This is a genomic window from Acinetobacter sp. ANC 5600 (assembly GCF_002018395.1).
GTDB lineage: Bacteria > Pseudomonadota > Gammaproteobacteria > Pseudomonadales > Moraxellaceae > Acinetobacter > Acinetobacter amyesii.
Genome location: NZ_MVKW01000001.1, coordinates 173014 through 227956, shown reverse-complemented (window position 1 = coordinate 227956; position 54943 = coordinate 173014). Strand labels below are relative to the sequence as shown.

Annotated in this window: 73 protein-coding genes, 2 tRNA genes and 1 pseudogene (2 of these 76 running past the window's edge); 46 read left to right on the top strand and 30 right to left on the bottom strand. The window is 40.3% G+C overall.

Going from position 1 to position 54943, the window contains the following annotated elements:
• Together B1201_RS01160 and B1201_RS01155 are read right to left on the bottom strand one after the other, a co-directional pair.
• On the bottom strand, positions 1-383 hold the beginning of the coding sequence (locus B1201_RS01160) for an ABC transporter permease (RefSeq protein ID WP_078190306.1). Its footprint begins 391 nt before the window's first position; 383 of the gene's 774 nt are visible here — the first part of the coding sequence; it begins with the start codon at positions 381-383; its stop codon lies off the left edge, out of view.
• A complete protein-coding gene (locus B1201_RS01155) occupies positions 380-1315 on the bottom strand; it encodes an ABC transporter ATP-binding protein (RefSeq protein ID WP_078191984.1) in 936 nt (311 codons plus the stop codon). The genes B1201_RS01160 and B1201_RS01155 overlap by 4 nt, the downstream gene beginning before the upstream one ends.
• 188 nt (positions 1316-1503) lie before the next feature.
• Between B1201_RS01155 and B1201_RS01150 the strand changes: the two genes are divergently transcribed.
• The 6 genes and pseudogenes from B1201_RS01150 (at position 1504) to B1201_RS16890 (ending at position 9401) form a co-directional block, all read left to right on the top strand.
• A tRNA-Arg gene (locus tag B1201_RS01150) sits at positions 1504-1579 on the top strand.
• A gap of 456 nt (positions 1580-2035) precedes the next feature.
• Positions 2036-3850 (top strand): allophanate hydrolase, encoded by a 1815-nt coding sequence (gene atzF, locus B1201_RS01145; protein WP_078191983.1) that lies wholly within the window; start codon positions 2036-2038, stop codon positions 3848-3850.
• A 19-nt stretch (positions 3851-3869) separates the two neighbouring features.
• Entirely contained in the window at positions 3870-7469 is a 3600-nt protein-coding gene (gene uca, locus B1201_RS01140) for an urea carboxylase (protein ID WP_078191982.1), read from the top strand.
• A 2-nt stretch (positions 7470-7471) separates the two neighbouring features.
• Positions 7472-8161, top strand: coding sequence for a GntR family transcriptional regulator (locus B1201_RS01135; RefSeq protein WP_078191981.1), 690 nt, complete (start codon positions 7472-7474; stop codon positions 8159-8161).
• A 159-nt stretch (positions 8162-8320) separates the two neighbouring features.
• Positions 8321-8722: pseudogene (locus B1201_RS17095) on the top strand (guanosine-3',5'-bis(diphosphate) 3'-pyrophosphohydrolase); the annotation flags it as partial.
• Between the two features lie 541 nt (positions 8723-9263).
• Entirely contained in the window at positions 9264-9401 is a 138-nt protein-coding gene (locus tag B1201_RS16890; protein WP_171263716.1) for a hypothetical protein, read from the top strand.
• A 29-nt stretch (positions 9402-9430) separates the two neighbouring features.
• On the opposite strand, the gene B1201_RS01125 is transcribed toward B1201_RS16890, so the two are convergent.
• Complete coding sequence (locus B1201_RS01125; RefSeq protein ID WP_078191980.1) at positions 9431-10126, bottom strand: pirin family protein; 696 nt, start codon at positions 10124-10126, stop codon at positions 9431-9433.
• A gap of 191 nt (positions 10127-10317) precedes the next feature.
• A complete protein-coding gene (locus tag B1201_RS01120) occupies positions 10318-11538 on the bottom strand; it encodes a L,D-transpeptidase family protein (RefSeq protein WP_078191979.1) in 1221 nt (406 codons plus the stop codon).
• A 205-nt stretch (positions 11539-11743) separates the two neighbouring features.
• Between B1201_RS01120 and hemE the strand changes: the two genes are divergently transcribed.
• The 5 genes from hemE to B1201_RS01095 all read left to right on the top strand — a co-directional run bounded on the left by hemE (position 11744) and on the right by B1201_RS01095 (position 17749).
• Positions 11744-12814 (top strand): uroporphyrinogen decarboxylase, encoded by a 1071-nt coding sequence (hemE, locus tag B1201_RS01115; RefSeq protein ID WP_078191978.1) that lies wholly within the window; start codon positions 11744-11746, stop codon positions 12812-12814.
• 40 nt (positions 12815-12854) lie between these two features.
• Positions 12855-13646: a DUF817 family protein gene (locus B1201_RS01110; protein ID WP_228144747.1), complete on the top strand. Its 792-nt coding sequence runs from the start codon at positions 12855-12857 to the stop codon at positions 13644-13646.
• A 150-nt stretch (positions 13647-13796) separates the two neighbouring features.
• Positions 13797-14267, top strand: coding sequence for a DUF3015 family protein (locus tag B1201_RS01105; RefSeq protein ID WP_078190276.1), 471 nt, complete (start codon positions 13797-13799; stop codon positions 14265-14267).
• Positions 14268-14346: 79 nt separating this feature from the next.
• Positions 14347-16251, top strand: coding sequence for a DUF4105 domain-containing protein (locus B1201_RS01100; protein ID WP_078191976.1), 1905 nt, complete (start codon positions 14347-14349; stop codon positions 16249-16251).
• Between the two features lie 106 nt (positions 16252-16357).
• A complete protein-coding gene (locus B1201_RS01095; protein WP_078191975.1) occupies positions 16358-17749 on the top strand; it encodes a diguanylate cyclase in 1392 nt (463 codons plus the stop codon).
• 8 nt (positions 17750-17757) lie between these two features.
• Here the strand turns inward: B1201_RS01095 and B1201_RS01090 are convergent, their stop codons facing one another.
• The 25 genes from B1201_RS01090 to B1201_RS00970 all read right to left on the bottom strand — a co-directional run bounded on the left by B1201_RS01090 (position 17758) and on the right by B1201_RS00970 (position 32861).
• Positions 17758-18309 carry a DUF4385 domain-containing protein gene (locus tag B1201_RS01090; protein ID WP_078191974.1) on the bottom strand — a complete coding sequence of 184 codons (552 nt, stop codon included), beginning with the start codon at positions 18307-18309 and terminating at the stop codon, positions 17758-17760.
• A gap of 68 nt (positions 18310-18377) precedes the next feature.
• A complete protein-coding gene (locus B1201_RS01085; protein ID WP_078191973.1) occupies positions 18378-18827 on the bottom strand; it encodes a hypothetical protein in 450 nt (149 codons plus the stop codon).
• 249 nt (positions 18828-19076) lie between these two features.
• Complete coding sequence (locus B1201_RS01080; protein ID WP_078191972.1) at positions 19077-19433, bottom strand: cupin domain-containing protein; 357 nt, start codon at positions 19431-19433, stop codon at positions 19077-19079.
• 120 nt (positions 19434-19553) lie between these two features.
• Positions 19554-20102 (bottom strand): GTP cyclohydrolase I FolE, encoded by a 549-nt coding sequence (folE, locus tag B1201_RS01075; protein ID WP_171263727.1) that lies wholly within the window; start codon positions 20100-20102, stop codon positions 19554-19556.
• A gap of 95 nt (positions 20103-20197) precedes the next feature.
• On the bottom strand, positions 20198-20887 hold the full coding sequence (locus tag B1201_RS01070) for a Smr/MutS family protein (RefSeq protein ID WP_078191970.1): 690 nt from the start codon (positions 20885-20887) through the stop codon (positions 20198-20200).
• 111 nt (positions 20888-20998) lie between these two features.
• A complete protein-coding gene (locus B1201_RS17090) occupies positions 20999-21571 on the bottom strand; it encodes a hypothetical protein (RefSeq protein WP_228144732.1) in 573 nt (190 codons plus the stop codon).
• A gap of 517 nt (positions 21572-22088) precedes the next feature.
• Complete coding sequence (gene trpC, locus B1201_RS01060; RefSeq protein WP_078191969.1) at positions 22089-22895, bottom strand: indole-3-glycerol phosphate synthase TrpC; 807 nt, start codon at positions 22893-22895, stop codon at positions 22089-22091.
• A gap of 16 nt (positions 22896-22911) precedes the next feature.
• Positions 22912-23958, bottom strand: a complete 1047-nt coding sequence (gene trpD, locus B1201_RS01055) for an anthranilate phosphoribosyltransferase (RefSeq protein ID WP_078191968.1) — start codon at positions 23956-23958, stop codon at positions 22912-22914.
• Positions 23959-23976: 18 nt separating this feature from the next.
• A complete protein-coding gene (locus B1201_RS01050) occupies positions 23977-24561 on the bottom strand; it encodes an anthranilate synthase component II (protein ID WP_078191967.1) in 585 nt (194 codons plus the stop codon).
• Between the two features lie 119 nt (positions 24562-24680).
• Positions 24681-24950 carry a hypothetical protein gene (locus B1201_RS01045; protein WP_078191966.1) on the bottom strand — a complete coding sequence of 90 codons (270 nt, stop codon included), beginning with the start codon at positions 24948-24950 and terminating at the stop codon, positions 24681-24683.
• Positions 24950-25264, bottom strand: a complete 315-nt coding sequence (locus B1201_RS01040; protein ID WP_078191965.1) for a hypothetical protein — start codon at positions 25262-25264, stop codon at positions 24950-24952. The genes B1201_RS01045 and B1201_RS01040 overlap by 1 nt, the downstream gene beginning before the upstream one ends.
• Before the next feature lie 4 nt (positions 25265-25268).
• Positions 25269-25505, bottom strand: coding sequence for a hypothetical protein (locus tag B1201_RS01035; RefSeq protein ID WP_078191964.1), 237 nt, complete (start codon positions 25503-25505; stop codon positions 25269-25271).
• On the bottom strand, positions 25498-25797 hold the full coding sequence (locus B1201_RS01030) for a hypothetical protein (RefSeq protein ID WP_078191963.1): 300 nt from the start codon (positions 25795-25797) through the stop codon (positions 25498-25500). Before B1201_RS01030 ends, B1201_RS01035 begins: the two co-directional genes overlap by 8 nt.
• Positions 25790-26173 (bottom strand): hypothetical protein, encoded by a 384-nt coding sequence (locus B1201_RS01025; RefSeq protein ID WP_078191962.1) that lies wholly within the window; start codon positions 26171-26173, stop codon positions 25790-25792. Before B1201_RS01025 ends, B1201_RS01030 begins: the two co-directional genes overlap by 8 nt.
• Positions 26173-26517 carry a hypothetical protein gene (locus tag B1201_RS01020; RefSeq protein WP_078191961.1) on the bottom strand — a complete coding sequence of 115 codons (345 nt, stop codon included), beginning with the start codon at positions 26515-26517 and terminating at the stop codon, positions 26173-26175. Before B1201_RS01020 ends, B1201_RS01025 begins: the two co-directional genes overlap by 1 nt.
• Positions 26517-26801: a hypothetical protein gene (locus tag B1201_RS01015; protein WP_228144731.1), complete on the bottom strand. Its 285-nt coding sequence runs from the start codon at positions 26799-26801 to the stop codon at positions 26517-26519. Before B1201_RS01015 ends, B1201_RS01020 begins: the two co-directional genes overlap by 1 nt.
• A complete protein-coding gene (locus tag B1201_RS01010) occupies positions 26798-27418 on the bottom strand; it encodes a lambda exonuclease family protein (RefSeq protein ID WP_078191960.1) in 621 nt (206 codons plus the stop codon). Before B1201_RS01010 ends, B1201_RS01015 begins: the two co-directional genes overlap by 4 nt.
• A complete protein-coding gene (locus tag B1201_RS01005) occupies positions 27399-28238 on the bottom strand; it encodes a RecT family recombinase (RefSeq protein WP_078191959.1) in 840 nt (279 codons plus the stop codon). Before B1201_RS01005 ends, B1201_RS01010 begins: the two co-directional genes overlap by 20 nt.
• Positions 28239-28249: 11 nt before the next feature.
• Positions 28250-29272 carry a hypothetical protein gene (locus B1201_RS01000; RefSeq protein ID WP_078191958.1) on the bottom strand — a complete coding sequence of 341 codons (1023 nt, stop codon included), beginning with the start codon at positions 29270-29272 and terminating at the stop codon, positions 28250-28252.
• Complete coding sequence (locus tag B1201_RS00995) at positions 29269-29703, bottom strand: hypothetical protein (protein ID WP_078191957.1); 435 nt, start codon at positions 29701-29703, stop codon at positions 29269-29271. The genes B1201_RS01000 and B1201_RS00995 overlap by 4 nt, the downstream gene beginning before the upstream one ends.
• Entirely contained in the window at positions 29700-29951 is a 252-nt protein-coding gene (locus B1201_RS00990) for a hypothetical protein (RefSeq protein ID WP_078191956.1), read from the bottom strand. Before B1201_RS00990 ends, B1201_RS00995 begins: the two co-directional genes overlap by 4 nt.
• Positions 29951-30199 carry a hypothetical protein gene (locus B1201_RS00985; protein WP_078191955.1) on the bottom strand — a complete coding sequence of 83 codons (249 nt, stop codon included), beginning with the start codon at positions 30197-30199 and terminating at the stop codon, positions 29951-29953. Before B1201_RS00985 ends, B1201_RS00990 begins: the two co-directional genes overlap by 1 nt.
• Before the next feature lie 218 nt (positions 30200-30417).
• Entirely contained in the window at positions 30418-30951 is a 534-nt protein-coding gene (locus B1201_RS00980; RefSeq protein ID WP_078191954.1) for a DUF4411 family protein, read from the bottom strand.
• Positions 30952-30953: 2 nt separating this feature from the next.
• Complete coding sequence (locus B1201_RS00975; RefSeq protein ID WP_078191953.1) at positions 30954-32072, bottom strand: XRE family transcriptional regulator; 1119 nt, start codon at positions 32070-32072, stop codon at positions 30954-30956.
• Positions 32073-32180: 108 nt separating this feature from the next.
• Positions 32181-32861 (bottom strand): LexA family protein, encoded by a 681-nt coding sequence (locus B1201_RS00970; RefSeq protein ID WP_171263715.1) that lies wholly within the window; start codon positions 32859-32861, stop codon positions 32181-32183.
• A gap of 323 nt (positions 32862-33184) precedes the next feature.
• Here B1201_RS00970 and B1201_RS00960 point away from each other — a divergent pair, with 323 nt between their 5' ends.
• The 35 genes from B1201_RS00960 (at position 33185) to B1201_RS00790 (ending at position 54837) form a co-directional block, all read left to right on the top strand.
• Positions 33185-33460, top strand: a complete 276-nt coding sequence (locus B1201_RS00960; protein WP_078191951.1) for a hypothetical protein — start codon at positions 33185-33187, stop codon at positions 33458-33460.
• Between the two features lie 161 nt (positions 33461-33621).
• Positions 33622-34515 (top strand): hypothetical protein, encoded by an 894-nt coding sequence (locus tag B1201_RS00955; protein ID WP_078191950.1) that lies wholly within the window; start codon positions 33622-33624, stop codon positions 34513-34515.
• Entirely contained in the window at positions 34512-35255 is a 744-nt protein-coding gene (locus B1201_RS00950; protein ID WP_078191949.1) for an ATP-binding protein, read from the top strand. Before B1201_RS00955 ends, B1201_RS00950 begins: the two co-directional genes overlap by 4 nt.
• The gene (locus B1201_RS00945) at positions 35252-36226 is read left to right on the top strand and encodes a DNA cytosine methyltransferase (protein WP_078191948.1); all 975 of its coding nucleotides are present in this window, start codon (positions 35252-35254) and stop codon (positions 36224-36226) included. Before B1201_RS00950 ends, B1201_RS00945 begins: the two co-directional genes overlap by 4 nt.
• Positions 36223-36480, top strand: coding sequence for a hypothetical protein (locus tag B1201_RS00940; RefSeq protein WP_078191947.1), 258 nt, complete (start codon positions 36223-36225; stop codon positions 36478-36480). Before B1201_RS00945 ends, B1201_RS00940 begins: the two co-directional genes overlap by 4 nt.
• Complete coding sequence (locus B1201_RS00935) at positions 36477-36722, top strand: hypothetical protein (RefSeq protein WP_078191946.1); 246 nt, start codon at positions 36477-36479, stop codon at positions 36720-36722. The genes B1201_RS00940 and B1201_RS00935 overlap by 4 nt, the downstream gene beginning before the upstream one ends.
• On the top strand, positions 36719-37111 hold the full coding sequence (locus tag B1201_RS00930; RefSeq protein ID WP_078191945.1) for a hypothetical protein: 393 nt from the start codon (positions 36719-36721) through the stop codon (positions 37109-37111). The genes B1201_RS00935 and B1201_RS00930 overlap by 4 nt, the downstream gene beginning before the upstream one ends.
• A complete protein-coding gene (locus B1201_RS00925) occupies positions 37104-37508 on the top strand; it encodes a DUF1064 domain-containing protein (RefSeq protein WP_078192391.1) in 405 nt (134 codons plus the stop codon). The genes B1201_RS00930 and B1201_RS00925 overlap by 8 nt, the downstream gene beginning before the upstream one ends.
• 9 nt (positions 37509-37517) lie before the next feature.
• The gene (locus B1201_RS00920) at positions 37518-37919 is read left to right on the top strand and encodes a hypothetical protein (protein ID WP_078191944.1); all 402 of its coding nucleotides are present in this window, start codon (positions 37518-37520) and stop codon (positions 37917-37919) included.
• Positions 37920-37929: 10 nt separating this feature from the next.
• Positions 37930-38481: a hypothetical protein gene (locus B1201_RS00915; protein WP_078191943.1), complete on the top strand. Its 552-nt coding sequence runs from the start codon at positions 37930-37932 to the stop codon at positions 38479-38481.
• A gap of 706 nt (positions 38482-39187) precedes the next feature.
• Positions 39188-39263, top strand: a tRNA-Arg gene (locus tag B1201_RS00910).
• Between the two features lie 385 nt (positions 39264-39648).
• Positions 39649-39822: a hypothetical protein gene (locus B1201_RS16885; RefSeq protein WP_171263714.1), complete on the top strand. Its 174-nt coding sequence runs from the start codon at positions 39649-39651 to the stop codon at positions 39820-39822.
• Positions 39815-40087, top strand: coding sequence for a hypothetical protein (locus B1201_RS00905; RefSeq protein WP_078191942.1), 273 nt, complete (start codon positions 39815-39817; stop codon positions 40085-40087). The genes B1201_RS16885 and B1201_RS00905 overlap by 8 nt, the downstream gene beginning before the upstream one ends.
• Positions 40088-40155: 68 nt before the next feature.
• Complete coding sequence (locus B1201_RS00900; RefSeq protein WP_078191941.1) at positions 40156-40395, top strand: hypothetical protein; 240 nt, start codon at positions 40156-40158, stop codon at positions 40393-40395.
• A 43-nt stretch (positions 40396-40438) separates the two neighbouring features.
• Positions 40439-40951: a hypothetical protein gene (locus B1201_RS00895; RefSeq protein WP_078191940.1), complete on the top strand. Its 513-nt coding sequence runs from the start codon at positions 40439-40441 to the stop codon at positions 40949-40951.
• Positions 40952-40998: 47 nt separating this feature from the next.
• Positions 40999-41688 carry a DUF6988 family protein gene (locus B1201_RS16880; protein ID WP_171263713.1) on the top strand — a complete coding sequence of 230 codons (690 nt, stop codon included), beginning with the start codon at positions 40999-41001 and terminating at the stop codon, positions 41686-41688.
• Between the two features lie 33 nt (positions 41689-41721).
• Positions 41722-42345: a putative metallopeptidase gene (locus B1201_RS00885; RefSeq protein ID WP_078191939.1), complete on the top strand. Its 624-nt coding sequence runs from the start codon at positions 41722-41724 to the stop codon at positions 42343-42345.
• Positions 42346-42416: 71 nt separating this feature from the next.
• Entirely contained in the window at positions 42417-42620 is a 204-nt protein-coding gene (locus B1201_RS00880; RefSeq protein ID WP_078191938.1) for a hypothetical protein, read from the top strand.
• A 54-nt stretch (positions 42621-42674) separates the two neighbouring features.
• Positions 42675-43217, top strand: a complete 543-nt coding sequence (locus tag B1201_RS00875) for a DUF2280 domain-containing protein (RefSeq protein ID WP_078191937.1) — start codon at positions 42675-42677, stop codon at positions 43215-43217.
• Entirely contained in the window at positions 43156-44442 is a 1287-nt protein-coding gene (locus B1201_RS00870) for a terminase large subunit domain-containing protein (protein ID WP_078191936.1), read from the top strand. Before B1201_RS00875 ends, B1201_RS00870 begins: the two co-directional genes overlap by 62 nt.
• A 1-nt stretch (position 44443) precedes the next feature.
• Positions 44444-45877 (top strand): DUF4055 domain-containing protein, encoded by a 1434-nt coding sequence (locus tag B1201_RS00865; RefSeq protein ID WP_078191935.1) that lies wholly within the window; start codon positions 44444-44446, stop codon positions 45875-45877.
• A 2-nt stretch (positions 45878-45879) separates the two neighbouring features.
• The gene (locus tag B1201_RS00860; RefSeq protein ID WP_078191934.1) at positions 45880-47004 is read left to right on the top strand and encodes a minor capsid protein; all 1125 of its coding nucleotides are present in this window, start codon (positions 45880-45882) and stop codon (positions 47002-47004) included.
• A 41-nt stretch (positions 47005-47045) separates the two neighbouring features.
• Positions 47046-47420: a hypothetical protein gene (locus B1201_RS00855; protein WP_078191933.1), complete on the top strand. Its 375-nt coding sequence runs from the start codon at positions 47046-47048 to the stop codon at positions 47418-47420.
• Between the two features lie 240 nt (positions 47421-47660).
• The gene (locus B1201_RS00850; protein WP_078191932.1) at positions 47661-48413 is read left to right on the top strand and encodes a DUF6651 domain-containing protein; all 753 of its coding nucleotides are present in this window, start codon (positions 47661-47663) and stop codon (positions 48411-48413) included.
• A 20-nt stretch (positions 48414-48433) separates the two neighbouring features.
• Complete coding sequence (locus B1201_RS00845) at positions 48434-49390, top strand: major capsid protein (RefSeq protein WP_078191931.1); 957 nt, start codon at positions 48434-48436, stop codon at positions 49388-49390.
• A gap of 50 nt (positions 49391-49440) precedes the next feature.
• The gene (locus B1201_RS17085; RefSeq protein WP_228144730.1) at positions 49441-49917 is read left to right on the top strand and encodes a hypothetical protein; all 477 of its coding nucleotides are present in this window, start codon (positions 49441-49443) and stop codon (positions 49915-49917) included.
• A 3-nt stretch (positions 49918-49920) separates the two neighbouring features.
• Positions 49921-50295 carry a hypothetical protein gene (locus B1201_RS00835; protein WP_078191930.1) on the top strand — a complete coding sequence of 125 codons (375 nt, stop codon included), beginning with the start codon at positions 49921-49923 and terminating at the stop codon, positions 50293-50295.
• Entirely contained in the window at positions 50292-50690 is a 399-nt protein-coding gene (locus B1201_RS00830; RefSeq protein ID WP_171263712.1) for a hypothetical protein, read from the top strand. The genes B1201_RS00835 and B1201_RS00830 overlap by 4 nt, the downstream gene beginning before the upstream one ends.
• Positions 50665-51036: a glutamate 5-kinase gene (locus B1201_RS00825; protein WP_416202466.1), complete on the top strand. Its 372-nt coding sequence runs from the start codon at positions 50665-50667 to the stop codon at positions 51034-51036. Before B1201_RS00830 ends, B1201_RS00825 begins: the two co-directional genes overlap by 26 nt.
• A gap of 2 nt (positions 51037-51038) precedes the next feature.
• Positions 51039-51431, top strand: a complete 393-nt coding sequence (locus tag B1201_RS00820; RefSeq protein WP_078191929.1) for a hypothetical protein — start codon at positions 51039-51041, stop codon at positions 51429-51431.
• On the top strand, positions 51428-51841 hold the full coding sequence (locus B1201_RS00815) for a phage tail terminator-like protein (protein WP_078191928.1): 414 nt from the start codon (positions 51428-51430) through the stop codon (positions 51839-51841). The genes B1201_RS00820 and B1201_RS00815 overlap by 4 nt, the downstream gene beginning before the upstream one ends.
• Positions 51842-51906: 65 nt before the next feature.
• Entirely contained in the window at positions 51907-52842 is a 936-nt protein-coding gene (locus B1201_RS00810; protein ID WP_078191927.1) for a phage tail tube protein, read from the top strand.
• 39 nt (positions 52843-52881) lie between these two features.
• Positions 52882-53352 (top strand): hypothetical protein, encoded by a 471-nt coding sequence (locus tag B1201_RS00805; RefSeq protein ID WP_078191926.1) that lies wholly within the window; start codon positions 52882-52884, stop codon positions 53350-53352.
• 473 nt (positions 53353-53825) lie between these two features.
• Positions 53826-54023 carry a hypothetical protein gene (locus tag B1201_RS00795; RefSeq protein ID WP_078191924.1) on the top strand — a complete coding sequence of 66 codons (198 nt, stop codon included), beginning with the start codon at positions 53826-53828 and terminating at the stop codon, positions 54021-54023.
• On the top strand, positions 53986-54837 hold the full coding sequence (locus B1201_RS00790; RefSeq protein WP_078191923.1) for a hypothetical protein: 852 nt from the start codon (positions 53986-53988) through the stop codon (positions 54835-54837). The genes B1201_RS00795 and B1201_RS00790 overlap by 38 nt, the downstream gene beginning before the upstream one ends.
• Positions 54838-54882: 45 nt before the next feature.
• Here the strand turns inward: B1201_RS00790 and B1201_RS00785 are convergent, their stop codons facing one another.
• A protein-coding gene (locus B1201_RS00785) for a hypothetical protein (protein ID WP_078191922.1) crosses the window boundary here: on the bottom strand, positions 54883-54943 show its 3' end. 806 nt of this gene lie beyond the right edge of the window; only the last 61 of its 867 coding nucleotides appear in the window; the start codon falls outside the window, past its right edge — the gene reads right to left on this strand; it ends in the stop codon at positions 54883-54885.

Sequence of the window (54943 nt, the reverse complement as noted above, 5' to 3'; positions counted from 1 at the left end):
ATCGCAGTGACAATAAAGCCGACTAAAACACCACGGCAAACACCACCGATCACATAACCCCAAAGCACCATGTGTAACGGCACTGGACTCATGATTAATTCTTCGATGCTTTTTTGAAATTTTGCACTAAAGAAACTGGATGACACATTGGCATAGCTGTTGGTAATGACCGCCATCATAATTAAGCCGGGCACGATGAACTGCATATAGCTAAAACCACCCATTTGCCCAATGCGTGAACCGACTAAATTACCGAAAATCACAAAGTACAAACTCATGGTGATCGCCGGTGGGAGAAGGGTTTGCGGCCAAATACGCATGAAACGGCGAATTTCTTTATACACTAAGGTGTAGAGGGCAATACACAGTTGGTTAAAATTCATTGTGCTACACCTTCAAGATTTTTTTCGACCATACGGACAAATAGTTCTTCTAGTCGGTTAGATTTATTACGCATACTTCGAACCTGAATACCTTGAGATTCCATGAGTTGGAATAAATCATTCAAGGTATGGGCTTTATCCATAGTGACTTCTAAGGTGACAGGATCAACTAAGTTGAAACGGACACCAATAATTTCTATATGGATCGGTTCAATGGGTTCGGCTAGATCGAAAATAAATGTTTCTTCATTCAACTGACTGAGGAAACCTTTCATGCTGGTGTCTTCTTTAATCACACCACGATCAATAATTGCGATTCGACGGCACAACATTTCAGCTTCTTCTAAATAGTGTGTCGTTAAAATAATAGACGTACCTTTTTTGTTCATTTCTGTGAGGAAATCCCACATCGAACGGCGTAGTTCAATATCAACACCAGCAGTCGGCTCATCTAAAATCAGCAGTTTAGGTTCATGCATCATGGCACGAGCGATCATTAAACGGCGTTTCATACCGCCCGATAGCATGCGTGCTTGGGTGCTACGTTTTTCCCAAAGGCCAAGCTTTTCTAAATATTCCTCTGCACGTTTCTCTGCTATCCTTTTAGAAATACCGTAATAACCAGCTTGAGTCACCAAAATATCAAATGTTTTTTCAAATTGACCAAAGTTAAATTCTTGAGGTACAACGCCCAAACACTGCTTTGCATGCGAGGGATGGGTATCTAAATTGTGCCCAAAAATTTCGACAGTACCTGAAGTTTTACGGGTTAGTGAACTGATAATACTAATCGTGGTAGATTTTCCTGCACCATTGGGACCTAAAAGTGCATAAAATTCACCTTCGGGTACTGTTAAATCAATACCTTTAAGCGCCTGAAACCCATTTTTATAGGTTTTTGACAGCTGCTTTAACGTTAGTGCATCAGTCATAAATAATTCACTCTATAAATAGTGTGAGTATTGTGCGATATCGGGGCAAATAAACCAAGTAAATCGTATGGAATTCTGCATTTTAAAAATAGAACGTTGTATAAAGCTTAAGCAGAAAAATACCTAACATCTATATAGTTGCTTTACCTTAGAGTTTTTTTTGTTATGATGTGCGCAATCCAAAATAAGCGCTCATAGCTCAACTGGATAGAGTACAGGTCTCCGAAGCCTGTGGCGTGGGTTCGAGTCCCGCTGAGCGCACCATTTTTTAGTTTTTATTCTCCAACTAAATTTTGCAAATCGACTGCTTTTTTTATATTTCTATTCACTTCTATCAATCTCTAAGACTATTATTGCTTTCGTCATCATTGATGTATCTGTTTCCAAAAATATTAAATTTAAAATGTTTCGCTGGTTATTTATTCCAAGTCACACAAAACATCTAAATTGAAAGCTTATAAATAGTGGCAATAGTAATTTCACTGTATTTATATCTGCATCTAAATCAAAAGAATCTATTGAAAACACGATATTAAAAGTCATGCACCAAAATAGTGGAGCTTGGAAACTTAATAGAACATTTATCCTTTTGTACTGGCTAAATAAAATAGGCAAATGATTGATAAAATATATTAAGATATTGAAAAATAAATAATAATTAGAGTTGGCATGATGTGTGCAACATAGTATTCAAACTTGGATACAAGAATGAGCACATCAATGAACTCAATAAAAACTTTAGGCTGGACTTTAGCAGAATGGAAAGCGGGCTACGCGAATAACACAATTCAATTGGAAGAATTATATGCCTTGGTTGAGCAATTTGACCATGCAGATTCAGCATGGATTTCCATTGCATCGATAGAACAATTAACTGCGCAGATTGACGCTTTAAAACAAATCGAAAATGCTTCGGCCTTACCTTTATTTGGTGTGCCTATTGCAGTTAAAGACAATATAGATGTGGCAGGTTTTGCATCGACGGCTGCGTTTAAATTATTTACGGACATAAAAACTGAAGATGCCTATGTGGTGCAACGCTTAAAACAAGCGGGTGCGATTATTGTAGGCAAAACTAATTTAGATCAATTTGCCACAGGATTGGTCGGTACACGTTCGCCATTTGGTGCAGTGCCGAATACTTTTAACTCTGACTTTGTAAGCGGTGGTTCAAGTTCAGGTTCAGGCAGTGTGGTGGCGCGCGGTTTAGTCCCGATTGCGCTCGGTACAGATACAGCAGGCTCAGGGCGTATACCCGCAGCATTTAATAATATTGTTGGCTTAAAGCCGACCAAAGGTCGCTTTTCAAATACAGGCTTATTGCCTGCGTGTAAAAGCTTAGATTGCATTTCAATTTTTGCTTTAACTGTCGTTGATGCAACTGCAGTGGCAGAGGTTATGGAAGGTTTTGATGTAACCGACAGTTATTCACGTGTGAATCCTGCTACAGCGCCTGCAAAGTTCAGCGCACAATTAAATTTAGCCATTCCAAAACAATTAGATTTTTTTGGCGATGCTCAATCTGCTGTTGCATTTCAGCAAGCATTAATTGAATTAAAAAACTTAGGTGCAGAACTGACTGAAATTGATTTCAGTGCTTTTAATCAATTGGCGAGCCAACTTTACCAAGGGTCATGGGTAGCAGAGCGAACTGCTGCAGTTGCAGATTTATTAGAAACATCGGTGCAAGACTTTGACCCAACGGTTTTAGAAATCATTCAAAAAGGCCAGCAGTACACTGCGGTGGATGCTTATAACGCCGAATATTTAAAGCAAGAATTGGCTCGAGACATTCAGCAAACCTTAGCGCAATTTGATGCCTTAGTGGTGCCAAGTTCGCCAACAATTCACACACTGGCAGAAATGGCTGAATCGCCAATTGAAAATAATAGCCACTTTGGCACCTATACCAACTTTACCAATTTAGCAGACCTCAGTGCCATCGCTGTACCTGCAGGCTTTCGTGCCGACGGGCTGCCTTTTGGAATCACATTCATTGCACCGGCTTGGCACGATACGGCTTTAGCAGATTTTGCCGAAAAATGGCAAAAGCATTTGAAATTACCACTCGGTGCAGTAGCTAAAACATTGCCTGAAGCAAATTCAGTCATGTCTGCACCATCCGCACAACATTTTCGAGTTGCAGTCGTAGGCGCACATCTCACAGGCATGCCACTCAATTTCCAACTGACAACACGCCAAGCCGTGCATGTTGAAACCACAACCACTTCTGCCGATTACGCCCTCTATGCACTGCCGGGCACAGTACCTCCGAAACCAGGTTTAGCGCGTCAGGAATCTGGTCAAAAAATTATTGTCGAGCTTTGGGATATTCCAAAAGCACGTTTCGGTGAATTTGTCGCAGAAATTCCAACACCACTTGGTATGGGCAATGTTGAGCTTGCCGATGGACGTTGGGTGAAAGGCTTTATTTGCGAACCCTATGGCCTAAACGGTGCAAAAAATATCAGTGAATTTGGCGGCTGGCGCGCCTATATCCAATCACTGCAATCAACAACAGCAAAATCAAATTAAAAAATTCGGGGAAATAATCATGTTTAAAACAGTTTTAATTGCAAACCGTGGTGAAATTGCTGTTCGTGCGATTCGTACATTAAAGAAACTCGGTGTTCAGTCAGTTGCTGTGTATTCAGAGACAGACCGTTATGCACAACATGTCTTAGATGCAGATGTGGCGGTTTCACTTGAGGGCATCAAACCTGCAGAGACTTATTTAAGTATTGAAAAATTGATTCAAGCAGCCAAACAAACTGGCGCTGAAGCAATATTTCCAGGTTATGGTTTTCTATCTGAGAGTGCTGATTTTGCCCGTGCATGTGAGGAAAATGGTATCGTCTTTATGGGGCCAACGGCTGAACAAATTTTAGAGTTTGGTTTGAAGCATCGTGCACGTGAATTGGCTGCGGCAGCCAATGTGCCCATGACACCGGGTACAGGTTTATTGGTAAATTTGGATGAAGCACTCACATCTGCTGCAGAGATTGGTTATCCAATCATGTTGAAAAGCACCGCTGGCGGTGGCGGTATTGGTTTAACCCGCTGTGATGATGAACAATCATTAAAAGATGCGTATGAAAGTGTAAAGCGTCTAGGAGAGCAGTTCTTTAAAGATGCGGGCGTGTTTCTCGAACGTTTTGTCGATAAAGCACGTCATGTCGAAGTACAAATTTTTGGTGATGGTTTAGGTCAAGTCGTTGCTTTTGGTGAGCGTGACTGTTCCTTGCAGCGCCGTAACCAAAAAGTCGTTGAGGAAACACCTGCACCGCATTTACCAGAAGCGACCCGTCAAAAATTGCACCGTGCTGCCGTAGAGCTCGGTCAATTGGTGAAATACCGCAGCGCAGGCACAGTTGAGTTTATCTATGATGCTGCCCGTGATGAAGTGTATTTCCTTGAAGTGAATACCCGTTTGCAGGTTGAACATCCAGTCACTGAAATGGTGACAGGATTAGATCTGATTGAATGCATGCTCAAAGTGGCAGCAGGTGATGCTTTGGACTGGGAAAAACTCAGCAATATTCAGCCCAATGGCGCTGCCATTGAAGTGCGAATTTATGCGGAAGACCCAGTGAAAAACTTCCAGCCAAGTCCGGGTGTACTCACGGATGTGTATTTCCCTGAAGATATTCGTGTGGATACGTGGGTATCTACAGGCACTGAAATTTCACAATATTTTGACCCGATGATTGCCAAAATTATTGTGCATGCAGCAGACCGAGACAGTGCGATTGCTAAGCTAAAAACAGCCTTGGCGGGAACCCGCTTGAATGGCATCAGCACCAACTTAGACTATGCACATACCGTAGTTTCAGATGCACGCTTTGAAAATATGCAAATCTGGACACGTCTGCTGGATGATTTTAAATATGTGCCAAATGTAATTGAAGTGCTGCAATCGGGCACGCAAAGTTCGATTCAAGACTATCCGGGGCGTGTGGGCTATTGGGATATCGGCGTACCGCCATCAGGCCCGATGGATGATTATGCATTTCAGTTGGCCAATCAAATTGTCGGTAATCCAAAATCGGCAGCAGGCTTTGAGTTTACCTTACAAGGGCCGAGTCTAAAATTTCATGCAGACAACATTGTAGCCCTTGCAGGTGCGCCATGTAGCGCGACTCTAGATGGTGTGAATGTCGATTTTTGGCAACCGATCAGCATCAAAGCAGGGCAAACATTAGTACTTGGACAAGTTGAGTCGGGTTGCCGTACTTATCTTGCGATCCGTAACGGGCTAAATGTACCTGAATATCTAGGCAGCCGCTCAACCTTTGCATTGGGTAATTTTGGCGGTCATGCAGGGCGAGTGCTGCGTGCAGGTGACATGATTAAAATGGTCAATCCAAGCTTGCCTTTAGATGGATTGGAAATTGCAACAGCAGCACCGCAAGCTTTAGCTGCAGAGCGTATTCCAAGCTATGGCAAAGAATGGAAAATTGGTGTGCTCTATGGCCCGCATGGTGCACCAGATTTCTTTAAACCTGAATATATTGAAGAATTTTTTGCTTCAACATGGAATGTACACTTTAACTCAAACCGTTTAGGCATTCGCTTAACAGGCCCAACCCCAAGCTGGGCACGTGAAAATGGTGGTGAAGCAGGTTTGCATCCATCCAATGTGCATGACTGTGAATATGCCATTGGGGCGATTAACTTCACCGGTGATTTCCCTGTGATTTTGGCGAAAGATGGCCCAAGCCTCGGTGGCTTTGTTTGCCCAGTGACGATTGCCAAAGCTGAACTTTGGAAAATTGGTCAACTTAAGGCAGATGACAGCATTAGTTTCTATCCGATGAGCGTTGAGCAAGCCAATGCCTTGGAAGTTCAGCAAATTGACGATATCCAAAGCTTTGCCCAAGCGCCTGAAAAGTCAGCGTTGGCGAATTTTGAGTGTAAGCCTGAAGGGATATTGGCTGTGCGTGAAGCAGATGCACATGCGCCGAAAGCAGTCTACCGTCAGGCAGGTGACAGTTACATCTTGCTTGAATATGGCGAAAACGTTCTCGACCTTGCATTACGCTTACGTGTTTATCGACTGATGCAGCTCATTCGTGAAGCGACCATTGATGGCATTTTAGAGCTTTCACCAGGTGTACGTTCACTGCAAATTAAATATGATGGATTGCGTTTCAGCCAAGCGAATTTAATCCAGTTCTTATTAGGACTCGAAAATGAGATGGGGGATTTGAGCCAAATCAAAATTCCATCCCGTATTATTCACTTGCCGATGGCATTTGAGGACTCGGCAACTTTAGGGGCTGTAGAACGTTATCAAGAAAGTGTCTGTGCTAAAGCGCCTTGGTTGCCAAATAACGTCGATTTCATTCAGCGCATTAATGGCTTAGACTGCCGTGAGCAAGTCAAAGACATCATTTTTGATGCCAATTATCTGATTTTAGGTTTGGGGGATGTGTATTTAACTGCACCTTGTGCAGTGCCAATTGATCCGCGTCATCGTTTGCTCAGCTCGAAATATAACCCTGCACGTACTTTTACTGCAGAAGGCACAGTGGGTATTGGCGGTATGTACATGTGTATCTATGGCATGGACTCACCGGGCGGTTATCAGTTGATTGGTCGTACATTGCCCATTTGGAATAAGTTTAAAAAGAACAAGCAGTTTGGCGATCAGCAATGGTTCTTACGCTTCTTTGATCAAATTAAATATTATGAAGTAACCGAAGCTGAACTGGATCAATTCCGTGCTGACTTTGCCAATGGTGTGGCGGAAATCAAAATTGAAGAAACTGAATTTGATTTTGCAGCCTATCAAGCCTTTTTGGTAACAGAAAAGGACAGTATTGCAGAATTTAAAGCGCAGCAGCAACAGGCATTTACAACTGAAGTTGAACGTTGGAAAGATGAGTTTGATGCACCTGCGGAAATGGAAATCCTGCAAGATGATACCGACTATAGCCAGTATGCAGCCTTGAATGCGTCGATGACCGGCAACATTTGGAAAATTTTTGTCGAAGCTGGACAGTCTGTGAAGAAAGGTGAGACTGTAGCCATTATTGAAGCAATGAAAATGGAGCTTCCAGTCTATGCCGATGATGATGGTATCGTGAAAGCGATTATCTGCCGTGCAGGACAAACGGTACATAGCGGTGAGCCGCTGGTTTATATGGAATAAACATGACCACAACCACCATTGTTGGGAAAAGCTCAGACAATTTGTCTGAGCTGGTTTTCCAAAAAATAAAAAACGATATTTTTGATTTTCAGCTCAAACCGGGCGCACGTTTTACCGAATCTGAAATTGCCGAGTTGTATGAAGTGAGCCGTACACCCGTACGTCAGGCTTTATACCGTTTACAGCAAGATGGCTATGTAAGAGTACATTTTCGTAGCGGTTGGGAAGTGAAGCCACTCAATTTTAAAGCCTACGAAGAATTGTATGATTTACGGATTTTGCTGGAGTGCTATGCCATTGAGCAGCTCTGCAAAATAGAACCAGAACAACTCAAACAGGCTTTACAGGACTTAGTAAATGTGTGGTGTATTCCGCCTGAGCAGTTTTTGCATGATTTAAAAACTTTATCGATGCAAGATGAAGCATTTCACTGCCAATTGCTTGAAGCAATCGCTAATAGTGAAATGGCAAAGGTGCATCGGGATGTGAGTGAAAAAATCCGTATTATTCGTCGCTTAGATTTTTCTAAAGATTATCGAATTGAAGCCACTTATGCAGAGCATCAACAGATTTTACAATTGATCCTTGGACATAATGTTACAGCGGCATTGGAGAAAATGCGCAGCCATATTCAGCAAAGTAAAGAAGAGGTGAAAAAAATTACTTTGGAAATGTTGGCGCGAATGGCATAGAAGTATTTGCAAAAGATCTAGCTCACGATAATTCACGGTAGATATGTATTTTACGAGTCAATCTGTGTCGTTAGGGGCGTGCTTAGAGCTATAAATAGATGTATTCATTGGTTAATATGATGGAGAAAAATAAAAAAAACCACGAAGGGGAGATTCTTTATTTCAACTTTAGAAAACGCGATTTCTTTGGCGACTGAACGCCATTTCGGACAAGTCGATAAAGCGGGTCAAGCTTATATTCAGCATCCACTTCGTGTGATGCAAAATGTGCAACATCCCGACGCTAAAATCGTCGCTGTATTACATGACATTTTAGAAGATACAGAGACAACGACGGATGAGCTTCGTGCTATGGGTTTTCAAGCCCATATTATCGACGCAATACAGGCACTGACTAAAACAGCAGGTGAGAACCGATTTCAAGCGGCGCAACGTACTGCTAAAAATGCAATAGCGTGTGAAGTGAAACTCAGTGATTTACACGACAATATGGATTTGTCTCGCTTAACTTCGGTCACAGTAAAAGATAAACGTCGTTATCAACAATATTTAAAAGTTAAATGTAGATTAGAGCGTGCTCGGAGAATCCATTTACATCTGATCGAATTAAATCTAACAACAGATTATCCGAGATTTCAATTTCAAAGTTCACAGCAAAATTTTCAATATCTGCTTAATGCGATGTTTGATCTAGAGCATTCATTAGGTGGCGTTCAGATTGGAAGTCCACAGGAATGGTGGAATTTATTTGAAGATGTCAGCGCATATTTTGCATATTGCCAAAGAAAGGGTGCCGTTCCCAAGCAGGCAACATTCTTAGATTTAATTTTAACCACAGATCGGGACTATTTCGGGGGCATCTTTCAAGCAGAACAAGATCGGCAATTATTTGCTTCTATGTTTGGCGTCTTTATGCAAAATCATTTTTATCGCGTGGAAACTTAAGACAGAAACTGTAGACTGTATCGGCAATACAACAATATAAAGTCACCATTGATTGATGAATTTTATCTAGATAATTAGTTGCTGAGTGTCATTTAAGAACATCTCGTAATGCTTAATTTCGAGATGTTTAAAGTGATTCCATCCATTGACATCTCCAATGAAACATGTGGCCATGCTTGCTGAACCTTATGCCTCAATCCTACATGGCATCATGGTGGCTGCTGGATTTATTATTCCGTCTTTAGTGTTGATATGGTTATATAAACGCAGTGAACGCCTTAGCCAAGCTGCATAAAAAAAGCCCTCACATTTGAGGGCTTTTAATTATTTTACTTCGGGTAAATCAAACCAAATCACTTGAGCATCTTCAAGCGCTTCAATTTGGCTATCTTCTAAGAACGCAATTGCACCACCAGCTTCAACTTTATGTTCAGCAATTTGCACTGAACCTGAAATAACATGGATATAGTTGATATGCTGCGTTGCATGGATATCTAAAGATTGACCTTTCGTCAAAAATGCAGATTTAACTTCCGCTTGCTGGCGAATATGCATAGCTGCATTGTCATTTGGACCGACAATTAAATGCCATTGATTGGGTTGATCGCGTGGATCACATTTAATTTGTTGATAGGTCGGTTCAGCATCACGTTCATTTGGAACGATCCAAATTTGTAGTAAATGCACATCTTCATCACCTTGGTTCATTTCGCTATGACGCACACCTGTACCTGCGCTCATGAGCTGCCATTCACCCGCAGAAATGCCACCATGGTTGCCCATGCTGTCTTTATGCGTAATGGTGCCTTTTAACACACAGGTCAAAATTTCCATGTTGTCATGTGGGTGTTGACCAAAACCTTCATGGGCTGCAATTAAGTCATCATTAATTACACGAAGCGCACTGATGCCCATATATTTAGGGTCATACCAGTTACCAAAAGAAAAGCTGTGTTTAGACTCAAGCCAGCCCATTTTTACGTGACCACGGTTTTCACTTGGATGTAAAAAAGCATTCATGGCATTCATCCTTATCTTAATTATTGAACATATGCCTATTTTAAGATTGAACTAAATCGGGATATATAGTTTTATAGCGACAATTCATCCTATTTTTGCAACGCTCAACCAAGATTGAGTCTTTTGTTATGCATAAAGGCGCAACTATAAAAAAGCCTGCAAGAAGCAGGCTTTTTTAAATATGACTAAAATTATTCTAAGAATTTAACAGTCACACCAGATTTCACTTTCTTACCTAAGTCATTTGCATCCCAGTTGGTCAAACGAATACAACCGTGTGACGCAGTTTTAGAGATAGCAGATGGGTTCGGTGTACCGTGAATACCGAATGATTTTTTGCTCAAGCCAATCCAGATATTACCAACAGGACCATTTGGACCAGGTGGTAAAGACAATGGTTTTCTGTTGTTGCCTTGAACAAAGTTAGAAGGCGAGTAGCTGTACCAAGGATTTGGTGCAACACCTGTAACTTTGTATGTACCTGTAGGTGATGGCGTATCTGAACTACCAATCGTTGCCGGGAATGAACCGATCATTTGGTTGCGGCTATTAAACAAGTAAAGTTGTTTCGCGCCTTTATGTGCAACGATCAGGTGAATATCTTCAGGAACTTCGTTACGAATATTCGCAACTAAGATTTTTTCCCCAGCTTTTTTAAATGTCGCTTTTGGATTCAACTTTTTCAAAAAGTCTTCGTCCATGTGGAATTTTTCACCCAACATTTCAGTCACACGTGTGTAGTACAAGCCTTTCATTTTTGCTTGTAATGCATAGTCATGTGGAATTGATGCTGCATAAGGACCTTTCAAGTCTGCATCAGTCAACGTGTATTCAATGAATGCAGGTTTAGAACCTTGTTTCGCAATCAGCGCATCCCAAGTTTCTTTAGTTAAAGTCCCTGTAGGTTTCAACCCATTCATTTGTTGGAATGAAGCGATCGCCTTTAAGGTATTTTTACCACTGGTACCATCAATTGCACCCGGTGAAGCATGTGCATTATTGAGCATGACATGCGCACGTGCATAAACAGGGAATTGACCTTTACCAATGTTGTCATACCACTGAGCATTATTTAGGTCATTTAAACCCCAAGCAACTTTGGCAGCAGGCGAAGTTGATGTTGGAGTTGTAGCAGTCGCTGTAGCAGGTGCAGCACCGATGTCGGCTTTGACATCTTCTGATTGTTGCAGGCTGTCTAAAGTTTGCGATGCTTGGTTCAGATCTTCTTGTTCTTGAGCGCTAATCTGGCTAGTTGCAGATGAAGCTTCAGTCGCTAACGGATCAATGGGATCCTGAACTGCAACATTAGTCACTTTTTTTGGCGTTAATGGTTGTTCAGCAGTAGATGCGGCAATAGCTGTACCAGCAAATATGCAACTTAGGCTCAGTGCGAGCATGGTGCGAACGAACATGTAATTCAACCTTAAGAATTATTCATTTACTGTGTATTAAAAACTGGCTAAGTATTACAGAAAAAAAGTGGAGATGCAGTAGTTGTTTTGTGTAAATATCATTTTTGGCACTCAACATGATCGGTTTTTAAATGCTTGAGAAGTTATTATATTTACAACCTTTTTGATATGATGATGCGAATATCGAATTAAGTTGGGAAAGTGAATGACGACCTTAAAAAATGATCGTTTCTTGCGTGCCTTATTACGTGAACCGGTAGATGCAACTCCGGTTTGGATGATGCGTCAGGCTGGCCGTTATTTACCAGAGTATCGTGAAACACGTGCCAAAGCAGGTGATTTCCTATCCCTTTGTAAAAATACAGAATTTGCTTGTGAAGTTACATTACAACCTTTGCGTCGTTATGACTTAGACGCAGCCATTTTATTTTCAGACATTTTGACTGTACCTGATGCGTTGGGTTTGGGACTGTATTTTGAAGCAGGTGAAGGTCCGAAGTTTCATAAAACCGTACGTACCGAACAAGATGTACTGAATTTACCTAAATTTAATGCCAAATCAGACCTAGATTATGTCATGAATGCCGTGACTACAATTCGTTCAGCTTTGGGCGGACAAGTTCCTTTGATTGGCTTCTCAGGCAGTCCTTGGACACTGGCAACCTATATGGTGGAAGGCGGTTCAAGCAAAGATTTCCGTTTTACAAAACAAATGATGTATGCACAACCTGAAGTGCTGCATGCCTTATTAGACCGTTTGGCTGTGGCGGTGACTGAATATCTCAATGCGCAGATTGATGCAGGTGCCCAAGCCGTACAAATCTTTGATAGTTGGGGTGGGGCATTAGCACACCGTGAATACATTGAATTTTCACTGAACTACATGCAAAAAATCGTGGCAGGTTTACAGCGTGAAAAAGATGGACGCAAAGTTCCTGTGATTTTGTTTACCAAAGGTGGTGGTCAATGGTTAGAGCCAATGATTGCAACGGGTGCAGATGCTTTTGGTTTAGATTGGACTACGCCATTAAATGTAGCACGTCAAACAGTCGCAGGCCGTGCAGCTTTGCAAGGTAACTTAGACCCAGCAACATTATATGGTTCGCCTGAAGCAATCGCGAAAGCGACGCGTGCTATGTTAGATGACGCATATGCCAACGGTGAAAAAACCGGTTATGTGGCGAACTTAGGTCATGGTATTACCCAGTGGGTAGATCCAGCCAATCCAAAAGCTTTTATTGATACGGTACACGAATATAGTGCCAAGTATTTATAAGGCTTTAGGGAAATTGGTTTAGGATTCAACCGTGGTCAAGATTATAAAATCATGTTTTGAGTTCTCTTATAAGGCAGCTTCGGCTGCCTTATTTGGGATATTACTGCTGATCGCTTTTGCATTAACTGCAGCAATGGGAAGTCAGGAATATTTTGGCTTTTTCCGTTATGATTATTTATTGTTTTATGCACTGATCATTCAAGTGTGTTTACTTTACTTAAAACTCGAATCTTGGGCGGAAGCTAAAGTCATAGCACTGTTTCATCTGCTGGCTATGGGGATGGAAATATTTCTGACTCATCCACATATTGCCTCATGGCAATATCCGCAGCCTGCGGTTTTTAAACTGCTGACTGTGCCATTATTTGCAGGTTTTATGTATTCGGCGGTGGGGAGTTTCTTTGCACGTTCGTTACGTTTATATCAGGTGTCGTTCAGTAACTTACCGCGTTTTGGCAATATGCTGTGCTTAGCCGTTTTGTCATATCTTAATTTTATGACCAAATTTTTTGTGCCAGATATTCGTATGTTTTTGTTTGCTTGGAGTGTGGTGATCTTTTGGAAAACTAAGCTCAGTTTTCAATTACAAAATCATGTGATTCAGTTGCCGATGTTACCAGTACTGTTGATTTTGGCATTCTTGATTTGGATCGCAGAAAATATCAGTACCTTCTATCAAATTTGGTTATATCCAAGTCAGGTCGATGCATGGCATATGGTCGGTTGGGGGAAACTCGGTTCTTGGTATTTGTTGCTATTACTCAGTTTGGTTTTAGTGCTCAAAATTCTTGGAAAACGTGATGAAAATGGTAATTGGTTGCTCAAAAAATAGTGAAAAAGAACGTATTATTTTTAGCCAAAAGTTTTAGATGAAAATGTTTTGCCTTATCTGAAAGATCAAGTTAATCTACAGGTGTGTAATCAAAATTACACATGTTTTAATAATTAAAAACAATGGAATAAAATTCCCTGGAGAAGTGCTATGTTAAAAAAATTAGCTTTAGTGGCAGTCGTTGCACTAGGTTCTACAGCTGCTTTTGCTGACCGTGACGTAGGTTGTGGTGTTGGCTCTCAAGTTTGGGCGGGTCAATCAGGTAAAATTCCTAAAATTTTAGCTGCGACTACCAACGGTATTTTTACTAACCAGTTACTTGGTATTACCTTTGGTACTTTAGGTTGTAGCGGTACAGGTACAGTAACTGCTCAAGCGGTAACATTTACCAATGAAAATGCTGAATCACTTGCTCGTGATATGGCAGTTGGTCAAGGTGAGAGCCTGAATGTTTTGGCTGAGCTTTTAAACATCCAATCAACAGATAAAGCACGTTTCTTTGCTGTGTCTAAAGCAAATTTTGCTGAAATCTATTCAGCTGAAAACCAGTCTTCTTTACAAGTACTTGCTTCATTACAAAGCGTAATGGCGAAAGACGAAGTACTTAAAGCATACGTTTAATCGATGCTTTTAAAACCCTGTCTCTCGGCAGGGTTTTTTATTATCTAAAATATATAAAAATGGATTTGAATATAACTGAATGAAATCAATTGCTTTATTTTGTACTTTTATGATTCCGAGCATCATATATGCTCAGCAAGTTGTAGATTCTACTCCCTCTAAAACCGTAGAGTTACAGCGATATATTGAACTTGCACAATCAAAAAAACTGTCTGAACACATCAGTTGGCAACGACTTTTATATACAGATCATAAAGGACAAAGTGAAGTTGCTTTTTCAGGTTACTTTCTAGCTGAAAATGGCCGTCAAAATGCCCAAGCCGAATTAGAGGCAGATGTCGCTGCACTATTTCAAACCGCCGAACCTAATCAAGCCTTTCGTTGTCGTTTCCCTGCGCGTAGTCAGTGGCTGATGCAAGAGTTATCCATCCGTTCAGAGCAGTTACCTGTGGTGAGCTGCCCTGAGTTTGATGAATGGTTTGGAAAAATTAAGCCTTATAAAGCGACATTAATCTACGCCACAGACTTTATGGGTAATCCAAGTTCTATGTTTGGACATACCTTATTGCGTCTCGATCCGAAAGATCAAAAAGAACTAAATTTGGTGTCCTATGCCATTAACTATGCAGCGACAGTTGCAGGTGAAGATAACTGGTCTTATGCATGGAAAGGCTTAACAGGGCAGTATCCTGGCGAATATTCCTTGATGCCGTACTACCGGAAGGTGAAAGAATATGGCGATTTTGAAAGTCGTGATTTGTGGGAATATGAGCTAGCACTGACCGAGCAAGAAACCAGTTATTTGGTTAAACATATTTGGGAAATGCAAAATGTCAGTTTTCCCTATTATTTCGCCAGTGATAACTGTGCATATCGATTATTGGGCTTAATGGATTTGGTTCGCCCGACACTGAATTTAACCGAAAAATTTAAAGTTGCTTCCATTCCCGTTGAGACGATCAAAGCGATCAATGATGAACAACTGATTCGAGCAGCGGTTTATCGTCCTGCATTAGAAACGCAGCTTTTGTCACAAGCGCAGCAACATGGATATCGTTTAGCACGCGAAGCGCATAAACTCGCTGAAATTAAACCTGAGAACATGTCTACAGCACTCTCTCAGTTTAATGAAGTAGAGCAAGCGAAAATATTAGAAATGGCGTATGACCATCTGTATTTATTACTGATTGGGAGAAAGGTGAGTGCGGAAGAAACGCAGCCTAAATTACGTCAAATCTTGGCCTTACGTAGTCAATCTTCGCAACCAAAACAACGGACTGAACCTAAGCAGCCAAGTCTAGACCCAGTCAATGGACATCATGCGCGAAATTTTTCAGCTACAGTAGGCGAAGTTCAAGGTGAAAAATACATCGAACTCGGTCATCGTCAGGCTTATCATGATTTGGTCGATCCGCAAGGTGGCTTTCGGATTGGTACGCAGTTGATGTTTTGGGATGGCTCGATCCAATATCGAGACGACCAACTTAAACTCAATCATTTTGATTTTTTATCGGTCAACTCCTACAATCCGATTACGCCATTTAAAACACCGCTAAGCTGGGGTTTTAATTTTGGTTGGCAGCAAGTGTCTGTAGATGCAGGTCAATTTAGCGAAACGAAACAACATGGCGTAGCTGAATTAAAAGCGCAATCTGGATATAGCTGGGCCAATCAAGAACGCACGCATTTGTGTTATGTGCAGTCTCAAATGCAGGTGCAGGGCGGTAAGTCTCTAGATGATGGATGGCGAGTGGGCCTTGGGCCGACACTGGGTTGCCAAAATATTTGGTCAGAAAGATTCAATAGTTTGATTCAGGTAGAGCTTCCGTATTGGGAAGATACACATCAATGGAATCTGAAACTCGATGCTGAATTACAATATATCGTCAACCAACAAAATGCTTTAAGACTAGGATACGAATACCAGCAACAAGATGATCAAGATTGGAATAAATTGAAATTGAGTTATGTATTTTTCTATTAATTTTTAAGATAGATAAAATGTGAAATATCAAATAAATTTGTTTTTTTATGTAAGTAAAGCAAGGTATGATTGCTAGCTTTGTAATCGCTGTGGTTTGTGTCACCGAATGAATCAAGAATGTATTACAGGTCTAAGTCAGACTTGGAAAGATATTTGTGATCAATATACTGAAAATGAACATCTTGCAGCTTTGCAATTTATCCAGAAGCATGTTGAGCATTTAGTTACTGTTTTTTATGAACAAATGTCGAGAGAACCAGCGTCAGCTGAATTTTTTAAAGACGATATTATTCAAAAAAGGCTCATCGACACCTTAAGAAAATGGTTATTAGAAACATTTAATGTTGCACTAAATAATGATTTTGAAATTTCGGTTAAAAGGCAGCAAAAAGTTGGAATGGTGCATGCGCGTGTCGGCATTCCGTCATGGTTGATTATGCGTGGTGTACGTGAAATAGAACGTAAAATATTTGAAATTTTAGAGCTAAACCATACGCAAAATATTCTCCATATGTGCAGTTATATTGTACAAATTATCGGATTTAGCACAGAAATTATGTGCCGATCTTATGAGATCAATACGGAAAAAAAGCAAGAAACCAAGCATAATTATCGCTTATTTTCAGCGATGCAAGATGTTGCAGTGCATAAAGATAAACAACGTGGTTCATTGCTCAATTGGGAAAATGAATTGATGTTTAAAATCTTTTCGGGAAATGTCAGTTTTTATCATTCCTTACTTTCAAAATCAGAATTTGGATTGTGGTTTATTCATAAAGCGGCATATGCTTTTTCGGGTTCAGATCAGGTTCAATTAATTATTGATCGAATTTATCAAGTGGATGAGCTAACGCAGCAAACCACACAAATAACGGATAAAGATCAACTGCAACATTTGATTCAACAGATTCGAGACTTAAATCGTGAAATTCAGCATTTAGTCGATCAATTATTTCAGGTGGCTGAATATATTGAGTCAGGCAATGATTCTTTGACGCAACTCCTAAACCGTCGTTATCTTAGTACTATTATTTCACGTGAAATTACTTTTGCACGTCAAAATAAAACGCCTTTGTCTTTGCTAGCCTTTGACGCGGATTACTTTAAAATGATCAATGATAAGTTTGGTCATGCGGCAGGTGATCTTGCACTGAAATTTATTGCCGAAGCTTTGCAGCGTTACAGCCAAGGTAGCGATTATGCATTCCGTATTGGTGGCGAAGAGTTCTTGTTACTCTTGGTGGACACCAATGTAAACCGTGCGATGAAAGTTGCAGAAAATATTCGCCAATATATTGAAAATGGAGTGATCCGAACAGTACAAGGTCAGCAATTTAGTTTAACCGTTAGCGTTGGTTGTGTGCAGTATAATGGTCATCCTGACTATCAACGTTTACTAGATGCTGCCGATATAGCACTCTATGCTGCCAAGAATACTGGTCGTAACCGTATTTACGTTGCTAAAACTGATCAGCAAACAAGATCATCTTCATCCTAAATGGATATTCACTTAATTTTGCTTTGTAGAAAATCTAAAAATTTTGCTTTTTGCTCTACATACTTGGGATGAACTTTAGCTTCATCCCATTTTTGTTTAAATACTCGTGCAGCAGCTGCTTTGACGGGATCCTCTTTTTGTCTTGGAAGCTCTTCGCGTCCATGTGCACCACTTAATCCTTTTTTATCATTAGGGACTGGCCCCTCATATTTTTTACCACCTTTATGGTTGGCATAGCGACGTGCACGTGTAAAACCCATCTGCAAAAATTTACGTGCCATATCTGCACCGACAAAATCTTCAACGTCTAAATACTCTTCAAAAAGTTGCCAAATTTTGGTACTACTTTCGATGGCTTTTTCTTCATTAGCAAATCGCCAATAAGGCAAAATTTCAGATTTATAAGGCTCTACGAGTAATACACCTTGTTCGCCACGTCCAATTCTATAAAGTTCAGGGTGTTCGCGAAAATTTATCTTTTTAAAATCTAGACTGTAATCAAAACTATTGGAATGAACGCGTGATACACGCTTAGGTGTGGGGATGGATTTCTTATTCATATTCACTCCATTACAACCTTACTCTATTTCAAGCTTAAGCTAAAAAAGTAGCCCCATGGGGCTACTTTTTATTTTGTCTTTTTGCTGGTGGATTTGGCTTTGGTTGTCTTGGTTTTTTCTCCCTTAGACTTGCTTGCCTTAGCATCCGTTTTCTTTGCTGTTGAAGATTTTTTTGTTGCTTTCTTCTCAGCTTTTGGCTTTTCATCTTTAACTTTAGTGCTTGTTTTTGATGTGCTGGCTTTTTTAGGGGCCTCTTTTTTGTCAGCTTTAGATTTCGGCGAACTTTTAGTTGACGCAGATTTTTTAGCTTTTACTTTTTCATCTTTAGTTGCAGCTTCTTTTTTAGAAGTGCTGTCCTTAGATTTTTTTTCAGCAGTTTTCTTTGTTGCTTTGTTTGAATCTTTACTCGATGCTTTAGCTGATTTTTTTACTTTATCCTCATTCTTTTTTGCAGTTTTTGCCGTAGTTTTCGCTGTCTTTTTCTCATCTTTTTCAGTTGTCTTTTTTGCGGCTACCATAGTGATCACCCTTAGTTAGTAAAAAAAAGAAAATAGCAATGAATCTAAAGGATTCATCTTGTTTTCAATGTACGGACTAATCTTGAATATGGGGGGTGAAATCATGTTATGAAATGTTTAATTTATGAACAGAAATACATTAAGTAATTGATATTAATTTTATGCTGTAGTTTTGAGTTACAAGTCTTACAGCACGGTTACAAACAATATTTTTAAAAGATATTTTTTCAAAATAAATATTTTGGGCGATTAAACTTCTACAACCACATAGTATTTTTTGACGGCTTCGACAACTTCAAACTTGCCCTGAAACGATGGGGGAATAATGCCCGCTTGGCCAGCGGAAACCTCGATATATCCGCCTTGTTGATCATGAATACGTACTAATCCTTCAAGGATAGTAAAAAACTCTTGTTTGTTCGGTGCAAAGACAATATTCCATGCGCCAACTTCACATTGCCAAATCCCGCAGTCCATATTGGGGTGTACATACAGGCTTGCAGTTTCACGTTTAGGATTGCCCTGAACCAAACGGTCTGGGCGAGGGAAGTCTATGCTGTGTTTGGCTTGCGCTAAACCCTGACCGGCAATATATACATCTGACATGATTCATCCTGAAAATAGTGCTTTGCTATCAAAGCAAACGATTTGCGACATTAAAACACTCATAAAAAAAGCCTCAAGAGTTTGAGGCTTTTTTTATGAGTGCTAACGCTGAATGTTCTATTAATGGCTTTCTGGAACTGCACTTAAAAATTCACGACGTTCTTCTTTATTGGTTTTAAAGTCACCGACAAAAGAAACGGTACGTGTTGTAGACTCTTGTTTACCTACACCACGCATCATCATGCACATGTGAGCTGAATCAATCACCACAGCAACACCACGCGCACCAGTCACTTCAGCCACTGCTTCAGCAATCTGCTGAGTAAGGTTTTCCTGAATTTGTAAGCGACGGGCAAACATTTCTGTAATACGTGCGAATTTTGATAAACCTAAAACATTGCCTTCTGGGAGATAAGCAATATGTACACGGCCATAAAAAGGCAATAAATGGTGCTCACACAATGAATAGAATTCAATATTCTTAACTAAGACCATTTCACGGTTATCGGATGGGAAAACCGCATTGTTGGTCACTTCTTCAAGTGTCTGGCTATAACCAGAAGTAAGATATGAAAAAGCTTTAGCAGCACGCATAGGCGTATCTTTAAGACCTGGGCGATTCAGATCTTCACCAACGGCAGTTAGGATATTTGCGTAGGATTGCTGCATAGACATAAGACGTGTTCACTTACACTGAGAGATTGAACAAGGACGGCATTGTAGCAGAAAACTATTACAATGCCTTCTTTTGGAGTTAAATCCGATTATTGTTTAAACTGTGGGTTCTTTTCTGCACGTTTAAGCAGAACCAGGACAGCACCTGTTCCGCCTTGTTTTTCTGGGGCGCTCACAAATGCCAATACATCACGGTGTTGACGTAACCAACTATTTACATAAGTTTTTAAAATTGCTTCTGGTCCTTTGCCATGCACAATTTTAATGACGTTTTGATTGTCATCTTTCGCCATTTGAATAATTTGCAGCACGGCAGAACGGGCTTCTTCAACAGTGCAACCGTGTAAGTCGACTGCTTCGAACCAACGTAGATTACCAGCTTTTAAATCTTCAAAAACTTTATGTTGTAAGGTTGCAATGCGATAGCTTAAAGCAGCTTGACTGGCAACAGGGTTGAGCATCGCTTGCGTATCAGAAAGTAATGCATCATCTGTTTCCATAGGACCAATTGCAGCAGCACGTTTAGCCAACGTTTGCGCATCAGGTTTTTTACGACCCACTTTTTCCATTTTTGCAATATTTCCTGCATTCATTTTTTGAACACCTTGCATTTGCTTTTGGAAAAGCGCGAAGTCTTCTTCCTGCTCTTGTTCAACAGTCTTTGGCGTTGGCTCAGGCTGTTTAGCAATCGTTGAGGAATGTGGATTCGTAATTTGCTTTTTAAAAGATTTCAGTAGGTTGTACTGATCTTTTGAAAGCGAAGAATCGTGTTTGCTCATAATGAAAAAACGGGAAATATACAAAAATTTAGAGCAATTATAGCCTTAAATGGCACTGATTTGAACTGGAAAGACTTTATATAAAGAAGATCTCTTAATTCATTACAAGTCCTATTTGGGCTTCAAAGTTGAATTAATTAATTTAATAACTTTTTTATTTTTATATTGTTCTGCAAGAGCTAATGCTGATTGTTCTTCATTAAATTTAGAAATACACACGATTTCGGTTGAAGCGCCTTTTTCAAGTAAATAAGAAATTATCTGATATTGATTTAGGCGGATAGCTTTACCTAATGGGGAGCATCTAGTGAAATAATATGTTTGTGGTTCAACTTCATCTACTACAAGTTCATTTATTTTTCTCAGCTTCATTTTTTTGATGAAAGAAATATCTGTGTGCTCGATAGCCGCCATAATTAAGGTGGTATCATAAAATTCATTGTTTTCACCAAAATTTAAATATTCAAGATACAAACTTTTGGCTTTTTCATAATTATCAATATCATTTTTCTGTGTCAGGTTCTTTATCGCATTTTGGAAAAAATCATTCATATCATCAAAATCATTTATTGCTGCATGGAACATGAATATATTTATTAAATATGGCTCATCAGCTAAATTCTTTTTCAATAAATGAGGGGTATCTTTATAAAAAATCTGTTCAAAATGATTTAATTTTTCCATGGAAATAGGGTGAGATTTAATATTGATTGGTTTTGATAAAGAATTTTATGTCCTTTAGACATAGAAAAAGAGATTGAATTTTCAATATTCTTGTTTTTAGTATTGATTGAGTAATTAATGACTATTGGTAAGCCTTGATAACTAATGATTTCAATTTGATTATTATTGAAATCATAATTTTTGCCCTTTAGCACGTTAGTATTTATATTTGGAAAAATTTGATTTAGGTCAATCTGCGCAGCAATGATGCCTTCGGGCATAGTGGAAATATTAAAGTAGAGGATATGATTTTGGTCAATATGATACGGTGAGCCAGTATAAAGAGTTATATTTTTTTGCCCAACTTATCTGGTGTAGTGAAACCAAGATTAATGAAATGAATAGAAGAGTAGAAGAAATAATCGACTTCATTATTATTAATTCTCTATTGAATAAAAATTATAAAAAGGATGTGTAATTTTTTTAATATGGATGCAAAGTAGAAAAAGGGTGAGCGAACTCACCCTACATATTTCATTTATATTTTATCAGGCACACCAAACAGCTCCTTAAACGCCTGATCAGGGCGTGGCTGCTTCATAAAACTTTCACCGACCAAGAAGGCATGAATGTCATGTTCTTGCATCATGGCAACATCCGCAGGTGTTGCAATACCGCTTTCTGTGACCAGCAGGCGAGAAGGCTCAAGTAACTTCTTCAAACGTAATGATGTATTGAGGTCAACATCAAAGGTTTTTAAATTACGGTTATTGACGCCTAGTAGACAGTTGTCAGAAAGACGCATTGCACGCTCAAGTTCTTCTTCGTCATGTACTTCAACCAACACGTCGAGATTGTGCTCAAAAGCAGTTTTCGACATTTCTTCGAGTTGTTGATCAGACAAACAAGCCACGATTAATAAAATACAGTCCGCATGTAAAGCGCGTGCTTCAATTACACCATAAGGGTCAATTAAAAAATCTTTACGTAGCGCAGGTAAGTCACAGTTCGTACGTGCAATCTGAATGTTTTCATCGGCACCTTGGAAAAAATCCACATCGGTGAGAACAGACAAACATGCCGCACCAGCATCTTGATACTGCTGCGCAATTTCAGCAGGGTTAAAGTTTTCACGAATGATGCCTTTCGATGGTGATGCCTTTTTAATTTCAGCAATCACCCCCGGACGTTTAGAGCCGAGGTTTTGTGCAAAACCTCGAACAGGTGTAGCTGTTTGAGCTAGCTCTTCGACATCTTTATAGCTACGTTGTTTAAGACGGGCTGCAAATTCTTCTTTTTTACGGTCAACAATTTTACCTAAAATTGTATTGGCTATATCTACCATGATTTGAGTCCTAATCTTAAGCTTCGTATTCTTTTAAAGTTTTCGTAAATTCAGACAAAATGCCCATTTTCTCTAGTGCTTGACCGCCATAAATAATGTCATGTGCTAATGCAACACCTTGTTTATAGCTATTGGTTAAGCCTGAAACATAGATACCGGCACCTGCATTTAGGGCAATCATATTCGCGGCTTTATCACCGAGCGCAGATTTGTTTTTACCTAAAGCATCTTTAATTAATTTTAGACTTTCCGCAGCACTATCTACAGATAGACCTGTTAAGGTTTGCGATTCGATATCTACAGCTTCCGGTTGAATTTCCCATTCAGTGACTTCGCCATCTTTGAGTTCTGCAACATAAGTACTTGATGCAAGGCTAATTTCATCTAAACCATCTTTAGAATGCACCACCAAGACATGTTCTGCACCGAGTTGTTTTAAAACTTCAGCCATAGGACGACATAATTCTGTAGAGAAAACACCAATCACAAAACGTTTTACGCCGGCCGGATTCGTAAGCGGGCCAAGTAGGTTGAAAATACTACGGAAGCCCAATTCTTTACGTGGACCAGCAGCATATTTCATGGCTTTATGATGATTAGGTGCAAAGAGGAAACCCACGCCCATTTCACGAATACAGCGTTCAGTTTGCTGCATGTTAAGGTCAAGGTTAATTCCTGCTTGTTCTAAAAGATCAGAAGAGCCTGATTTTGATGAAACACCACGACCACCATGTTTAGCAATGGTTGCACCTGCTGCTGCAATAACAAAACTAGACGCAGTAGAGACGTTAAATAAGTTTTGACCATCACCACCTGTACCAACGATATCCACCAAATGTGGCAGATCACTGACATCAATTTTGATCGCAAACTCACGCATTACACGTGCTGCGGCAGTGATTTCATCAATACTTTCACCTTTTTGGCGTAAGCCCATCATCAGTGCGCCAATTTGAGCATCGGTTGCTTCACCTTGCATGATGGTGCGCATCACTTCTTCCATTTGAGGTTGAGTGAGTTCAATATTTTTCGTGATGTTATTTAAAGCTTGTTGAATATTCATAATATTTTTTGCACTCGATTATGCGTAAATTTCTAAGAAGTTTTTAAAGATTTGATGGCCATGTTCACTAAGAATCGATTCAGGGTGAAACTGCACGCCTTCGACAGGCAATGTCTTATGTTTGACTCCCATGATTTCTTCCATCGTGCCATCTTCTTCATTGGTCCAGCAGGTCACTTCTAAACATTCTGGCAAAGTCGCTTGATTAATCACCAAAGAGTGATAGCGAGTAGCGGCAAATGGAGAAGGGAGGTTGCTGAAAATGCCTTGATCGCTGTGATACATGTCAGATAAACGACCGTGCATCACTTTTTTAGCGCGAATAATATCGCCGCCAAAAGCTTGTCCTATGGCTTGGTGGCCTAAACACACACCCAGTAAAGGAATTTTTCCCGCAAAGTGTTGAATCGCAGGAATTGAAATGCCTGCTTCACTTGGCGAACAAGGGCCAGGACCAATGACTAAATACTTCGGTTGCCATCGCTCGATATCTTCCAATGTCACGGCATCGTTACGTACAACTTTTACTTCCTGATTTAACTCGCCAAAATATTGGACGATGTTGTAGGTAAAAGAGTCATAATTGTCGATCATTAGAAGCATTTTGGATGTAAACCTCTGATTTTTATTGTGGTAATAATTAATTAATATAATTGTTACTCACAATGTTACTCACATTAGAATTTTTGCTTAAATTTAGCGCAATTAAAAAAGCCGCTAATTTAAGCGGCTACTTTATCAGAGTTTGAGGGCTGTGTGACAACTTCATTTACATAGCTATTCAGCCAGTAACTTAGTTTTCCATCCTTATTTGGTTTTTGGATCACACCATCATTAATACGAGAATAAAGAGAGGGGATTGAGATATTTAATCGTTGGGAAAACTCTCTCACATTTACTCGACGCTCATCCTTTTTTTGAATAGCTTTTTTTAGCTCTTGCATTTCATTAAAGATAGCTTGAAGCAATTCATGTTCAGCATTGGATTTCATCAAGACACCTCCTTCAAACTTTCCATCACATTTCTAGGCAACCCACTCAAATAACAACTAAACAAGTGGTATAGCTCATCCGCATTCATTTCATTTACTTCGATCATGCCACCTGTGCCATTCACTACGCGCTGACGTGACCAACCACGCATATTGAACGTAAACTCATTGTCGTAATCGACTGCATTCACAAACGCATTAAACAGTCCAATTTCCTGCGCATCCCAGTTTTCAAAGTAGGGCATGTCTTTTGACGTTAAGTTGTCAATTTGGAGCTGGGCGAATTGAGGTTTTGTTAATTGAATTTCAGTCATTGGCTTATTCCTTATGTTCAGTGCGAATATCAACACCACAAAAAGGGCAAAAATTTAAAGCAACGCGATTCTTTTTGAATCGACCAGCTACAATTTCAAGCCGACATGAATCAATGTCACGTCTACTCATGGTTAGACCCTGAATGTCGCCATATTGATTGCGAGTCACCTCACTGAGAAATTCGCACATTTCAACCCAGTTACCAGTATTTACACACTGTTCTTTTTTAGCTTCAGTCATTGGCTGGCTCCTGTGTTTCCTCTACGTCATTTAGATCGCCGCCACATCGAGGACATGAATCATGTTCAGTTATTTCTTTTAGAGCAACCCATTCACCACAAACCATGCATTCGGTACACTTTTTATCGGGATTTGCTTTCTCAAAATTAGACCAAGCTTCACCCAAACTATCATTTGCACAGTCCATGCATTCAAAATAAACGTGACAATCATCACAGATAATCATGCTTTCAACTTTTTCTGCACTGCCTGTTTTTTCGTTACAGACTTCACAAACTTGTTTTTCAGTCATTGGCTGACTCCTGTGGTTTCGGCGGTTCAGGCAACATTCCCCAGTGACTAATCAACTCCTGAATAAGCGCCTCACCTTCAACTGGATCTGAAAATCCAAAAGGTGATTGCCAGTCAGCAGTAATTTGCTCGCCGCTGATAAATATTTGATAGCGACCATCAATACGCGGTGACTGCTTTGTGTAGTCAATCCATTCCAGCACCGCTTGGGCTTTGGATCTACCTAACCCAATAAGCCAAGAGTCCCATGCAACCTGAGTTGGTTCATGTAAATATTCATCACACTCATCAACTTCAAAACCATATCCAGCAAACTCAACAAGACCAGTGTCAGTCAGATGGTGCTCAAACGCTTCTCTTTCTTTTTGAATATCCATCACGCCACCTCGACTTCACGTTTATTACGGGCAAACAATGCGTATGCATCATCTTCACCAAAATGAATATCAATTAAAAAGAAACCATTTGGAGCAATTGGGTCCCACTTGGTGATATCACAATCATCCATCATGGCTTCCCAATCGTCACCGTTTACACAACCTTCCATCCATAAAGTCACTGTATCAATGTTGAAGTGACGCTTTAACTCATCCCAATCTTTTTGATCGATCCACTCAGCATCTTCAAATTTTTCAGCTAAATATTTTGCATACTCAGGATGAGTCCAAGTACCCATTTCACTACGTACAATTTCAGCCGGTTCTAATTGTTTTACTTCCATTACGCCACCTTCATTATTTGATTAGCCACGACACGCGCTAAATTTTCATTCGTTTCATCTGATATAGCAGGGCTGCGCAAGTGCATTTCATATTCATCAAATAACGCTTGGCATGCAGAATTACCCGTTAAATCATTCTTTACAAACACATAGCTCAAAGCCTTACGTGTGCCTTTTCCACTAAAAGTGCAGCTACCATCTGCAAGGACTTTCTTCACATAACCGAGCTTCTCTAACCAAATTTTGAAGCCGTCGGCATGTTTATTTTTGATGCGGAAGATCATGCTGGCACCTCATATTCTGCGTTGAGCTCAGCCATTGCTTTATCAACGACAATGTTGAAATTAATAACTGCTTGCTCAACACCTGCAATGTCCAAATCTTTCGCAAATACCCGAATAATCACAATTTGCAGATGCTCAGGCAGGCGAGGGTCAAAGCTAATAAAGTCACACCATTTGCGACGAGTACACGCCAATTGCCAAGTAATCTGCGGGATGTATTCCGCAGGCACTTCTTTAGTGAGTAACGTGTTCAAATGAGTTGTTGTAGCAGGGCACTTAACCTCAATTTGACCATCTAAATTAATTAATCCATCAGGCGATGCACCGCTTAATTTAATGACCGGGTGATCAACTAACCCCGTGCCTTTAACAAAATTACCCGTCTCATTTTCATAAGCGGCAATCGCATTTTCTTCCTGATCTATACCCCATTGCATTGCTTTTGAGGTTGGAGTTTCCTCCTGAACGCCAGTAATGCGCTCAGAAAGAATTGTTAATGTTAGGGCGTTGTATTTCTTGCCTTTAACTGGTTTTGCGCCAATATCTTTAATGCGGCTTGCAGTCACTTTGCCGCAGCGATCTGCAAACCAACCTTCACTACGCTGGAGAATGGTCATAAGTTTCCCCTTGTCGTGCTAATGCTTGATCAGCTAGTTCAGCTATTTGTTTAAGATTTACTGAATGAGTGGTCCAAAAAATACGTTTGTGTTCACCTTTAGGCAGGTTTGCATACGCAGAGCTCAATCGATCCGATCCATACTGAGCCTCATTTTGAAAATGCGGCAAGTGGTCTGCTTCAAATTTCAAATATTCAGCATTACTTTCAGTAGGGTTTACATCCATCATTGGTGCGTGATCTAGCAGTTCATCCTCTGAATAAACACCCAAAATCACATCAGGGAAGTGAAGGCGTGCCAACTTTTTAGTTGCTAAATATGCAATTTGCTGCTTGGGATCATTCACCCATAATGGCGAATTACGAACAGTACCAACCTGAGCAAATGAAACATCAAGCACGCGTGGATTTGAATCGCCTTTAATAGTTACCCAAGTGCGGACGCCAATATCATGAGCTTTGCAAGTATTACCATCTACCTTTGACCAGTCACCATACCACTCGTAATCAGGACGGCCAACAATAGGTCCCTTAGAGATAATGACCGCATTAATTAACTGAGCTTCATAACCGAGATTTCCGTTCACAATATGGGTTTTTTGAGCCACTGCAAAAGGATTCATATCCCACTGCATAGCTTGCATGGTTACAGCTAGACAATCACCAGGTTGTCCCTGTAAATGTTTTGGCACAGTGATAGTTGCTTTACTCATAAAGTCCGCAAAAGACACCATGTTTTGCATCGCCACTGGATCAAGCACAAGGTTTGAAGTTTGTGAATTTACTGGCAATACTGGATTTGTTTGAGCTACTGCATTCATAATCTTATTCCTTAAAATTTGATCGATACGTGAGGAACTAAGCCTTTATTGATTGCGTTCAGAATGGCTTTACCTTGATCAACACTCACACCAAGATCAGTCAAGCCTTTAAGCGCTTCGCCACAGATTTGCTTTCTGTGCTCAACATCAGCCAAACGTGCCTCTTCTGCCTTACGTGCAGCCTCAGCCTGAGCAAACTGTTCAGCCTCAATGCGCTTACGCTCATTCTCAGCAGCTTGCACAGCGCGCAATTCAGCAGCCTCTTTTTCAGCTTTTAATCGAGCTTCACGCTGTTCTGCCTCAGCCTTTTCACGCTGTACACGTTCAGCTTCAAAACGTGCTTTTTCCTCCGCTTCGCGAGTAGCTTTTTCAGCAGCTTCGCGGGCAATACGCTCTTCATGTTCACGCTGTAATCGAGCCTGTTCAGCAAGGCGAAGGCGTTCTAATTCAGCCTGTTCGGCTTCGTATTTTTCACGAATGGTCAGGGCGGTGCGTAAAGATTCAAGTGTTTCAAGTTTGGCAAGTTTTGCTTCTTGTTCGTATTCCTCAAAAGAAGAATCAATTACCTTATCTTCAAGCGTTTGAATCGCTTCCTTGATGGTAAAAGCTGTCCACTCGCTATCAGTAGCGGTAGTTAATGAGGCAACCATACGAATAGTTGCAATATGATTTTCATGCTTTGCCAGACGATCCTTTTCAGCCTGTTCCCAAGCATCACGAGGTGCCAAGATTTCATTACGCAGTTCATCAAACTTTTTGACAACTGCAATACGATCATCATCAATAAGCTTGATTTGAGCCTTTTGCTCGGCAACCAATTCCTTGCCACACTTCTCAATAAATGTCTTGGATTTACTAATTTTTAGAGCGAGTGAGCCAATCTGATCTCGTCCTTTTTTAGTGGTCACATCAGGAACATGTGAACGCGCTTCTTGAGCAATGCGCTCGAATAATTCAGCAGTACCGCCTGGTGTGCGAAATGCAGATACAACAATGTTTTGATCCGCGATTTCTAATTCTAATTTCGCATTCATCCGTAAATCTCCTCTGCCATATCCTCAGCAACATAAGTAGCTTGCTGTTCAGATTCTTTTAAAAACTGCTCTTCACACCAATCCACAATCAACACATTCAACGCACGTAACTGCTCAGGAAGTAAGACAAATTCATTGCCTTCTTTAGTTGCCACAGCATCAGTTTTCATTACAGTTACCAGTGTGTTTTCAATTGCTTTAAAAGCAGGGATATCAATTTCATGGTAGTTTTGTGGATCTGAATCACCAACTGCAAAACCTTGTGTGCACTCAAGTAATGGCATGCTGCATTCGATAGACGCATCACTGATAAAGTCGAAGCGATACTGGAGCGTGAATTCAACCTTGCCATCTTGAATAACAATGTCCTCTGCCACTTCAAAATCAGGGAAGACAGGGGCAAGGATTAAAGTGTTAGCCTTGATGTTCATGAATTGGACTCCTTGAGTGAGTCTAGGTAGTCTTTGCGCTCTAGGCCTTGCTTATATCCACGCTCAAAAGTTGCTTTGGTAGCTTCTGCTTGCCCACCAACGGCACCCATCCATGAGATATGCTCAAGAAGATCAAGCAACACTTTATTTGCTTCAGGATTTTTTGGGTTTTGGAAATACTCAGATGAATATTCACAACCATCTTGAGATTCATATTTTAAATTTGCGGAAAACTTTTTAAGACTCATCACACGCCTCCCTTAATTACCACAACAGTCTGACGATCCATTTGCTCCGCGTGTTTATAGAAAGCCATTAGCACCAATCCAAAGAAGATTGAAACAAGTAGGGCGATAGCGAAGAAATCACCAATACGTTTCTTAGCTTTTGAAGGCTTCATTTCTTCAGCTGTAGGGTGTTGGTAAAGACGCGCAGATGTTTGGCTTTTGTTAGAAGTAAACTCTGGTGTATTGCTATGTGAAAATTGTTGTTCCATAATTGAATCACTCACGAGGTTAGGTTGTGGGCCACGCTCCAGGTTGTTACAGCAACGCTGGGGCTTTTTGTTGTCTGTGAGATAATAATGAACCAAAAGTACATATATGTAAAGTACCAAAAGTACATTTATTTGAACTTTTTGTTCATCTTTATGTTTTAATAGACAAAAGAAAACCCATCACAGGGATGGGTTGATTAAGAGATATTTGACTTAAATTAAACTACAACTCCAAGTTTTAATAAGACCTGAGGCCAGTTACCACAATCTAGCGAGAACTTTTCACATATATTTGGAACTTTAAGGTTTCCTTTATGGGATTTCGCATCCCAATTAAACACAGGCGCTTTTTGCTCACACGTTAAAACACAAGCACCCGAGCCAAGATGATGGCTAAGACTAATAACATCCAAGTCAGCGTAATTATCTTTCTTAACATGATGGGAGTCAGAGGAGGCGGGGAACCTTAATAATTGTTTTTTAAGCTCTAGAGTAGAAGCTCCATGCTCATCTGATGTGATTTTTCGAACCGAAAATCTATCTAAGAAATTCTGAAAAATATCCTCATCATAATTATAATCAGAAATTTTTTGCTCTATTTCACTTAAGATAGAGTCACATATAAAGAATTTGACTGTATTAGCAAGCTTAAAGGAGTGCAAAACTCCCCATAATTGAGGAAAGACATCTTCAGGATATGTTCTGTAGCAAAAATCCAATACAGCATTTGTATCTAAACTAATTTTCATCATTATTAGAATACCTTTTGCTGTAATTCTTTAAACGCAGAAGGCTTAGATTTCTTGTGAAAACCCAGAATGTCTTTTGCAATATTTGATGATATTTGATCTTGCCACATTGCACTCATTACTTTCTCAACAAAACTATGCCCAAAATACTTGAGAACCATATTTTCTTTTTTTGAACCAAACCCACCGCCTTCTTTGGGTTTGATATAGTCAAGGTATTCATTTAGCTGATTTTGATTAATCAATCCTAATATTTTAAGCTGAATCGCAATTGCTGCTTTGCTCGCTTTCGTCTTTTTGCGAATAAGTAAAATATTATCTTCAAGATTTAAGGCTTTATTGAAAGACTCATTGACAATTTGTGGGGGAGCAACAACATAGCCAGCCACACGATCGCAGTATTTTTCTAATTTACTGTTAGACTCTAACAAGTGTCCATCAAAAACACTTTCACCTAAGCCTAAATGCACGATCTCATGAATTAATGTGAATAATTTTCTTGAAGGAGACTGGCCTGAGCTAAAAATAGCAATGACTGGAGCTGCACTAAAATATAGACACATGCCATCAGAACCAAACTTCTCTCGCCCTCGATCAATCACAATAACATCCTTGAGTTCTACAATATCTCTCCAGGCATTAAAATAATCATCAGAGTTTTTCGTTTTTTTGCTGTGACTATAAAAGCCAAAATATTCAACGATTAGTTTTGCATCTAGCTCTGGATTCTCACCTGTAAGCTGAAGATTAAACGATTGAACTTCCTCATCTAATGATTCAATAACAGATATATAGTTATCCCTTACCAAACAAAATTCTTGAACTAATGCATTTTCTTTATATTTATCTTCAGAAATATTAACTTGGTTTCTAAATTCAATTAATTCAGGATTATTTCGCTCATAAAAAAAATCATGAGTAGTTAAGTAAACCGTTGGTACATACAGTGCTTTTGCAATATTTTCTAGCTGACTAAGCTTAAAAACATTATTTTCTTCCAAGGCTTTATTAATTTTATTATTGGATATTCCTGTTAAATGGGCGAGCTCATCCGCTGACAAGCTCATGTCAGTCATATAGCGCTGAAGTGCTATGGGTGAGTGCTCAACCAATTGAATAGCCATTAATTCATAAAGCTCCAAATTACATAACTTAATTGTACTAGATTTAGTAAAGAAGAATAGTGTCGATAAATTTAAATTTTAAGAGCCGCATATAGCGGCTTTTATTTCTTAAAATTTTCTATGTAGACCAACAACCTTGCCGACTAAGCGACAATCCTCTGTCAACTTAATGATTTGTTCGGGCCAGTTCGGATTAAGTGGCTGTAAATATTTATCACCACCCTCAATAATTAATTTTTTAAATGTCGCTTCCGTATCTCCGCTACAAGCAATAATCACCAGATCATCAGTTTTTAAATCAAAGGCTTGTATATCAGGATTGACATAAATGCGGTCGCCCGGCTTGAACTCTGGCTTCATAGAATTTCCAACAACAATAAGGCCATATCCATTCTTGCCACACTCCTTGAGTGGAGGGAGATGCTCATCAACTTTTGTGTCTCTAAGGACGGTTTCGATTGGGTCAAAAGATCCAGCAGCCACCCATGAAATAACAGGAACAGGACGACCTTCAAGAGGAATCTTTTGGGATAAATCAACATTGTTATCCAGCTTTACAGGCGCATCTTTCCCCGTAAGGAGCCACTCAACACCAACGCCCAGCCATTTTGATAAGTCAATAATTCTTTTTGTGTCAGGTAAGGCCTCCCCATTTATCCACTTTCCAGCGGCTTTAGGTGTGATTTTAAAATAATTAGCTAACTCAGTCGCCCTTCCACGAACGGGCAAACCTTTCTTTTCGAGCGCTTCATTAAGTCGATCTGAGAATTCAGCCAAATGATCAGTCATTTTTAATTACCTAAGAACCATAGGTTCATATTAATACTTCTTGAAAGAAGTATCAGTTCTTGTTAAAGTTGAACCATAAGTTCATATTGGAGGTTAAAATGAACCTAAAGTCGTGTATTGATGATGCTGGCGGTGTCTACACAGTAGCCGCTTGGATCGGAAAAACTCCAAGAGCTATGTACAAGTGGATTGAGAAGGACTCGCTACCACGTACCGAGTACACCGGACAAACAAATTATTCAGAAATTATTGAGACGAAGACAAAGGGGAAGGTTTCTAAAGAAATACTTCTGAAAGTCGGACTCCCTAAGTAGGTAAAAATTATGAGTCTTGATAAAAAATCTACACATGTTCGCTTGTCTCCTGAGAACCATGAACGTGCAAAGGTTCTCTCAAATATCAAAGGAAAAGATCTTGCCCAGTACCTTGCTTATTTACTCGAAAAAGAAATAGCAGGTGAGTGGCATGTACTTAATTTACAAGCAAAATCATTCGAGCGCTTGGGAGTGTCAGCTTTGTTGCGGGATTTAAGTACCGAGGTTCAATTTCATGAGGGATCGGAAGGGATTTGCAGGGATTTAGGCAAAGAAAAAGCCTGATGGTCAAGATCAGGCTTTTAGTAATTCAAATAACAGGAGTCATTGAATATGAAAACTAATTTAGCACAACAGCCCCAATGGGGCAAATGTCTAAGTCCTAAAAATATTCATTTCATCAGTGGTTTAACCCTTACAAGCCCCTTCGAAGGAGCTTAGAAGCTATGCGCGAATATGGAAAAGTATCACCACACTTTTGGACAGGATCGACTGGTAAACAGTTGAGACAATATCCTGAGTCTTTAGTGGTGTCTATGTATCTAATGACTAGCCCTCACGCAAATATGTTGGGGCTTTACTACATGCCACTTTTATATGTAGCTCATGAAACAGGCTTAGGCATGGAAGGGGCTTCGAAGGGGCTTCAATGGGCTTGCGAAGCAGGTTTTTGCAGTTATGACCACGCTTCCGAAATGGTGTGGGTGCATGAAATGGCTCGCTTCCAAATTGCTGACAAATTAAAGAGTACTGATAAGCGCAGTATTGGTGTTCAAAACGAATACAACTCATTACCTTCAAACCCTTATTTAGCAAGCTTTTACGATAAATACAGTCAAGCTTTTTGCATGACTGAAAAACGTCAAAATACAGTTAAAAAAGTAGTTATAAACGAAGCCCCTTCGAAGCCCCTTGCAAGCCAAGAGCAGGAACAGGAGCAGGAACAAGAGAATACACACACAAACGCGCAAGAAGATTTTTCAGAAAGCGATCATTGGAAACCAGATCTTGAACAACTGGCGATTGCCTTGAGAACTACAAAATATTCTCAACGAGTTTCTGAAATCCTAAGCATGGAAGATTTTCAATTCCATCTTGGGAATTTTAATACTCACCATGAAAACAATCACCAGCTCACTGATAACCAAAAACTTCGGAAGTTTGCACAGTGGATTTTTCAGGAGTTTGAAAAACAATTGGCTAAGGCCGAGCGTGAAGCTAAAAAATCAACAGGTCGTATTCCTGAAAAACAAAACTCACGAAACGTAAACGATGCATGGGGTGAAGTTCAGCAGTATGCACCTGCCAGTGACAACATTGAATTGGAGGATTTGGTATGAACGCATCAATCCTGAATACAAAAATCCAAATGAGCACGGAGTTCTGTGAAGCTCACAAGGTTCAAAAAGTTCGAGTTGGACAAACAGCAATTTGCAAGCAATGCGCTACAGAGATTTTAAACAAAGCTCACAAGGATCACGAAGTCGAAGTAAATCGCATGGTTCGTGAAAAGCATTTTGAAGGGGCTAAGTTGCCATCTCGTCATGCGAATAGCGGTTTCAAAGACTACATCGTAAAAAACATTGGTCAGCAGAACGCCAAGCAACACTGCACAGCATTCACAAAGGACTTCAAGCAAGGCGTTAACCGTAATCTGATCATGGTTGGTCGTACAGGCACAGGTAAAACACATTTGGCATGCGCTGTAGCTCGGAACATCTTGGAATCACGCAAATATGCTCGTTACATCACTTCGGAAGATATGGGTAATGAGATTGCGAATGCTTGGAAAAAAGCAGATGACAATGAATCAAACGCAATTCACCGATTCACTGAATATGACCTGTTAATTCTTGATGAATACGGCTTGCATGACCGTCATGAAAATCGTTTGCAGCTTGTACATAAAGTTTTATATGCGCGTTATGACGCTGCTAAGCCAACCATGTTGATTTCCAACATGACGATGGTGGAGTTGCAAAAGGATTTGGGTGATCGTCTTTGGTCACGGTTTCAACATGATGGCCTGGTGATTGTGGAATGTAATTGGGCGGATCAACGTGTAGGAGGTGGGGTGTGAAGGATCAACATGACAACCTTACGATCGATTGGCTTGAACAAAATAATACAGGTGGTTTAAATGAGTTGGCTCTTTTCGCAGGCGCTGGTGGCGGAATACTCGGATCGCATTTGCTTGGATGGAACACAGTCTGCGCAGTTGAACGTGATGCCTACGCAGCACAAATTTTGGCGCAACGACAAAATGATGGAGTTCTCCCGCCTTTCCCAATTTGGTCTGACGTGTGCAGTTTTGACGGAAAACCATGGCGAGGAATTATTGATGTTATATCTGGCGGATTTCCATGCCAAGACATTAGCTCAGCCGGAAAAGGTGCAGGCATTGATGGAGAGCGCTCGGGGTTATGGGCAGAAATGGCACGAATTATCGATGAAGTACGACCTCAGTACGTGTTCGTGGAAAACTCACCAATGCTTGTTTCCAGAGGACTTACCCGAGTCATCAGTGACCTTGCCGAAATGGGGTATGACGCACAATGGGCACGTTTTTCAGCATCTAACTTTGGAGCGCCCCATCAGCGTGACCGAATCTGGATTGTTGCCCACCCCAAAAGCATCAGACTCAACACGAAAGGATTGTCGATCGGAGAGAAATCGCAAAAACCCTTGCTTGGAATCGACTGTGAAAATGTGGGCTACACCAAAAGCACTGGACGGAAACAAACGTGGTCAAGTGAGCGCGGATCCAAGAAATGGGTTAGCGGGCCAGGTAAAGAATTATCCAACTCCGCAAGCATCAGATTGTCGGGATCGAGGCAATCTTGGTTCTCCAGTGATCCAGCGGAGAATCCAAAAGGGGAAGCAGATCGGACTTTCTATGAGTGTGTCGGACACATCTGGGGCATTGAATCCCAACTGGGTCGAGTGGCTAATGGGGTGGCCCATCGGGTGGACAGACTTAAAGCCATTGGAAATGGACAAGTTCCAATCGTGGCAAAAAGCGCATTTGAATATTTAGGTGGTGCAGCATGAGCATAAGCCAATCACACGGACACATGTTTGAAACAACGATGGATATTCTGCTGTTTATCACATTCAGAGGTAGGGCTACTTATGTGCAAGAAGTGCTTGATAACGTTGTAACCAATACGAGTTATCGAACTGTTCAGCGATACGTAAATTCTTTAGAAAAACTTGGTTATGTGCTCGGAGATGGGAAAAGAAACTCTCCTCAAAGCGTCTTACCAACCGATAAAGCAAAACAACTATTCGGGGTGAAGGGATGAAAGCACAGCAATTTATTGAAGACCATGGATTAGAGCAGGCACGCAATTTATTAGGGATGCTTAAAAATCTTGGTTGTCCTGATGATATGAAGTTCACAGTCATAAATGGGATGTGGCACAGATCAAGTGAGGGGTTTACGTACGATGATCTTAGTGCTGCCATCGCCGACCACGACCGCACTGACAACGTATCAGACATTCGCAATCATATTGCGCCAACGACGAGGGTGATTGAGGGATGAGTGAATTTGAAGAATTTTTTAAAATTAAGTTTCCCAACATTCAAGCAACTATCGATCAAACACATAGTGAAGAATCGATATTGTTGAAAAAAGCTTGTCGAATGATTTGGGACGCTCGTCAGGCGGAGATTGATCAACTTAAAGCGGAAAAAGAGGGGTTGGAGAAAGAGCGGGATGATGCGATTTATTTAAAAAATGAACATCGCAATCGTCGATGCCAATTAGCAAACAAACTCACTCAGAAATCATTACGCCTGACAGATGCTGAAATGGAATACAAGCGAATTAAAGGGCTTCAGGCTAGGGATTGTCTTCAGATCATGCGTTTAACTGCGAAAAATGAACGATTAAACGATGAGCTAAAAGTCCTGCGAGGTGATGGTGACTAGCATCTCACTCGCTGAATATCACGCTAACTATGCGCCTAAGGTTAAACCAAAGTCAGGGCGCAGCAAATACAACGCACAGCGCACTGAAAAGGATGGAATGAAGTTTGATAGCGTCAAGGAATATAAGCGCTATATCGAGCTTACAGCGTTAATGCAAAGGGGTGAAATTTCAGAGCTTAAGTGTCAGGTCAAATTTGTACTGGCACCTAAGGTGAAACTGGAAGGAGAGAAGAGGGCTAAACCCGAATTGAGGTATTACGCGGATTTTACATACCTGAGTAATGGGGAGTTGATTGTTGAGGATGTGAAGTCGCCGGGAACGAGAAATTTACCGAGTTATCGCAATAAGAAACACTTGATGAAAACAGTACACGATATCGATATTAGAGAAGTTTGAGGGATTGGGATGATTTTAATTACTGCGGGCTTAACAGGATTATGGGTGCGTCATCGTCATGAGTTTGGGCATGAGTCACTACCAAAGATTATTCAGATTGATTTTATATTTTGCACAATCTTTATTTTTGGTAAGCATGGTCGCTTCTTTGATTTTATGCGCAAGTATTTTCAGAACTGGGGTGCTGAACAGTTTCCACAATATCGCCAGCAAGTGAAAGCGATTAAATCAAAGGTTCGCGCTCAGGAGAGGGCATCAAGTGAAAGACGCATTAAAAACCTTGAGGCAGATTTACTTAAAAAGACTCAGCAATACAACAAACTTCACAACGACACAATTGAAATTAGAAACCTAGCTTATGCGGTACGTAATTTAAAGAAAGTTGATTTTAAAACATTAGATGAAATTTGAGGGACTAGGGATGAATGCAGTAGCAGAGAAATTTGAACCTTTTGAATGGTTGACTAAGGGAATTACAGCGAAGTCACCAAACTTTGAACCGCAGGCACATGGTACTGGGGAGAAGCCTTTGAATTATGAAGATCGGTTGGGTGCGATTGCGAGTATGGAGACGCAGCTTGCAAAGTCAGTTACAGCGCTTATTGTCTTTGATGGGAAGTGTGAAAGTGATTATGAGTATGTGCGCAATCACTTGGTTAAAATTATGTTGGTCAATGCTAAGGATGATAAGAAGCGCGAGCCTGAGCATATCACTATGAATCACTTGGCATACTTGATTGCCCGCATGGTAATTGACTTTGCTTTGAATCCTGAGCTTGAAGGGAATTTTACAGCGCAAGGTCGATTGTATTATGCGGGGATTAATTCGATGCAGATGACAACTAATGTGTACCGTTTAACTTGGAAACCGTATGAGGATTTAATGAGTTTGGCGCTTGAATCTGCAATTGATGAAGCGTCGAGTGCAATTAAAAAGTACAAGAAAAATACTTACAAAGAATTGCGAGCATAGGGCTATCATTATTCTGATGACTAGGGTATAGTTTTACTATACTGGTCGTATTACGGTTATCCGAGACCAAAAAAGTTTAGTGTGTGTCTTTGTAGGCTTGACGGTCGGCCTCATAGACATGCCTACAGTTTTAACAATAAGCTATATTCTTAGAGCCCTACTGCAATATGCGTCACTTCTATCCACGATAGAATACATTTTTATTAAATTGCAGCTTCTTCATGAATTAAAAGGTAGTACAAGTATGAAAAAAGTTTTATCCCATGGTTACAGCTGGCTAATGTGGCAGTAGGGCTCTAAGATGCAAAAATAGAACTGTAGGGTTTATCTAGAAGAACCAGTTGGCGGTTCGAACCCGCCTGCCACACCATATTCCCAAAAAAGCTCATCAATTGATGGGCTTTTTTGTTGCCTGTAATTTATAAAGGTGCTTATGACGTGCATAAGTGATTTAACTGGAGAGCGTTCATGCCAGCATTTGCGTAAACAGCTATTTAGCTACGCTTAGACCCCGCGAAAGAGGGTACAACCCATGCAGTTCATCGAGCATGAATAGGATATGCAGGAAAGTGAAATCTGAGTTGGGAGTGATGCCCCGCCGAAAAATCAGTACGAAACCGAAAATTGATTAGTAGTGTGCCTATTCACTGGCAATCAAAGTAGGGAGTAGCTATGGACCACGGCATAGATCTACCGTGGTGATCAAGCGCTTATGGCAGAAAGGATTATGCATCGGATTTCTATTCCGACTTACGTGGGTTCGAATCCTACTGGGCGCGCCAATATTCAGGAGATCCACATGCTCCAATTTTTAAAATGCTTATTCGGCTTCCATGGTGCGGTTGAAATTGATCACACGATTGATGGTGATGAGATAAAGGTTTGTCGTAGTGGTTTGAAAGAAATAAAGTGACTTAATTCAATTTAATCGTTAAAACCACTTAGTAATTAATAGTTTATTTTTAAAATGAGTTAGATCTCAAATAAAATACATACTATTTTACCGATTATTGAAAACCTCCACATTTTGGATTTTAAGTTTCGCCCACGTCGACCCCAATGATGTGGGCATTTTTTTGATTGAAAATTGCCGAACGTATTACGGCATACAAAGACCCCTTGCATTCTAGATGTTGAGGGGTTTTTCTTTTCTTATTGGTGGTACCTATGACAGACAAAGTACAGGCAAAACACGACTTAGAATTTTGCAGTGCTGAGCTGTCGAAATATCAGAATCTGAGTCGCACTGGTTTGACGCGAAATGAGATGCTGGCAATTGATGGAATCATGATTAAGCTGAGAGATCGAATTAAGAATTTGCGTGAAGCTTTATATGCGTAGCCCAAAACGACTCGCTGAAATCAGAAAGCTGCCGTGTATTCGATGTGGCAATCCAGATAGTCAGGCTGCTCATTCCAATTCAGCAAAGCATGGTAAGGGTAGATCAATTAAAAGTTCAGACCAGTTCACAGTTTCACTTTGTTTTAAATTCCATGCTGCGTTTGATCAATTCAAGTTGGGCAATCGTGAAGAAAGCGAAAAGCTGTTTGAGCAATGGTTGGTTAAGACTGAGTTGATGATGGGTAAAAGGGAAGAGGTGTTTTAAATTAAATTTGGTATGTAAGAATAAATTAGTTTAAGGTGTGCATCTTTAAATAGCTAAAAGGATTTAGCATGCAAAAAGTTGTTTGTTTTTCTACCAAACTTGATGATTTCGGTGATTATATTTTTGATGAAGAGTTCTTTCCTTCAAATCAATTACCAGCGGAATATGTTGAGAGTAATAAAGGGAGAATGATGAAACTTTTCTCTCAGATTGAAGGTGATATCACTTATGCGATCTATGGGCTTGATAATTTAACACAGTCACAAATTGAGCGAGTTAAGCAAGATTGGTTGAGTTACCTAACCTAACTAACATAACCACCTTCGGGTGGTTTTTTTATGGGAGTAATAAATGAATAAGATTACTCCAAAACTCGACCCCGCAACATTTGTCATCAAGTCATTCGAAGAAGTCGGCAGGGCTATTGCATACATCCACAAACACCATGCGAATGCGCTCAATGATGGCAAGCCTTTAGTTGTTCGGATCAATCAGAAAGAAGATGACCGGAGTAAGGCGCAGAATCGCCTTTATTGGATGTGGATGAATCAGTGGTCCAAGCGTCAGGGCACAGATAAAGACACAGAGCATTTGTATTTTAAGAAACACATGCTTGCTCGGATTTATGCGCGTTATGATGTGGGCCAGTACAGAGCCACGTTTAACGCAGTCAAAGTTTTAAAAGAACAAAATCATCCGATGTATCAACAAGTGGCAGATGGCTTGAATGAATTGATTAGCACAACGGATGCAACGGTCGATCAGTTCACTGAGTACCTGAATGACATACATGCGTTTTGTAATAAACATGGGTGTTGGTTGAGTACGCCAGATGATTTGATGTGGTGTTGGGTAGATAATTAACTTGAACTTATTTAAGATCGAATAGGGTTTATATTTGAATTATAAAAATGCAAAGAGAAAAACTATTCGAAGCTTCACTTCAAATGATTGGGGAATTAAAGCAGGAAATCATTGATAGTGATGTGATAGATTGCGGGCCTCGATTAGAGTTGGTTGAACAATGTATCTATATTTCATTTGAGCATGGAGTTGGGGTAAATAGCTTATTGTCTATAGGGTTACCTATTCAAGCGATGGTGCTATTTAGATCTCAATTTGAAGCAGTAGTTAGATCTTACTGGTTGCTTTTTATAGCTTCCAATCATCAAGTAGCGAAGCTAAATTTTAGCTATACATTTGAAGAGCAGTTTGAAAGTGATACTTGTCCAATGGTAAGTGAAATGCTGGAAAAGCTAAGTAAGGCAGATTTGCCTGCTAAACCAGTAATAGATCATTTGTGTGATTTTAAAAAATATCACCTTAAGCAATTAAATTCGTTGGTACATACTGGAAAGCAATCTTTTACTAGGGATGTAATGGGATTTAAAGATGAAATGTTGTTAGTTTTGATGCGTCAATCAAATAACTTAATTACAGCTGCTGCACAAATAATGCTAAAGCATACAATTCCAGATAAACAGAAGTTTATAGGTGTTTTAATAGAAAAATATCGTAGTTGTTTTTATTTGGATGATGATGTTGATCCTGTAATGAGAGCTAAAGTAGAAAAATATTATACAGATGGATATTTAAAATAAATCTCCTTCGGGAGTTTTTTATGGCTGAAGATTATGAAAAGACCTTACCCTCCTGAACATCTTATTGATAAAGACTGGTCGGAAGAATTTCTATTTGAACCAGCTACTGATATTCATGATTGGCTGCAAGAGACAATTCTTAATCCAAATAGCGATGTATATAACAAAGACCACATGCATTTGATTGGGCACACAGGCATTGGATTCCTGTGGGCTGAAAGTGCATTTGAAAAACAAGGTCGTGTGGTTTTAGGTCAAGCCGAGATTGTTCAGTTTCAAGCAAGTGGGTGGAAGAAATATAGACAAGAAGCGCAATTGATTAAATGGTTTGGGTTTTTACCAAAAGCGTTAATCACATTGGACGCACGGTATTGCTCTGACTGTTCTGATTCATCATTCATGGCCTTGGTTGAACATGAGCTTTATCACTTAAAGCAAAAGATTAGCCCGAATGGTGGGCCATGTTATGACAGCCAAACAGGGCATGCAGTATTACAAATACGCGGACATGATGTTGAAGAGTTTTTTGGTGTGGTACAGCGTTATGGTGGGCATTCAGGAATTCATAAAATGGCAGAGCTTGTGAATAACGGACCAACAATTTCTAAGGCAAAAATTGCTCATGCATGCGGTACGTGTTTATTGAAGTTGGCTTGATAAAAAGGATCACATTTCTACTTTTCTAATGACATTAAATTTAATAGAGTTAGGTAAAAATTGGGGGTGATATGGCTACATATAAGCAGATTCAAGAATTCATAAAAGGCAAACACGGTATTACAGCTCAACCATGCTGGATTGCTCATGTTAAATCAGAACATGGTGTTGCTATGCGATCAAATAGACAAGGCAAAGAGCGAGTTAAACCTTGCCCTGAAAAGCACAGAGATAAAGTTGAAGAAGCATTAAAGCATTTCAAAATGATCCCCTAAGCAGGGGATTTTTTTTATCTATCGTGCTTTACGTAGCTTTACGGAGAGGTGGCTGTGGCAGCACTAAAAGAGCCTGTAAAAATCTTTATAGTCCAGTCTCTTGCTTGCTTTGAAACCCCTCAACAAGTAGCGGACACTGTAAAGCAGGAATTTAAAATTGAAATTAGTCGCCAGCAGGTGGCTTTATACGACCCGACAAAACACTCTGGACGGAATTTAAGTAAAAAGCTTAAAGACCTTTTTCAAAAAACAAGGACTGAATTTAGGTCTAATGTTTATGACATTCCTTTAGCCAATAAAGCTGTACGCCTTACCGAGCTACAGAAGATGTATTACGGGTGGGGTGAAAATAGATACATGAAGCAAGGCATCATTAAGCAGATCAAAGATGAAATGCACGGTCATGATGCTCAACTTTTAGATATTCAATTAAAGCAGCTTGAAATTGACAAAATCAAAAATGGCGATGGTGAGGGGGCAGATGATCCAACTCCCGTAAAAGTCACAATTCAAGTTGTAAATGCGAGTAAATCAAATGCCGAACATCAATCCGACACTGAATGTTCCGCAGGCGAACTTCCTTCAGCTGAAGAATAAATTCAGGGCCTTTGTTGCTGGTTTTGGTAGTGGAAAAACTTGGGTAGGTTGTTCGAGCCTTTGTGACAAATCTTGGGAATTTCCTAAAGTGCCGCTTGGCTACTTTGCGCCTACCTATCCGCAGATTCGAGACATCTTCTTTCCAACCATTGATGAAGTAGCGTTTGATTGGGGTTTAAAAGCCAAGATCTATGAAACAAATAAAGAAGTTGATATTTATTATGGCAGGCAATATAGAACAACGATTATTTGCCGCTCAATGGAAAAGCCACAAACGATTGTAGGTTTTAAAATTGGTCACGCTCTGATTGATGAGCTTGATGTGATGAATAAGGATAAGGCGCAACAGGCTTGGCGAAAAATCATTGCTCGTATGCGTTATAAACAAGCAGGTTTGATGAATGGTATTGATGTCGCCACCACTCCAGAGGGCTTTAAGTTTACTTATGAGCAGTTTGTAAAAGAAGCCAATTCAACACCCGCCAAACGTGCATTGTATGGAATGATTCAGGCGTCAACTTATGATAATGAAAAGAATCTACCTGATGACTATATCTCATCACTGTACGAGTCGTATCCACCTCAATTAATTTCAGCATATTTACGTGGACAATTCGTCAACCTAACCAGTGGTGCCGTTTACCCTGACTTTGATCGAAAACTAAATCACACAGATGAAGAAATTCAACCAAATGAGCATTTGATCATTGGGATGGACTTTAACGTCCTGAAGATGGCAGCTGTTGTATATGTAATTCGTGATGGAAAACCTTTGGCATTGGATGAGATGGTAGGAGTACGTGATACACCAACTATGGCCACATTGCTTATTGAGCGGTTTCCTTTTCATGAAATGACTGTGATTCCAGATGCTGCTGGGCAATCAACATCATCTAAAAATAGTAGTGAATCGGATCATCAAATTTTAAGAGACAAAGGGTTGAGAGTTGAGGTTAATGGTACCAATCCAGCAATTAAGGATCGTATCAACTCAGTTAATGCCTTGATTTTAAATGGTGATGGTGAGCGTACCTTAAAGGTAAACACCAATAAGTGCCCTAGATTTACCGAAACTCTAGAGCAACAAGTTTATGACGATTTTGGGGCGCCTGATAAAAAGTCAGGACTAGATCATGTGGGTGATGCTGGTGGTTACCCTTTAGTTAAGCGGTTCCCAATTATTAAACCTGTCACACGCATCGATATACCAATGTTTGGATTCTAATATGAGCATTACAGCAACACATGCCGACTATGATAAGCACATTGCGACTTGGAATAAGTTGGATGATGTTTGTGGTGGTCAGGAAGTTATTAAGGCAGCAAAAGAGAAGTACCTGCCTAAGCCATCTCTGTTTAATTCAAAGAATGATCCAGATGGTACAAACCGCTATAAAGAATATTTGATGCGCGCAATCTTCCCCGGTGTGACAAGCCGTACTTTGGCAAGTCATATTGGCTTGGCTTATGGCAAATCACCAGTATTCAATAAACCAGATGAATTGGAATATTTAGAGCGCAATGCTGATGGTGCAGGCCGATCTATTTATCAGAGTGCTCAACGTGCAACACGTTTAATTAACCGAAACTACCGCTGTGGTGTTTATGTTGATTTTCCAAATGTTGCGCCAAGTCGCAGTAAGGCAGAGGAAAAGTCTAAAGGTGCTTTTCCGATGATCCATATTCTTAAGGCTAGTTCAATTATTGATTGGGATTACATCATTGTTGGTAACCAGAAAAAGCTAAGTTTTGTGAAACTGCTTGAGACGGTAAAAACCCGCAATGGATTTAAGGTTGAAACTAAAGATCAGTATCGAATTTTGGCGCTTGAAGAAGGTGGTAGCGGCTTTGTTTACACAGTTCAAATTTATACGAAGAACGATAAACACGAATGGGTAGAAGGAGAGAAGTACATTCCAACTGATTACCATGGTCAGCCTTGGGATTATATTCCTTTCACTTTCTGTGGTGCAGTAGATAACTCAGATGAAATTGGTACAGCACCACTGTATGAGTTGGCAACTATGGAGCTGTCTTATTACACCAGTACTGCTGATGTAGAAGAGTCGGCATTTATTGTTGGTCAGCCTACTTTGTGCTTTCCGAATATTACGCCAGAACAGTACGCCATGGTAAAGAAGTCAGGAGCCAGTGTAGGTAGTCGCTCTGGTATTCCTACGGATGCAAAGATGGTCCAAGCGGAAAAAAATGGACTGGCTTATGAGCGTATGAATGATAAATGGGACCAAATGAAAGAGCTTGGCGCTCGATTAATTGAAGTTGGATCCGCTAACAAGACAGCGACTCAGGCAGACAATGACAGCTCAGTTCAACATTCAGTTTTGTCACTCGTTGTGGCGAATGTATCTGAAGCCTTTACCAATGCACTGCGCTGGTGTGCCAAATTTGTGATGCCTGAACATGATCTAAAAGTGGATGAGCTGAGCTTTACGATTGCTCAGGACTTCAATAAACCAAAATATGACCCAACACGCTCAAAATTGATTTACGAAGCTTGTCTTGCAGGTGAATTACCAATGTATGTCTGGTATCACTACGAGCAGACCGGTACTTTCCCAGAAGATAAATGGGAAGACATCGTTAAGAAAATTGAAAAGCGTGAAGATGGTGGAATTGATTCACTAGATGATAAGGATTAAACATGAACATTTCAGCGCAGAAAGCCTTGGTTGATGCGCTGAGCCAACATTCAGCTTATCTCTATCGCGCATCATCTCAAGCAGTAAATGAACTTACAGCTCAGTTTAATAATCTTTCCAATAGCCAGTTAAACCGCTTAGTAGATATCTTAAACGAGCTGTCAGACTCAGAGCGAAATGCACTTAAAAGCCTAAACTTTTCGAGTAAGGCTAAATCAAGTAAAAACATTGAAGATATTAAGACCATTCTGAATGAGTGGTTCAAATCAATTGATGTGGACTTGTTTGAGCAGTTCGATAAATCAGCATTACAGTTGGCCGTTTATGAGGCTTCATATTCTGCGAAGTTGGTTGCTGGTACTGCTGCGGTAGTCAATGCTGAAAAGATATATAAGGCCGCAAAGAAAGCACCTTTTTCAGGTGGTGCTTTGGTTGATTATCTATTTGCAGATATTGCAGCAACACTACGAAAGAAAGTTGAAAGTGCAATTCGTGATGGTATTTCTCAAGGGCAGACCAATCAGCAGATTGTGCAACGAATCAAGGGGCGAAAGGCTTTAGATTATAAAGATGGCTTACTTAAGTCGTCACGTGAATCAATTGAACGTCAAGTAAGAACAGCCCGCAGTCACATTAGTACTGCAACTTATATCGATACGTACAAGACGCTTGGGTATGAGTATGTAAAAGTTGTAGCCACTTTGGATGGGCGCACTTGTAAGTACTGCGCATCAATCGACGGTGACGTATTTTCTATCGATGATCCATTGCGGCCAAGATTTCCAGTGCATCCAAATAACCGCACAACATATATGCCTTGCAATAAGGATGGTGAGATTGGTGGATTACGGCCTTTTGTTATGGATGAACGTAAAGTCAAAGATATTCCCAAGGATGAGCGCAAACATCTTATTGGCCAGCTTGATGCCAATACATCATTTAAAGAGTTTTTCGAGCAGTCGGATGAGTTCTTTCAGCGCACTTGGCTGGGTAAATCTAAGTATGAGCTTTATAAAAAAGGTGAGTACAGCATTGATAAGTTTGCTGATCCGCTGAATAAGCGTGGTTATACGTTGGATGAGTTGAAGGTTTTAGATAAAAAAACCTTTGAATTGTTAGGTGTTTAAATATAATAGTCATCACTATTTTAACTAGGCAGATAACAACAATGAAGCTTTTCGCATTTCTATTTTGTGTAATTGTATCAAGCACCTCTTTTGCTTCAACTCAAAAAGACTTTGAACTTAAATATTACAAGTTAATGGAGCGATACGTTCAAACACAATCGGACAGAAATCAAGTGATTTCTACAGAGGCAAAGAATGAGCAAGAGGATCTAGCTAGGTCCAATAAACTTAAAGCTCTAGATTGCAAAGGTTGGAAAGAGAATATTGAACTTTATGATTTTGTCTTAAGTAGATTTAAGGAGTATGAGGGAGCTTCAGAAGGTGTCCGAGCAATGGGATACACCAAAGAAAGCCTGCAAGATGAGTCTGAATGGTTGCGTGAGCAATTAAACCAACCAGAGAACAAATGCAAATAATCCAAATCATGACCCGAAAGGGCTTTCTTTAGGTCATAAGGACATCTCAAAAGCAGTAACAGAAGTTTAACTTGCAGAAAACAAACTTTAGAAATTCGAAGGTTATTGCTTTTTTGCAATTACCCAAAAAACTAAATTCAAATAGAGCACCTCCCGAGGTGCTTTTTTATTGCCTGCTGAAAGCGGATGCGGACAGCGTAACGAGCGGATGCTCATTTTAGAAATAGGGTCGGATGACTTATGAAACTTAAAACACAAACAATCGACGGTAAGACATATGCGGAAGTAAATGAGCAAGGCTTGCCTTTGTATATTCACGATGATGGCAAAGAAGTAGCACATGATGCAGCCCAAACCGTAGCTACCATTTCACGTTTAAATGGTGAAGCTAAAACAAACCGTGAACGCTATGAAAAGGCTGAATCCACGCTTAAAGCATACGAAGGCATTGAAGATCCAGCAGCTGCTAAAAAAGCGTTAGAAACCTTGAAAAACTTCGACGATAAAAAATTGGTGGATGCTGGTGAAGTCGAAAAAATCAAACTCGAAGCAATTAAAGCTGTTGAAGACAAATATGCACCAATTGTTCAAGAGCGTGATGCCTTCCAAACCCAACTGCATAACGAACTTATTGGCGGTGGTTTTGCTCGTTCTAAGTTCATTCAAGACAACATCGCTGTACCGGTAGACATGATTCAAGCCACGTTTGGAAAGAACTTCCAGATCGAAAATGGCAAGGTCGTGGCAGTTGGTGCAGACGGTCAAAAAATCTATTCACGTGCACGCCCGGGTGAAATCGCAGACTTTGATGAAGCTTTAGAAACTTTGGTTGGCGGATACCAACATAAGGATTCAATTTTAAAAGGTTCTCAAGCTGGTGGTGCGGGTTTTCAGGGTGGTGGTGGAAACAAATCGGGCCCTAAATCTTTGGCTGAATGCAAAACCAAAGAAGAAAAGATTGCTTACATGAAGCAAGTGGCCGAACAAGCATAAATTAATTTAAGGAGAGGCATATGCCTTTTGATTTACAGGTATTTAACAAGCAAACCTATGCCGCAATGACAGAAACGGTGGCACAGGACATTGATAAATTCAACGAAGCATCACAAGGCGCAATCCAATTGATCAATGAGCCTTTCGGTGGTGATTTCAACATTGAAGCATCGTTCAAGGCAATTGCTGGAATTGTGCGTCGTCGTAATGCATATGGTACAGGTACAGTTACCGCAAAACGTTTAGAACAATTACTTGATGTAGCTGTAAAAGTCGCAGCAGGTACACCACCCATTGAATATGAAAAACAGCAGTATTCTTGGATTCTTCAAAACCCTGAACTTGCTGCCTTAACAATTGGTGAGCAGTTGGCCAAAGCGCGTTTAGCTGACATGCTGAATGCGGGAATTTTGGGTGCATCTTCTGCGATTTCAGGTAATCTCAATGCGGTACATGGTGATGGTACTGATGCGGCATCTTTCCGCTTGCTAAACAAAGGTGCGGCAAAACTCGGTGATCGTTCAAGCGCAATTCGTGCTTGGATTGTTCACTCCACAACGATGCACAACCTGTTTGACAATGCTCTGGCCAACTCAGAAAACCTGTTCCGTTATGATGGTGTGAATGTGGTTCGTGATCCGTTTGGTCGTGTGTTTGTGGTGACTGATGCACCAGCCTTAGTAGGTGATAATGCTGGCACTGCATTCTACAACTCGCTAGGCCTTGTTGAAGGCGCTGTTGTTGTGAATGACAACAATGACTTCAATGCTGAATTGGTGCCGGGCACCGGTGGTGAGAATATCAAGTACACCTACCAAGCTGAGTGGACATTCGGTGCAGGTGTGAAAGGTTACGCATGGGATACCGCTACTGGTGGCAAATCTCCAACTGATGCAGCAATTGGCACTCCAACTAACTGGGATCTGATCGCATCAAGCGTGAAAGATACAGCTGGCGTCCTAATTAAGTCTGCTTAAATGAAGTGCCCCGAAAGGGGCTTTTCTTTGCCTGATTGGAAATAGAAAACATGAAACAAGAATCTAATAAACGCCTATATTTCACGGATGACTTCTCTCCCGAAAATGTGGCAAAACTTCAAGGTGAAGGTTATATCCTCCGCAAAGCCAGTGCTTATCACGAGGCTGATACTTTGGAACCATGCTCAGAGGTGGCTGGTGATGTTCCTAAGGCTTATCTTGATCTCATTAAGCGCAATAATTCCAATATTGTCACCATTGAAGCAAAAGTTGGCATCACACCAGAACTTCAAGCCACGATTGATGATGCGAAAGCTGAATATGAAAAGGTTGTTGCTGAAAATGTGGAGTTGAAAGAACAACTAGCCACAGCCCAAGGTGAATTCATTGCATTCAAAAATGATGTTGCTGCTATGCAGGCGCGTATTGATGAATTACAGCCACCTACCAAAAAGCCAACTGCTGCGGAATTGAAAGCAGCTAAAGCCGCAGAAGAAGCCGCCAAAGCAGAACAATCTAAGGAATAACCCATGAGCTTTATTACCCAAGAACAGGCTGAGCAGATTATGGGGGCAGACTTTGCACCAGCTGGTGATAAAGCTCGCCTCATTAAATTAGCAAATACATGGATGAAGAATGAAGTTGGCTTTGTTCCTAATCCAATTGATCCAATCCTGATCGATGCCGCATGTGAAATTATTAAAGGCATTCAAGCTGGTGTAATTTACGCGGGCATTGCACGTCAAACTACCAGTGAAAGCGTAAAAGCAGACACAGTGCAGGTCACCGAAAGTTTTGCCGAGGGTAGTGTTGAGGTATCTGAGTTCGAGCAAATTGCACGGGCTTACATTGCATCATTAGATTTAAAGCCTAAAGGCTTCGGGTTTGAGGTGTTTCGAGCATGATTAACACCGACTATGTGCCTGAATGGTATATCACGCCTTTTGAGCATTCGAAGTACACGCTTGCTCGTAATCAAATGCATATGGATCTTCTGTTTGATGACATGAATGATTCGGATGAATTTCTATCTCTTGGCTGTCCTGCGCAAGTCGATTATTACGATGGCGGCAGGCACTGCATTGTTCAGCTCGGGGAAACGCAAGATAAATCACTGATTATTGTTCATGGTTTACTGTTGCATGAAGCTGTGCATATTTGGCAGCGTACAAAACACCTGATGGGTGAAAAAGAGCCAAGCATTGAATTTGAAGCATATTCAATACAACGAATAGCTCAAGACTTATTTGCTATGTATGAAGAGAGCGAAAGTCATGATCAAAAACAAAATTCAATCTAAAGTGGCTGCGGCATTTAATAAAAAGTTAGCTGATGCTGTGGATTCATTCACCTGTGAAAAACTGATTTACTCGGGTGAGTTTGATTTTGAAACGCAGACTTACCCAGTCATTGGTGATGAATCTTATTCTGGTCGTGGCGTGCTATTTGGTTCTTATTTGAAGGATATGGTCAAGCCTATTGATTATCAGGTGACAGACTGTAAGGCTACTGTGCTGCAGAATGAAGTCACTGGCTTGCCGCAGATTGGTGATGTCTGGGCTACATTAAAGGGTCGGTTCAAGATTGTGAATATTGGTGCAGATCCGACTAGGAGTATTTGGGTTTGCCAGTTGCGGAAGGTGTAGCTATGGCCTGGAAAAATAAACCGTCTAGTTTTGCTTTACAAATATTGGCTGATGGTGATAGTCATTTACGCAAAGTTAGTGCCGAGATGCTACAAGGTGTGATTGTTGGCAGTCCGGTAATGGATGGTACGTTTCGTTCAAACCACCGCGTCACTGTGGATACAACAACAAATGAAACAGTAGAGGGCACTGGAAATACATCATCAAAAGGTAATCTGGATCAGGTTGTTTTCAATGATGGTGCTAAAGAGATTCTGAAAGCCCACTTGGGTTCGTGTGTGTACATTCAAAACAATCTCTCGTATGCGGTAAGGCTTGAGAATGGACATAGTGAGCAGGCTAAAAACGGCATCTATGCATTAGCATTCCAGTACGTCAGTGAGAAATACAAATGATGACAAATACTCAGGCTTTGAGAGCTATCTTGGCCCATATTGGTGCGTTCACCGAAATGCCGAAAGAATATATCCAGTTAGCAAACGCTCCTCTGTATGAGGGCAAAACGTTTGAGCCGCCTGGAAATGAGATATGGGCTAAGGTTACTGTTAAAAATGCTGGATCATTTATTGCTGAAATTGGCAGCAAACCCAGTACGAGAACAACTGGCATTATCTTCATTCAGTTATTTGCACCACTTAATACCGGTACCGATTTGCTTTCTCAGATGGCTGACAAGTGGGCTGAACATATGCAGTTTCATAAAAAAGATGATTTGGAGTTGCGTGAGGCTTCTATTATTGATGTAAGTACCCATGGTGAGCTCTATTACCAGTACAACGTGAATATTTCGTACGTAGTGAACTAAACCCAAATTCTTATTTAACCGTCCTTTTAGGGCGGTTTTTTTATGCCTAAATTCAGGAGACAACTATGTCAAAGGGCACAGATGTGGTAATCCACATTGCGAAAGAAGAAACACCTAATACTTTGCCTGCGGTGCCAGTGTGGCATACGTTGCGTCGAAACTCAGACTCACTCAAAAAGACGGTATCGATGACACAATCTGATGAGATTGTAGGTTCGCGTTTTGAGCAAGGTTCAGTGGCAAGTTCAGCCAAAGCAACGGGTAGCATTGAATTTGAATTATCCGCCTTAAGCCAAGATATGTTTTTTGAAGGTGTTGCTGGTAATTTATTTGTTGATTCAGGCACACCAAGTGTTTCAACTTTGGAAATTGGTGGTGACACACTACCAACATACACAATTGTTAAGCACGACAAAAAAGTAGGGTTTATCCAAGTTTTCACAGGTTGTCGAATTGGTGAGCTGACCATTCAAGGCGACACAGAAGGGAAAATCACAGGCACAGCTTCAATTAGTGCAACCGGCTATAGCAATCCAATTGCAACACCAGTAGTAAATCCTGTTGCAGCTACAGATACTCCATTTATGTCATCGATTAACGTGAATGAGTTTAAAATTAGTGGTGTGTCCACAGTTGGAACGGCTTGTGCCGAGTCCTTCACTATCACCATCAATAACAATCTGACTGCTAAGCCATGTTTGGGTAACGGTAGTTTGATTCCAAACCGCTACACAGAGGGCAATGTCACTATTACCCTTAATGTAACACTAGCTCTTACAACTACATCAAAAGAATGGATTCCTTACGTTGAATCACGTGAAACTATGACATCTGAAATTGGCATGGAAGATTCAAAAGGTAATGCATACGGCTTCAATTTTACGAAGCTGGAGCTTGATAACGAAGGGCTTTCAGATACCAATAAAAATAATGATCATACTATGGCGATGGAATTCCGCCATGTGAAAGAAGCACCAACAATTACACGCACAACAGCATAATTAAGGCCCCGAAAGGGGCTATATTTTTGGAAAAAGAAAATGACCTTAGTTGTAGAAATTGAAAAAAGCAAAGAAACATCTCTTTGGAAAGAATACAAAGATGCTGAAGGTAACGTATTGGCTCGCTTTAAGATTCGTGGTGAGGCATATAAACCATATCGTGTTGCATTAGAACGAGCACAGAATCAGGTCGCATCTAAAGGTTATGTAGTATCTACGGCCAGTGGTGAAGATAAGCTTTATCATGAATTATTACTTGAAGCCGCTGCTTGTCATCTTATTGAAGACTGGGATGGTGTATCTTTCCGTGAAAATGGCAAAGAAACTGAGCAGCCTTATACACCTGAAAATGCCACCAAGTTGTTAAACATGGGTGATATAGGTGTGGCAATTTGGGCCTTTGTAAAAGCGCATGCTGAAAAGATCCAATTAGAAGCGGATCAAGTGAAAGCCGACACTTTGGGAAAGTCACAAAGCTCTACCAATGGCACGCAGGAGACGGTGGACTAACCGACTTTCAGAAGAAGATCCGCGATAAACAAGGGCGAAAATTAGATGATGCGCCTGAGTTTAGTTATATCGCTCACGCTATTTTGAGTGCATTCAATGTGATTGCACGTGGGCGCTCATATCATCCTGTGACTATGCCGTTAGATGGTAGCCATATCAATGCGTATCTTGAGTTGTATGAAGCACCTTGTGAGCTGCATATCTTTGTTGAGTGCATATTTGCATTGGATAATCTGTTTTTGGATAGGGTGAGGGAGAAATTAACGTGAGTTGGTTTCTTTTGCTGATAAATAGCCAGTTTGATGATATTCCGCGACAATATTTAACGCACTTGTTATAGAAAAGAGTATTCATTTAGACTTACATGTGGTAACCGAAAAACATTGACCGAATATTCTCTATGGAATAGTATTCTTAGATAAGAACCCTATTATCTTTTGATAACAGGGTATTTTTGTCTAAGGAGTTTCCTTATGAATTTCTCATTTAGGTTTAAGAGCGATAAGCAAAAAAATAACCTTGATGAATCTGCAAAAGTTTTATCAGAGGCTGTTGAATCTTATAAAAAAGCTATACAGGAAAATGTTGCTCAGTATAATGAACACAGAAAAAAAGCTGAGGAGCAAATAGACCGTGGCGCAAGACTCACAAGACATAGAATCAATCTTTGATTTCTTTTACCTTGATAATCCTAAAATTAAATCTTTTTACGCCCAATTAAACGGTTTAGGGGCTCTTAACTCCCTTAAAAATACTAGTCAAATTAGTGATTCCAGAAAATTAGAAGCCACAGCAGGTTTACCTCCTGTGGCCGGTGGAAAGATGGCTAGCGATCATACTGCTAATACCGCATCTGAAAGTGTATATGATGGTTTACCTACAATGCCTCGCGAAATGATTAATAGGCTTGATGAGCTTGGTTTTATTCATAGGGAATTAAGTCCTAGTATGTTAGGGAATCTTGTTCTTTACGAAGGGCGCTTAGGTATAACTGATATCGGTGTTGCCAAAGAGTTGCTTAATCCAGCATTGAATTTCCACATAAAAGATTTAATGAGTGATAATAAGACAAAGAAAGAAGGTGTTGCCTTAAAATCAATTCAGAAAGATATGATTGATTTTTTTAAGGGCCTGCCATTTAGCCTTGAGGCAAAATTATTGGTTGATGATGGTAGTATTGACGAAGATACAGGCATACCTTACGCACATGAAGTATGGATGACACTGAATCGCGATGAGGTGGTTGGTAGTCCTCACGATCTAAATTTTAAACATGGTGAGTTTTTAGCTGGGAAATGGTATGTTTTAGGGGTGCTAGATGCACTGCCTCACGATGAGTTTAAATTTAATACTAAAGAAAGCGAGATTAGAGAAGGTATTTCTACACTTATTAAGTTAATGAAAGAGTTAGTAGGGCGACCAGAAACATCATTTGGAATAACACCAATTGCAATTTTTAGAGTGCTAAAGCCTCGAGCTGCCTAATTTCAACCAGCCTTGGCCGGTTTTTAATGCCAAAAGAAAAGCACCTTAGGGTGCTTTTTTTATTGGGCCATTTTGAATAACTATATCCTTAATTTCAAAGAGTTTT

Bases quoted from the DNA above. Each gene is read 5' to 3' on its own strand.
- B1201_RS01035 (WP_078191964.1), bottom strand. From the start codon at position 25,505: ATGACTGAAGCTAAAAAAGAACAGTGTGTAAATACTGGTAACTGGGTT.
- B1201_RS00795 (WP_078191924.1), top strand. From the start codon at position 53,826: ATGAATTTCTCATTTAGGTTTAAGAGCGATAAGCAAAAAAATAACCTT.
- hemE (WP_078191978.1), top strand. From the start codon at position 11,744: ATGACGACCTTAAAAAATGATCGTTTCTTGCGTGCCTTATTACGTGAA.
- B1201_RS01135 (WP_078191981.1), top strand. From the start codon at position 7,472: ATGACCACAACCACCATTGTTGGGAAAAGCTCAGACAATTTGTCTGAG.
- B1201_RS00970 (WP_171263715.1), bottom strand. From the start codon at position 32,861: ATGACTGATCATTTGGCTGAATTCTCAGATCGACTTAATGAAGCGCTC.
- B1201_RS01015 (WP_228144731.1), bottom strand. From the start codon at position 26,801: ATGATCTTCCGCATCAAAAATAAACATGCCGACGGCTTCAAAATTTGG.
- B1201_RS00955 (WP_078191950.1), top strand. From the start codon at position 33,622: ATGCGCGAATATGGAAAAGTATCACCACACTTTTGGACAGGATCGACT.
- B1201_RS00850 (WP_078191932.1), top strand. From the start codon at position 47,661: ATGAAACTTAAAACACAAACAATCGACGGTAAGACATATGCGGAAGTA.
- B1201_RS00805 (WP_078191926.1), top strand. From the start codon at position 52,882: ATGACCTTAGTTGTAGAAATTGAAAAAAGCAAAGAAACATCTCTTTGG.
- B1201_RS00830 (WP_171263712.1), top strand. From the start codon at position 50,292: ATGATTAACACCGACTATGTGCCTGAATGGTATATCACGCCTTTTGAG.
- B1201_RS00980 (WP_078191954.1), bottom strand. From the start codon at position 30,951: ATGATGAAAATTAGTTTAGATACAAATGCTGTATTGGATTTTTGCTAC.
- B1201_RS00960 (WP_078191951.1), top strand. From the start codon at position 33,185: ATGAGTCTTGATAAAAAATCTACACATGTTCGCTTGTCTCCTGAGAAC.
- B1201_RS01105 (WP_078190276.1), top strand. From the start codon at position 13,797: ATGTTAAAAAAATTAGCTTTAGTGGCAGTCGTTGCACTAGGTTCTACA.
- B1201_RS01005 (WP_078191959.1), bottom strand. From the start codon at position 28,238: ATGAATGCAGTAGCTCAAACAAATCCAGTATTGCCAGTAAATTCACAA.
- B1201_RS00915 (WP_078191943.1), top strand. From the start codon at position 37,930: ATGAATGCAGTAGCAGAGAAATTTGAACCTTTTGAATGGTTGACTAAG.
- B1201_RS01000 (WP_078191958.1), bottom strand. From the start codon at position 29,272: ATGAATGCGAAATTAGAATTAGAAATCGCGGATCAAAACATTGTTGTA.
- B1201_RS01125 (WP_078191980.1), bottom strand. From the start codon at position 10,126: ATGAATGCTTTTTTACATCCAAGTGAAAACCGTGGTCACGTAAAAATG.
- B1201_RS00860 (WP_078191934.1), top strand. From the start codon at position 45,880: ATGAACATTTCAGCGCAGAAAGCCTTGGTTGATGCGCTGAGCCAACAT.
- B1201_RS00935 (WP_078191946.1), top strand. From the start codon at position 36,477: ATGAAAGCACAGCAATTTATTGAAGACCATGGATTAGAGCAGGCACGC.
- B1201_RS00985 (WP_078191955.1), bottom strand. From the start codon at position 30,199: ATGGAACAACAATTTTCACATAGCAATACACCAGAGTTTACTTCTAAC.
- B1201_RS01100 (WP_078191976.1), top strand. From the start codon at position 14,347: ATGAAATCAATTGCTTTATTTTGTACTTTTATGATTCCGAGCATCATA.
- B1201_RS01085 (WP_078191973.1), bottom strand. From the start codon at position 18,827: ATGGTAGCCGCAAAAAAGACAACTGAAAAAGATGAGAAAAAGACAGCG.
- B1201_RS01050 (WP_078191967.1), bottom strand. From the start codon at position 24,561: ATGCTTCTAATGATCGACAATTATGACTCTTTTACCTACAACATCGTC.
- B1201_RS01025 (WP_078191962.1), bottom strand. From the start codon at position 26,173: ATGGATATTCAAAAAGAAAGAGAAGCGTTTGAGCACCATCTGACTGAC.
- B1201_RS16880 (WP_171263713.1), top strand. From the start codon at position 40,999: ATGCAAAGAGAAAAACTATTCGAAGCTTCACTTCAAATGATTGGGGAA.
- B1201_RS17085 (WP_228144730.1), top strand. From the start codon at position 49,441: ATGAAACAAGAATCTAATAAACGCCTATATTTCACGGATGACTTCTCT.
- B1201_RS00865 (WP_078191935.1), top strand. From the start codon at position 44,444: ATGAGCATTACAGCAACACATGCCGACTATGATAAGCACATTGCGACT.
- B1201_RS17090 (WP_228144732.1), bottom strand. From the start codon at position 21,571: ATGGAAAAATTAAATCATTTTGAACAGATTTTTTATAAAGATACCCCT.
- B1201_RS00845 (WP_078191931.1), top strand. From the start codon at position 48,434: ATGCCTTTTGATTTACAGGTATTTAACAAGCAAACCTATGCCGCAATG.
- B1201_RS01045 (WP_078191966.1), bottom strand. From the start codon at position 24,950: ATGAAATCCAATGCTGAACATGAATTGCTTCAAGCTATCTTTAATGAA.
- atzF (WP_078191983.1), top strand. From the start codon at position 2,036: ATGAACTCAATAAAAACTTTAGGCTGGACTTTAGCAGAATGGAAAGCG.
- B1201_RS00920 (WP_078191944.1), top strand. From the start codon at position 37,518: ATGATTTTAATTACTGCGGGCTTAACAGGATTATGGGTGCGTCATCGT.
- trpC (WP_078191969.1), bottom strand. From the start codon at position 22,895: ATGGTAGATATAGCCAATACAATTTTAGGTAAAATTGTTGACCGTAAA.
- B1201_RS00950 (WP_078191949.1), top strand. From the start codon at position 34,512: ATGAACGCATCAATCCTGAATACAAAAATCCAAATGAGCACGGAGTTC.
- B1201_RS01010 (WP_078191960.1), bottom strand. From the start codon at position 27,418: ATGACCATTCTCCAGCGTAGTGAAGGTTGGTTTGCAGATCGCTGCGGC.
- B1201_RS00975 (WP_078191953.1), bottom strand. From the start codon at position 32,072: ATGGCTATTCAATTGGTTGAGCACTCACCCATAGCACTTCAGCGCTAT.
- B1201_RS01040 (WP_078191965.1), bottom strand. From the start codon at position 25,264: ATGACTGAAATTCAATTAACAAAACCTCAATTCGCCCAGCTCCAAATT.
- folE (WP_171263727.1), bottom strand. From the start codon at position 20,102: ATGCAGCAATCCTACGCAAATATCCTAACTGCCGTTGGTGAAGATCTG.
- B1201_RS00900 (WP_078191941.1), top strand. From the start codon at position 40,156: ATGCAAAAAGTTGTTTGTTTTTCTACCAAACTTGATGATTTCGGTGAT.
- B1201_RS00880 (WP_078191938.1), top strand. From the start codon at position 42,417: ATGGCTACATATAAGCAGATTCAAGAATTCATAAAAGGCAAACACGGT.
- B1201_RS01090 (WP_078191974.1), bottom strand. From the start codon at position 18,309: ATGAATAAGAAATCCATCCCCACACCTAAGCGTGTATCACGCGTTCAT.
- B1201_RS01080 (WP_078191972.1), bottom strand. From the start codon at position 19,433: ATGTCAGATGTATATATTGCCGGTCAGGGTTTAGCGCAAGCCAAACAC.
- B1201_RS00995 (WP_078191957.1), bottom strand. From the start codon at position 29,703: ATGAACATCAAGGCTAACACTTTAATCCTTGCCCCTGTCTTCCCTGAT.
- B1201_RS01095 (WP_078191975.1), top strand. From the start codon at position 16,358: ATGAATCAAGAATGTATTACAGGTCTAAGTCAGACTTGGAAAGATATT.
- B1201_RS00820 (WP_078191929.1), top strand. From the start codon at position 51,039: ATGGCCTGGAAAAATAAACCGTCTAGTTTTGCTTTACAAATATTGGCT.
- B1201_RS00885 (WP_078191939.1), top strand. From the start codon at position 41,722: ATGAAAAGACCTTACCCTCCTGAACATCTTATTGATAAAGACTGGTCG.
- B1201_RS00855 (WP_078191933.1), top strand. From the start codon at position 47,046: ATGAAGCTTTTCGCATTTCTATTTTGTGTAATTGTATCAAGCACCTCT.
- B1201_RS00815 (WP_078191928.1), top strand. From the start codon at position 51,428: ATGATGACAAATACTCAGGCTTTGAGAGCTATCTTGGCCCATATTGGT.
- B1201_RS00870 (WP_078191936.1), top strand. From the start codon at position 43,156: ATGCCGAACATCAATCCGACACTGAATGTTCCGCAGGCGAACTTCCTT.
- B1201_RS00835 (WP_078191930.1), top strand. From the start codon at position 49,921: ATGAGCTTTATTACCCAAGAACAGGCTGAGCAGATTATGGGGGCAGAC.
- uca (WP_078191982.1), top strand. From the start codon at position 3,870: ATGTTTAAAACAGTTTTAATTGCAAACCGTGGTGAAATTGCTGTTCGT.
- B1201_RS01020 (WP_078191961.1), bottom strand. From the start codon at position 26,517: ATGGAAGTAAAACAATTAGAACCGGCTGAAATTGTACGTAGTGAAATG.
- B1201_RS00810 (WP_078191927.1), top strand. From the start codon at position 51,907: ATGTCAAAGGGCACAGATGTGGTAATCCACATTGCGAAAGAAGAAACA.
- B1201_RS00930 (WP_078191945.1), top strand. From the start codon at position 36,719: ATGAGTGAATTTGAAGAATTTTTTAAAATTAAGTTTCCCAACATTCAA.
- B1201_RS00825 (WP_416202466.1), top strand. From the start codon at position 50,665: ATGATCAAAAACAAAATTCAATCTAAAGTGGCTGCGGCATTTAATAAA.
- B1201_RS00905 (WP_078191942.1), top strand. From the start codon at position 39,815: ATGCGTAGCCCAAAACGACTCGCTGAAATCAGAAAGCTGCCGTGTATT.
- B1201_RS01155 (WP_078191984.1), bottom strand. From the start codon at position 1,315: ATGACTGATGCACTAACGTTAAAGCAGCTGTCAAAAACCTATAAAAAT.
- B1201_RS16885 (WP_171263714.1), top strand. From the start codon at position 39,649: ATGACAGACAAAGTACAGGCAAAACACGACTTAGAATTTTGCAGTGCT.
- B1201_RS01120 (WP_078191979.1), bottom strand. From the start codon at position 11,538: ATGTTCGTTCGCACCATGCTCGCACTGAGCCTAAGTTGCATATTTGCT.
- trpD (WP_078191968.1), bottom strand. From the start codon at position 23,958: ATGAATATTCAACAAGCTTTAAATAACATCACGAAAAATATTGAACTC.
- B1201_RS00895 (WP_078191940.1), top strand. From the start codon at position 40,439: ATGAATAAGATTACTCCAAAACTCGACCCCGCAACATTTGTCATCAAG.
- B1201_RS00990 (WP_078191956.1), bottom strand. From the start codon at position 29,951: ATGAGTCTTAAAAAGTTTTCCGCAAATTTAAAATATGAATCTCAAGAT.
- B1201_RS16890 (WP_171263716.1), top strand. From the start codon at position 9,264: ATGAAACATGTGGCCATGCTTGCTGAACCTTATGCCTCAATCCTACAT.
- B1201_RS00940 (WP_078191947.1), top strand. From the start codon at position 36,223: ATGAGCATAAGCCAATCACACGGACACATGTTTGAAACAACGATGGAT.
- B1201_RS01070 (WP_078191970.1), bottom strand. From the start codon at position 20,887: ATGAGCAAACACGATTCTTCGCTTTCAAAAGATCAGTACAACCTACTG.
- B1201_RS01030 (WP_078191963.1), bottom strand. From the start codon at position 25,797: ATGACTGAAAAACAAGTTTGTGAAGTCTGTAACGAAAAAACAGGCAGT.